The organism is Flavobacterium tructae (assembly GCF_002217475.1).
In the GTDB taxonomy this organism is placed as follows: Bacteria; Bacteroidota; Bacteroidia; order Flavobacteriales; family Flavobacteriaceae; genus Flavobacterium; species Flavobacterium tructae.
This window is the reverse complement of record NZ_MUHH01000020.1, coordinates 1-57671: the sequence shown is the minus strand read 5'-3', so window position 1 is coordinate 57671 and position 57671 is coordinate 1. Positions and strand designations below refer to the sequence as shown.

General features: G+C 36.2%; 37 protein-coding genes (1 of these 37 running past the window's edge). 14 read left to right on the top strand and 23 right to left on the bottom strand.

The window, feature by feature from the left end; translation table 11 throughout:
• From rplA to B0A80_RS09010, 6 genes are all read left to right on the top strand, one after another.
• Positions 1–175, top strand: the final stretch of a protein-coding gene (gene rplA, locus B0A80_RS09035) for a 50S ribosomal protein L1 (protein WP_017496725.1). Its footprint begins 515 nt before the window's first position; only the last 175 of its 690 coding nucleotides appear in the window; its start codon lies off the left edge, out of view; it ends in the stop codon at positions 173–175.
• Between the two features lie 22 nt (positions 176–197).
• A complete protein-coding gene (gene rplJ / locus B0A80_RS09030; RefSeq protein ID WP_017496726.1) occupies positions 198–701 on the top strand; it encodes a 50S ribosomal protein L10 in 504 nt (167 codons plus the stop codon).
• A 92-nt stretch (positions 702–793) separates the two neighbouring features.
• Complete coding sequence (gene rplL, locus B0A80_RS09025; protein WP_007807437.1) at positions 794–1165, top strand: 50S ribosomal protein L7/L12; 372 nt, start codon at positions 794–796, stop codon at positions 1163–1165.
• Positions 1166–1429: 264 nt separating this feature from the next.
• Entirely contained in the window at positions 1430–5242 is a 3813-nt protein-coding gene (gene rpoB / locus B0A80_RS09020; RefSeq protein ID WP_070905493.1) for a DNA-directed RNA polymerase subunit beta, read from the top strand.
• 320 nt (positions 5243–5562) lie between these two features.
• Positions 5563–9870, top strand: a complete 4308-nt coding sequence (gene rpoC / locus B0A80_RS09015) for a DNA-directed RNA polymerase subunit beta' (protein WP_089077075.1) — start codon at positions 5563–5565, stop codon at positions 9868–9870.
• A gap of 12 nt (positions 9871–9882) precedes the next feature.
• Positions 9883–10194: a DUF3467 domain-containing protein gene (locus B0A80_RS09010; protein WP_017496730.1), complete on the top strand. Its 312-nt coding sequence runs from the start codon at positions 9883–9885 to the stop codon at positions 10192–10194.
• Positions 10195–10810: 616 nt separating this feature from the next.
• Here the strand turns inward: B0A80_RS09010 and B0A80_RS09005 are convergent.
• Both B0A80_RS09005 and B0A80_RS09000 read right to left on the bottom strand, forming a co-directional pair.
• Positions 10811–12403, bottom strand: a complete 1593-nt coding sequence (locus B0A80_RS09005; protein WP_017496731.1) for a peptide chain release factor 3 — start codon at positions 12401–12403, stop codon at positions 10811–10813.
• Between the two features lie 151 nt (positions 12404–12554).
• Positions 12555–13997: an alpha-amylase gene (locus B0A80_RS09000; RefSeq protein ID WP_089077074.1), complete on the bottom strand. Its 1443-nt coding sequence runs from the start codon at positions 13995–13997 to the stop codon at positions 12555–12557.
• Between the two features lie 538 nt (positions 13998–14535).
• On the opposite strand from B0A80_RS09000, the gene B0A80_RS08995 reads away from it, so the two are divergent.
• Positions 14536–15969: a peptidylprolyl isomerase gene (locus B0A80_RS08995; RefSeq protein WP_070905491.1), complete on the top strand. Its 1434-nt coding sequence runs from the start codon at positions 14536–14538 to the stop codon at positions 15967–15969.
• Between the two features lie 78 nt (positions 15970–16047).
• Positions 16048–17001 carry an AAA family ATPase gene (locus B0A80_RS08990; RefSeq protein WP_017496734.1) on the top strand — a complete coding sequence of 318 codons (954 nt, stop codon included), beginning with the start codon at positions 16048–16050 and terminating at the stop codon, positions 16999–17001.
• 61 nt (positions 17002–17062) lie between these two features.
• On the opposite strand, the gene xrtN is transcribed toward B0A80_RS08990, so the two are convergent.
• Together xrtN and B0A80_RS08980 are read right to left on the bottom strand one after the other, a co-directional pair.
• Positions 17063–18298: an exosortase N gene (gene xrtN, locus B0A80_RS08985; RefSeq protein ID WP_165769238.1), complete on the bottom strand. Its 1236-nt coding sequence runs from the start codon at positions 18296–18298 to the stop codon at positions 17063–17065.
• A complete protein-coding gene (locus B0A80_RS08980) occupies positions 18298–20796 on the bottom strand; it encodes an XrtN system VIT domain-containing protein (RefSeq protein WP_089077073.1) in 2499 nt (832 codons plus the stop codon). The genes xrtN and B0A80_RS08980 overlap by 1 nt, the downstream gene beginning before the upstream one ends.
• Positions 20797–21239: 443 nt before the next feature.
• Here B0A80_RS08980 and B0A80_RS08975 point away from each other — a divergent pair, with 443 nt between their 5' ends.
• The gene (locus B0A80_RS08975; RefSeq protein WP_089077072.1) at positions 21240–24011 is read left to right on the top strand and encodes a bifunctional aconitate hydratase 2/2-methylisocitrate dehydratase; all 2772 of its coding nucleotides are present in this window, start codon (positions 21240–21242) and stop codon (positions 24009–24011) included.
• A gap of 126 nt (positions 24012–24137) precedes the next feature.
• Positions 24138–26402 carry an aconitate hydratase gene (locus B0A80_RS08970; protein WP_089077121.1) on the top strand — a complete coding sequence of 755 codons (2265 nt, stop codon included), beginning with the start codon at positions 24138–24140 and terminating at the stop codon, positions 26400–26402.
• A gap of 95 nt (positions 26403–26497) precedes the next feature.
• Here B0A80_RS08970 and B0A80_RS08965 read toward each other — a convergent pair whose 3' ends face one another.
• Both B0A80_RS08965 and B0A80_RS08960 read right to left on the bottom strand, forming a co-directional pair.
• Positions 26498–27877 carry a carboxypeptidase-like regulatory domain-containing protein gene (locus B0A80_RS08965; RefSeq protein ID WP_089077071.1) on the bottom strand — a complete coding sequence of 460 codons (1380 nt, stop codon included), beginning with the start codon at positions 27875–27877 and terminating at the stop codon, positions 26498–26500.
• Between the two features lie 67 nt (positions 27878–27944).
• Positions 27945–29330 (bottom strand): Kelch repeat-containing protein, encoded by a 1386-nt coding sequence (locus tag B0A80_RS08960; RefSeq protein WP_089077120.1) that lies wholly within the window; start codon positions 29328–29330, stop codon positions 27945–27947.
• A 254-nt stretch (positions 29331–29584) separates the two neighbouring features.
• Between B0A80_RS08960 and B0A80_RS08955 the strand changes: the two genes are divergently transcribed.
• The gene (locus B0A80_RS08955) at positions 29585–30742 is read left to right on the top strand and encodes a C40 family peptidase (protein WP_070905485.1); all 1158 of its coding nucleotides are present in this window, start codon (positions 29585–29587) and stop codon (positions 30740–30742) included.
• Positions 30743–30745: 3 nt separating this feature from the next.
• On the opposite strand, the gene B0A80_RS08950 is transcribed toward B0A80_RS08955, so the two are convergent.
• Positions 30746–31135: a response regulator gene (locus B0A80_RS08950; RefSeq protein WP_017496742.1), complete on the bottom strand. Its 390-nt coding sequence runs from the start codon at positions 31133–31135 to the stop codon at positions 30746–30748.
• The gene (locus B0A80_RS08945) at positions 31125–32549 is read right to left on the bottom strand and encodes a sensor histidine kinase (protein WP_035746558.1); all 1425 of its coding nucleotides are present in this window, start codon (positions 32547–32549) and stop codon (positions 31125–31127) included. Before B0A80_RS08945 ends, B0A80_RS08950 begins: the two co-directional genes overlap by 11 nt.
• A gap of 526 nt (positions 32550–33075) precedes the next feature.
• Between B0A80_RS08945 and B0A80_RS08940 the strand changes: the two genes are divergently transcribed.
• On the top strand, positions 33076–34488 hold the full coding sequence (locus B0A80_RS08940; protein WP_089077070.1) for an APC family permease: 1413 nt from the start codon (positions 33076–33078) through the stop codon (positions 34486–34488).
• 493 nt (positions 34489–34981) lie between these two features.
• Here B0A80_RS08940 and B0A80_RS08930 read toward each other — a convergent pair whose 3' ends face one another.
• From B0A80_RS08930 to dinB, 5 genes are all read right to left on the bottom strand, one after another.
• Positions 34982–35443 carry a DUF1810 domain-containing protein gene (locus tag B0A80_RS08930; protein WP_089077068.1) on the bottom strand — a complete coding sequence of 154 codons (462 nt, stop codon included), beginning with the start codon at positions 35441–35443 and terminating at the stop codon, positions 34982–34984.
• A 174-nt stretch (positions 35444–35617) separates the two neighbouring features.
• The gene (locus tag B0A80_RS08925) at positions 35618–36244 is read right to left on the bottom strand and encodes an alpha-ketoglutarate-dependent dioxygenase AlkB family protein (protein WP_017496748.1); all 627 of its coding nucleotides are present in this window, start codon (positions 36242–36244) and stop codon (positions 35618–35620) included.
• A gap of 48 nt (positions 36245–36292) precedes the next feature.
• Entirely contained in the window at positions 36293–37681 is a 1389-nt protein-coding gene (locus B0A80_RS08920) for an exonuclease domain-containing protein (RefSeq protein ID WP_089077067.1), read from the bottom strand.
• 107 nt (positions 37682–37788) lie between these two features.
• Entirely contained in the window at positions 37789–40842 is a 3054-nt protein-coding gene (locus tag B0A80_RS08915; RefSeq protein WP_089077066.1) for a DNA polymerase III subunit alpha, read from the bottom strand.
• Positions 40842–42023: a DNA polymerase IV gene (gene dinB / locus B0A80_RS08910; protein WP_089077119.1), complete on the bottom strand. Its 1182-nt coding sequence runs from the start codon at positions 42021–42023 to the stop codon at positions 40842–40844. The genes B0A80_RS08915 and dinB overlap by 1 nt, the downstream gene beginning before the upstream one ends.
• 85 nt (positions 42024–42108) lie before the next feature.
• On the opposite strand from dinB, the gene B0A80_RS08905 reads away from it, so the two are divergent.
• A complete protein-coding gene (locus B0A80_RS08905; protein ID WP_070905475.1) occupies positions 42109–42882 on the top strand; it encodes an XRE family transcriptional regulator in 774 nt (257 codons plus the stop codon).
• Between the two features lie 354 nt (positions 42883–43236).
• Here the strand turns inward: B0A80_RS08905 and B0A80_RS08900 are convergent, their stop codons facing one another.
• The 10 genes from B0A80_RS08900 to B0A80_RS08855 all read right to left on the bottom strand — a co-directional run bounded on the left by B0A80_RS08900 (position 43237) and on the right by B0A80_RS08855 (position 55517).
• Entirely contained in the window at positions 43237–43998 is a 762-nt protein-coding gene (locus tag B0A80_RS08900) for a phosphatase PAP2 family protein (protein WP_089077065.1), read from the bottom strand.
• A 380-nt stretch (positions 43999–44378) separates the two neighbouring features.
• Complete coding sequence (locus B0A80_RS08895; RefSeq protein ID WP_089077064.1) at positions 44379–46100, bottom strand: sensor histidine kinase; 1722 nt, start codon at positions 46098–46100, stop codon at positions 44379–44381.
• Positions 46101–46189: 89 nt separating this feature from the next.
• The gene (locus B0A80_RS08890) at positions 46190–47311 is read right to left on the bottom strand and encodes a histidine kinase (RefSeq protein ID WP_026110020.1); all 1122 of its coding nucleotides are present in this window, start codon (positions 47309–47311) and stop codon (positions 46190–46192) included.
• An 87-nt stretch (positions 47312–47398) separates the two neighbouring features.
• Positions 47399–48475, bottom strand: coding sequence for a porin (locus tag B0A80_RS08885; RefSeq protein ID WP_089077063.1), 1077 nt, complete (start codon positions 48473–48475; stop codon positions 47399–47401).
• 236 nt (positions 48476–48711) lie between these two features.
• Positions 48712–49263: a K(+)-transporting ATPase subunit C gene (locus B0A80_RS08880; protein WP_089077062.1), complete on the bottom strand. Its 552-nt coding sequence runs from the start codon at positions 49261–49263 to the stop codon at positions 48712–48714.
• Between the two features lie 96 nt (positions 49264–49359).
• Entirely contained in the window at positions 49360–51393 is a 2034-nt protein-coding gene (gene kdpB, locus B0A80_RS08875; RefSeq protein WP_089077061.1) for a potassium-transporting ATPase subunit KdpB, read from the bottom strand.
• Positions 51394–51499: 106 nt separating this feature from the next.
• Positions 51500–53218: a potassium-transporting ATPase subunit KdpA gene (gene kdpA / locus B0A80_RS08870; RefSeq protein WP_089077060.1), complete on the bottom strand. Its 1719-nt coding sequence runs from the start codon at positions 53216–53218 to the stop codon at positions 51500–51502.
• 130 nt (positions 53219–53348) lie between these two features.
• Entirely contained in the window at positions 53349–53426 is a 78-nt protein-coding gene (gene kdpF / locus B0A80_RS08865; protein WP_072975519.1) for a K(+)-transporting ATPase subunit F, read from the bottom strand.
• Positions 53427–53613: 187 nt separating this feature from the next.
• Positions 53614–53895, bottom strand: a complete 282-nt coding sequence (locus tag B0A80_RS08860; protein ID WP_017496760.1) for a DUF7674 family protein — start codon at positions 53893–53895, stop codon at positions 53614–53616.
• 278 nt (positions 53896–54173) lie between these two features.
• The gene (locus B0A80_RS08855) at positions 54174–55517 is read right to left on the bottom strand and encodes a sigma-54-dependent transcriptional regulator (protein WP_070905467.1); all 1344 of its coding nucleotides are present in this window, start codon (positions 55515–55517) and stop codon (positions 54174–54176) included.
• 439 nt (positions 55518–55956) lie between these two features.
• Here B0A80_RS08855 and B0A80_RS08845 point away from each other — a divergent pair, with 439 nt between their 5' ends.
• Positions 55957–56961, top strand: coding sequence for an LLM class flavin-dependent oxidoreductase (locus B0A80_RS08845; protein ID WP_070905465.1), 1005 nt, complete (start codon positions 55957–55959; stop codon positions 56959–56961).
• Positions 56962–57671: the final 710 nt, after the last annotated feature.

The following is a 57671-nucleotide window of genomic DNA, read 5'->3' as shown; positions in this document are numbered from 1 at the left end:
CGCAGGAATTGGTAAAGTTTCTTTTGGAGCTGAGCAAATTGTTGACAACGCACACGAAATTATTCAAACATTAATAAAACTTAAACCAACTGCTGCTAAAGGTACCTACATTAAAGGTATTCACCTTACAAGCACTATGAGTCCTGCTATCGCATTAGACCCAAAAGCAGTATAATTGGTAGTTAAAAATTTTTAGTATGACTAGAGAAGAAAAATCAATCGCGATTGAAAATTTAACTGCGCAGTTAGCTGGTACAAATATCATTTATGTATCTGATATTTCTGGTTTAAACGCAGAGACAACTTCAAACTTACGTAGAGCTTGTTTTAAAGCTGGAATCAAATTAGAAGTTGTAAAGAACACTTTGCTTGCAAAAGCAATGGAAGCTTCTGCTAATGATTATGGTGATTTACCAACAGTTTTAACTGGTAACAGTGCTATATTTATTTCTGATGTAGCTAATGCTCCTGGAAAAATTATCAAAGATTTCCGTAAGAAATCTGATAAACCAGTTTTAAAAGGTGCTTTCATTAATAATGAAATTTACATTGGAGACAATCAATTAGATGCATTAGCAACTATTAAGTCTAAAGAAGAACTTCTTGGAGAACTTATTGGATTGTTACAATCACCAGCTCAAAGAATTATTTCTGCTTTACAAAACAAATTCGCAGGTAGCGAAGAAGAAACTGAAGCATAATAATTATCGCAGGGAGTTTATTCTCCTTGCTGCTTAAATAGCGCACAATAAACAAAATATAATTTTACAAATCATTTTAAACGATAGAAAAAATGGCAGATTTGAAACAATTCGCAGAACAATTAGTTAACCTAACAGTTAAAGAAGTTAACGAATTAGCAACAATATTAAAAGACGAGTATGGTATCGAGCCTGCTGCTGCAGCTGTAGTAGTTGCTGCTGGTGGTGGAGAAGGTGCTGCTGAAGAAGCACAAACTGAATTTACAGTTGTATTGAAAGAAGCTGGAGCTTCTAAATTAGCAGTTGTGAAATTAGTAAAAGAACTTACAGGTTTAGGTCTTAAAGAAGCTAAAGATGTAGTTGACGGTGCTCCAAGTAACGTTAAAGAAGGTGTTTCTAAAGAAGAGGCTGAAGGTCTTAAAAAATCATTAGAAGAAGCTGGAGCTGTAGTTGAGCTTAAATAATTTAACTCAGTTTTAAGAACTAGGTTTAGGTCCTGAGTTAACACTCAAAGGCCTAAACCATTTTTCGTATAATAAAATACATTAAATTTTATTATCAAATAGTTTAAAATACGGAAGAGTTTTTGATCAATACGAAGAAAAAAAATAGAACCTGGTTTATCCGGTTTATTTTTAAAGATGTATTGATTCTAAAAAGAAAGTATAAACTAAACAATGTGTTTTACACAAAAAACTACTTTTTTTTAATCAAAATTTTGTTCATTGATGATAACAAATCAGACTGAAAGATTGAATTTTGCCTCTACAAAAAATATTCCTGACTATCCGGATTTTCTAGATGTTCAGGTTAAATCTTTTAAAGATTTTTTTCAATTAGAAACTAAATCTGACGAAAGAGGCAACGAAGGTCTATACAACACCTTCATGGAAAACTTTCCAATTACAGATACAAGAAACAACTTTGTATTGGAGTTCCTGGATTATTTTGTAGACCCGCCACGTTATACAATTCAAGAATGTATAGAGAGAGGACTTACCTATAGTGTGCCTTTAAAAGCCAGGTTAAAACTATACTGTACAGACCCAGAACACGAAGATTTTGAAACTATTGTACAAGATGTTTATCTTGGAACAATTCCTTACATGACTCCAAGTGGTACCTTTGTAATTAATGGTGCCGAGCGTGTAGTAGTATCTCAGCTACACCGTTCTCCTGGGGTTTTCTTTGGACAATCATTCCACGCAAATGGAACAAAATTATATTCTGCCAGAGTAATTCCTTTTAAAGGATCCTGGATAGAATTTTCTACAGATATTAACAGCGTTATGTACGCGTATATCGATAGAAAGAAAAAATTACCGGTAACCACTTTATTCCGTGCTATTGGTTTCGAAAGAGATAAGGACATCCTTGAAATTTTCGACTTAGCTGAAGAAATTAAAGTTTCTAAAACAGGTATCAAAAAGTATATTGGAAGAAGACTTGCTGCACGTGTATTGAATACTTGGCACGAGGATTTCGTTGATGAAGATACCGGAGAGGTAGTTTCTATCGAACGTAACGAAATCATCCTTGATCGTGATACGATTATCGACAAAGATAATGTGGAAGAGATCATTGATTCTAACGTTAAATCTATTTTGTTACACAAAGAGGATAATAACCAGGCAGATTATGCTATTATCCACAACACGTTACAAAAAGATCCAACAAACTCTGAAAAAGAAGCTGTTGAGCATATCTACAGACAATTGCGTAATGCAGAACCGCCTGATGAAGAAACTGCTCGTGGTATTATTGATAAATTGTTCTTCTCTGATCAACGTTATAACTTAGGTGAAGTTGGTCGTTACAGAATGAACAAAAAGTTAGATTTAGATATCCCTATGGACAAGCAAGTGCTTACCAAAGAAGATATCATTACAATCGTGAAATATTTGATCGAATTGATCAACTCAAAAGCTGAGATTGATGATATTGATCACTTATCAAACCGTCGTGTTAGAACAGTTGGAGAACAATTGTCTCAGCAATTCGGTGTTGGTTTAGCACGTATGGCGAGAACTATTCGTGAGAGAATGAACGTTAGAGATAACGAGGTGTTTACACCAATTGATTTGATCAATGCTAAAACATTATCATCAGTTATCAACTCTTTCTTTGGTACAAACCAGTTGTCTCAATTTATGGATCAAACGAATCCATTAGCTGAGATTACACACAAGAGAAGACTTTCTGCACTTGGACCAGGTGGACTTTCGAGAGAAAGAGCTGGTTTCGAGGTTCGTGACGTTCACTATACACACTATGGTCGTTTATGTCCGATTGAAACTCCTGAGGGACCAAACATTGGTTTGATTTCATCTCTTGGGGTTTATGCAAAAGTAAACGGAATGGGATTCATCGAAACTCCATACCGTAAAGTAACTAATGGTGTAGTTGATTTAGAAAGCACTCCAATTTACTTAAGCGCTGAAGAAGAAGAAGGAAAAATGATTGCTCAGGCAAACATTGAAATGGACGAGACTGGTAAAATTACGGCAAGTAATGTTATTGCTCGTGAGGAAGGCGACTTCCCGGTTGTTGAACCTTCAGTGGTACATTATACAGACGTTGCACCTAACCAGATTGCTTCGATTTCGGCTTCGTTAATTCCTTTCTTGGAACATGATGATGCGAACCGTGCGTTGATGGGATCTAACATGATGCGTCAGGCGGTTCCTTTGATCCGCCCGGAAGCACCAATCGTTGGTACAGGTTTAGAGCGTCAGGTAGCTTCAGATTCAAGAGTATTAATTAATGCTGAAGGAGATGGAACTGTAGAATATGTTGATGCAAATATCATTACTATCAAATACGACCGTACTGAAGATGAAAGAATGGTTAGTTTTGATGCTGATGAGAAAACATACAACTTAATTAAATTTAGAAAAACCAATCAGGGAACAAGTATTAACCTGAAACCAATCGTAAGAAAAGGTGACAGAGTAGTTCTTGGACAAGTATTATCAGAAGGATATGCTACTCAAAATGGTGAATTAGCTTTAGGTAGAAACTTAAAAGTTGCGTTCATGCCATGGAAAGGGTATAACTTTGAGGATGCGATTGTAATTTCTGAAAAAGTAGTTCGTGATGATATTTTTACTTCTATCCACGTTGATGATTATTCATTAGAGGTTAGAGATACTAAGTTAGGAAACGAAGAGTTAACAAACGATATTCCTAACGTTTCTGAAGAAGCTACTAAAGATTTAGATGAAAACGGTATGATCAGAATTGGAGCAGAGGTTAAGCCTGGCGACATTTTGATCGGAAAAATTACACCAAAAGGAGAATCAGATCCTACTCCGGAAGAGAAATTGCTTCGTGCAATCTTCGGGGATAAAGCAGGTGATGTAAAAGATGCTTCATTGAAAGCTTCTCCATCTTTACATGGTGTAGTTCTTGACAAAAAATTATTTGCAAGAGCCGTTAAAGATAAACGTAAACGTACTCAGGATAAAGATGCTTTAGGCGCTTTAGAAATGGAGTTCGAAACTAAATTTGTTGAATTAAAAGACAGATTAGTAGAGAAACTATTCCTGATCGTTAACGGAAAAACATCTCAGGGTGTAATGAACGATTTGGGTGAAGAAGTTTTACCAAAAGGTAAAAAATATACTCAAAAAATGCTTTACGCAGTAGAGGATTTTGCTCACTTAAGCAAAGGTCAATGGGTTGCCGATGACGCTACAAATAAAATGGTTAATGATTTAATTCATAACTATAAAATTAAGCTGAACGACTTACAAGGATCTTTAAGAAGAGAGAAATTCACTATTACAGTTGGAGATGAATTGCCATCTGGAATCTTGAAATTGGCTAAAATCTATATCGCTAAAAAACGTAAGTTAAAAGTAGGTGATAAAATGGCGGGACGTCACGGTAACAAAGGTATTGTTGCAAGAATCGTTCGTCATGAGGATATGCCATTCTTAGAAGACGGAACACCGGTAGATATCGTATTGAATCCACTTGGGGTACCTTCTCGTATGAACATTGGTCAGATTTATGAGACTGTTCTTGGATGGGCTGGTATGAACTTGGGTAGAAAATTTGCTACTCCAATTTTTGACGGTGCTTCTTTAGATCAAATCAATGCTTTGACTGATGAGGCTAACGTACCACGTTTCGGACATACTTACCTTTATGATGGTGGTACTGGAGAGCGTTTTGCACAAAAAGCGACTGTGGGTGTAATTTACATGCTTAAATTAGGACACATGGTTGATGATAAGATGCACGCACGTTCTATCGGACCATACTCATTGATTACGCAACAGCCACTTGGAGGTAAAGCTCAATTTGGAGGTCAGCGTTTCGGAGAGATGGAGGTTTGGGCACTTGAGGCTTATGGAGCTTCTAGTACACTACGTGAAATCTTAACTGTTAAGTCTGATGACGTTATTGGTAGAGCTAAAACTTACGAAGCTATCGTTAAGGGTGAAACTATGCCAGAACCAGGTTTACCAGAATCATTCAATGTATTAATGCACGAATTGAAAGGTCTAGGTTTAGATCTTCGTTTGGAAGAATAATAAATGTTTTCAGTTACAGTCTCAGTATTCAGTTTAACACTGAATTCTGGGACTTTAGCTGTTTACTAAATGTTAGAAGTTTTTAAAGATTTATACCCGTAACCCGTTCCGATTTTTTATAGTAATGCAAGGCATTCTATAACTAGCGCTTCAAATTAAATTTTGAAGTTTAGAGAAGTAACCCGAGGTAGTGTTTTAAGTCGAAAGTTTGAAAGTCCAAGGTCTAAGGTCAGCAATGACTCTAAAACTTTATGACATTTGACTTTAGACTAGACTAAGAATCAATTTTTTAATTGCAAAATAAATCAATAGTAAAAACTATGATGAATAACAGAAACAATAAAGACAAAAATCCAGTAAAAAGATTTAACAAAATTTCTATTGGATTGGCTTCACCAGAATCTATCCTGAAAGAATCAAGAGGAGAGGTTTTAAAGCCGGAAACAATTAACTACAGAACTCACAAACCAGAGCGTGACGGACTTTTCTGCGAAAGAATCTTCGGACCAGTAAAAGATTTCGAATGTGCTTGTGGTAAGTATAAAAGAATTCGTTACAAAGGTATTATTTGCGACCGTTGTGGTGTTGAAGTTACAGAGAAAAAAGTACGTCGTGACAGAGTAGGACACATCAACCTTGTTGTGCCAATTGCTCACATCTGGTATTTCCGTTCTCTTCCAAACAAAATTGGTTATATCCTTGGTCTTCCATCTAAGAAATTAGATATGATCATTTACTACGAAAGATACGTAGTAATTCAAGCTGGTATTGCTAAAAATGCAGATGGAGAATCTTTACAAAGATTAGATTTCTTAACTGAAGAAGAATACTTAAACATTTTAGATACTCTTCCACAAGAGAATCAATATTTAGATGATTTAGATCCAAACAAATTCGTTGCTAAAATGGGAGCGGAATGTATCATGGATTTATTAGCTCGTATTGACCTGGATGCTTTATCTTATGAATTAAGACACAGCGCTAACAACGAGACTTCTAAACAAAGAAAAACTGAAGCTTTAAAAAGATTACAAGTTGTTGAGTCTTTCCGTGAGTCTAACGAAAACCGCGAAAACCGTCCGGAATGGATGATTATGAAAGTGGTTCCAGTTATCCCACCGGAATTACGTCCGCTTGTGCCACTTGACGGAGGTCGTTTTGCAACTTCAGATTTGAACGATTTATATCGTCGTGTAATCATCCGTAACAACCGTTTGAAAAGATTAATGGAGATTAAAGCTCCTGAAGTGATCTTGAGAAACGAGAAACGTATGTTACAGGAATCTGTAGATTCATTATTCGATAACACTCGTAAAGCTTCTGCTGTTAAAACAGAATCAAACAGACCATTAAAATCATTATCTGACTCTTTAAAAGGTAAACAAGGACGTTTCCGTCAAAACCTTTTAGGAAAACGTGTGGATTATTCTGCTCGTTCGGTAATCGTCGTTGGTCCGGAGTTAAAATTATACGAATGCGGATTGCCAAAAGATATGGCTTCTGAATTATACAAACCTTTCGTTATCCGTAAATTGATCGAAAGAGGTATTGTAAAAACAGTAAAATCTGCTAAGAAAATAATCGACAAAAAAGAGCCGGTAGTTTGGGATATCCTTGAAAACGTAATTAAAGGACACCCGGTATTACTAAACCGTGCTCCTACTTTGCACAGATTAGGTATCCAGGCATTCCAGCCAAAATTAATTGAAGGAAAAGCGATCCAGTTACACCCATTAGTATGTACGGCGTTTAACGCGGATTTTGATGGTGACCAGATGGCGGTTCACTTACCATTAGGACCAGAGGCTATTTTAGAGGCACAATTATTAATGTTGGCTTCTCATAATATCTTGAACCCTGCAAATGGTGCGCCAATTACTGTACCTTCTCAGGACATGGTCTTGGGTCTATACTATATGACCAAAGAGCGTATTTCTACAGAAGATCACAAAATTATCGGTCAGGATTTGACTTTCTATTCTGCTGAAGAAGTAAACATTGCATTAAACGAAGGAAGATTAGAATTGAATGCTCGTGTGAAAATCAGAGCTAAAGATTTTAATGACGCCGGAGAATTAGTGTACCAAATTATTCAAACAACTGCGGGACGTGTATTATTTAACGAAGTAGTACCTGAAGCAGCCGGATATATTAACGACGTATTGACTAAGAAAAACCTTAGAGATATTATCGGACACATTTTAAGTGTGACTGATGTACCTACAACGGCAGCTTTCTTGGATAATATGAAAGATATGGGTTATAAATTTGCATTTAGAGGAGGTTTATCATTCTCTTTAGGTGATATTAGAATCCCGGAACAAAAAACGAAGTTAATTGCAGATGCCAGAGAGCAAGTTGAAGGTATCTCAACTAACTATAACATGGGTCTTATTACCAATAACGAGCGTTACAACCAGGTTATTGACGTATGGACTTCTGCGAATGCTCAGTTAACAGAGTTAGCAATGAAAAATATTAGAGAAGACCAACAAGGTTTCAACTCTGTATATATGATGCTTGATTCTGGTGCGAGGGGTTCTAAGGAGCAGATTCGTCAGTTAACAGGTATGCGTGGTTTGATGGCTAAGCCTAAAAAATCTACTGCCGGTGGTGGTGAGATTATTGAAAACCCGATTCTTTCTAACTTTAAGGAAGGTCTTTCGATTCTTGAGTACTTCATTTCTACTCACGGTGCTCGTAAAGGTCTTGCGGATACCGCTCTTAAAACGGCGGATGCTGGTTACTTAACAAGAAGGCTTCATGACGTTTCTCAGGATGTTATTGTTAACATCGAGGATTGTGGAACTTTAAGAGGTGTTGAAGTTTCTGCATTGAAGAAAAATGAGGAAATCGTTGAATCATTAGGAGAAAGAATTTTAGGACGTGTTGCATTGCAAGATGTTATTAATCCTTTAACTAATGAAGTATTAGTTCAATCAGGTCACCAGATTACGGAGGCTATTATGAAGACTATCGAAGCTTCTCCTATTGAAAGAGTAGAAGTTAGATCTCCATTAACTTGTGAGGCTTTAAAAGGTATTTGTGCTAAATGTTACGGTAGAAACTTAGCTACCGGAAAAATGACACAAAGAGGTGAAGCTGTCGGAGTTATTGCAGCTCAGTCTATTGGAGAGCCTGGTACACAGTTAACACTTCGTACGTTCCACGTTGGAGGGGTTGCAGGAGGTATCTCTGAAGAGTCTAGTATTGTTACAAGATTCGCGGGTAGACTTGAGATTGAAGATTTAAAAACTGTTAAAGGTGAGGACAGCGAAGGTAATGCGGTAGATATCGTAGTATCACGTTCAACTGAGTTAAAATTAGTTGATGAGAAAACTGGAATCGTTTTAAATACACATAATATTCCTTACGGTTCTAGTATCTTTGTTAAAGATGGTGAAGCTGTAGTTAAAGGAACTGTAATCTGTAAGTGGGATCCATATAACGGTGTAATTGTTTCTGAATTTACTGGTAAAATTGCTTACGAAGATTTAGAGCAAGGACAATCGTACATGGTTGAAATTGATGAGCAGACTGGATTCCAAGAGAAAGTAATTTCTGAGGCGAGAAACAAAAAATTAATCCCAACTTTATTGGTTTACGGTAAAGAAGGTGAATTGATTCGTTCGTACAACTTACCGGTAGGTGCACACTTAATGGTTGAGAATGGTGAGAAAATTAAAGCAGGTAAGGTATTAGTGAAAATCCCTCGTCGTTCTTCTAAAGCGGGCGATATTACGGGAGGTCTTCCAAGAATTACCGAGTTGCTTGAGGCTCGTAACCCTTCAAACCCGGCAGTTGTTTCTGAGATCGACGGTGTTGTTTCTTTCGGTAAAATCAAAAGAGGTAACCGTGAGATCGTTATCGAATCTAAATTTGGTGAGATTAAAAAGTATTTAGTTAAACTTTCAAGCCAGATCTTAGTTCAGGAAAATGACTTCGTAAGAGCAGGAGTACCATTGTCTGACGGTGCAATTACACCAGATGACATCTTAAGAATTCAAGGACCTGCTGCTGTTCAACAGTACTTGGTAAATGAAATTCAAGAGGTATACCGTCTTCAAGGGGTAAAAATTAATGACAAACACTTTGAGGTAGTTATTCGTCAAATGATGCGTAAAGTAAGAGTTCAGGATCCGGGTGATACTTTATTCTTAGAGGATCAATTAATTCACACTAAAGATTTCATCGTTCAAAACGATAAATTATACGGTATGAAAGTAGTTGAAGATGCTGGTGATTCTGCGGTATTGAAACCAGGTCAGATCATTACTCCTCGTGAATTACGTGATGAAAACTCATTGTTGAAACGAAATGATAAAAATCTGGTTGTAGCCAGAGATGTAATTACTGCAACTGCAACGCCAGTTTTACAAGGTATTACAAGAGCTTCGCTACAAACTAAATCATTCATTTCTGCGGCTTCATTCCAGGAGACAACGAAAGTACTTAACGAAGCTGCTGTAGCTGGTAAAGTAGATGATTTAGAAGGATTGAAAGAAAATGTAATTGTTGGACACAGAATTCCTGCGGGAACTGGTATGAGAGAATACGATAACACTATCGTAGGATCTAAAGACGATTACAATGAAATGATGGCTAATAAAGAAGAATACATTTATTAATATTAGGAACCTATGAGTAATCCGAACCAACAACAAGAACAGATTAATATAGAGTTAGATGAAACTATTGCAGAAGGAATTTATTCTAATCTGGCGATTATCAATCACTCATCATCAGAATTTGTTTTAGATTTTGTGAGTATTATGCCTGGTATTCCTAAAGCCAAAGTAAAGTCAAGAATTGTCTTGACACCACAACATGCTAAAAGATTATTAAAAGCAATTGGTGAAAATATTCATCGTTTTGAAGTCGCTCATGGCGAAATCAAAGAGACAGAACAAGCTCCAATACCGCTTAATTTTGGTCCTGCGGGACAAGCATAAATTTTAAAAGCCCCAGTAATGGGGCTTTTTTTATGGAAAAAAAACAAATTTTTAAGGCAAATTTTGGTTCAGTACAAAATGTTGGGAGTTGATAGAAGTTACTCCTTATATTAACGATTTCAGTTCTTTATTTAAGAGTTCATTTTGTTACGGCTGATTTTATAATTAGTGTTCTCTGCCGGTATGAATATTTGAAATATTTAAAAATGGGCTGAAAGCCCAAAAGCATAAAAATAGTGCAGCGCACTATAAATTAAGATAGTGAATCATATTGCCCTGAAAGGGCATAAGCAGTTACAGGAAAGTCTGGTAAAGAAAGTTTTGATGACTTTTACCACTGTGATAAAACGGACGTGTGTGAATTTTGCCAATCGCTAAAAATCCTTGTGCATTTGCGAGTAAAATAATCAAGAAATGCTGTTCAGCGGATTTATTTTTACTTTCGTCGACAAAATTTCTTGTTTTAAATGAATTGTGCTAGCTTGCGATCGCTTATATAAAAAGATATTAATTTTTGGAGTATAAAAACTAATTAAGGTTGGATTAATTCAAATTAAAAAAAAGCGCTAATTGTAAAAAATTAGCGCTTTTTTTATAGCTGAAATTTTGAAATTTCTTAGTCAAATTCCGAAGTGAAGAACAGTTTCACACTTGGGTATTTGCTTTGTGTCATTTGTATCGTAAAGTCAGAATCAGCAAGGAATACCAACTGACCGTATTTATCATGTGCAAGGAATTTTTGTTTAATACGCTTAAATTCTTTGAATTCATCATTTTTAGCATCATCAGGTTTTACCCAGCAAGCTTTGTGAACCGGAAAGTTTTCATAAGTACATTTTGCACCATATTCGTGCTCTAAACGATACTGAATTACCTCGTATTGAAGCGCTCCAACAGTACCAATTACTTTACGGTTGTTCATTTCTAAGGTAAACAACTGCGCCACACCTTCATCCATTAACTGGTCCACACCTTTGTCTAATTGCTTAGCTTTCATAGGATCGGCATTGTTGATGTATCGGAAATGTTCAGGAGAGAAACTTGGAATTCCTTTGAAACTCATTATTTCACCTTCCGTTAAGGTATCCCCAATTTTGAAATTTCCGGTATCGTGTAGTCCAACAATATCTCCCGGATAAGAAATATCTACAATTTCTTTTTTCTCTGCAAAGAAGGCATTCGGACTCGAGAATTTTAAATTTTTCTTTTGACGAACGTGGTAATAAGGTTTGTTTCTTTCAAAAGTTCCTGAAACAATTTTAATAAAAGCCAAACGGTCTCTGTGTTTAGGATCCATATTCGCGTGAATTTTGAACACAAAACCGGACATTTTTTCTTCTTTCGGGTCAACCAAACGGGTTTCAGAATCTTTTGGTCTTGGAGACGGAGCAATGGTAACGAAACAATCTAACAATTCACGAACTCCAAAATTGTTCAAAGCTGAACCAAAAAAGACAGGTTGCAGTTTACCATCTAGATAATCCTGACGATCAAATTTTGGATACACCTCGTCAATCAGTTCTAATTCTTCACGAAGTTTTTCAGCTGCTTTTTGCCCCACAATTTTATCTAATTCCGGATTGTTCTGAACATCAGAGAAAGCGATTGTCTCTTCGATATTTTTACGACTGTCTCCACTGAAAAGATTGATGTTTTCTTCCCAAAGATTGTAGATTCCCTGAAAATCATAACCCATACCAATCGGGAAACTTAAAGGGGTAACCGTAAGTCCAAGCTTTTGTTCTACTTCGTCCATCAAATCAAAAGCATCTTTTCCTTCACGGTCTAATTTGTTGATGAAAACAATCATAGGAATGTTACGCATTCTACAAACTGCGACTAACTTTTCCGTTTGTTCCTCGACCCCTTTGGCAACGTCAATTACAACAATAACACTATCAACAGCGGTTAAAGTTCTAAAAGTATCTTCGGCAAAATCCTTGTGTCCAGGAGTATCAAGAATATTGATTTTTTTGTCTTTATAATTAAAAGCAAGTACAGAGGTTGAAACCGAAATACCTCTTTGGCGTTCGATTTCCATGAAATCACTCGTTGCTCCTTTTTTAATTTTATTGTTTTTTACAGCTCCCGCTTCCTGAATAGCCCCTCCAAACAACAATAATTTTTCAGTTAAAGTTGTTTTTCCGGCATCAGGATGCGATATAATTCCAAATGTTCTTCTGCGTTGTATTTCTTTTAAAAAGCTCATATTTCGTATAAATAGGTTGCAAAAGTACTATTAATTACGGCTTAATAAAAATATTCACTTCTTAAATTGGGAAGACTTGCGTTTATTGAAGTTATGTAGTTAAAAAAATAAGGCTGTTTTTTAGAACAGCCTTGGAATTGTAAGTTTTGAATTATTGATTAATAGACCAAATGGAATATCCTTTTGGAGGACATTGTATTTTGACCCATTTATCCGCTTGAGTAGTAGGGTACCAGGTCGAATTTCCGGTAAAATCTTTAATTTGAGTATTGGCCCAGTTGGTCTGAATCCATCTTTCCTGCCAAGTATCAGAGTTGTTAATGTAAACAACCAATCCGGGATTTCCGTTGTAACCGTTTCTTCTGGCGATATACTCGTCATTGTCGGCGTATAAAATAGAAGTGGTTCCGGTCGCTTTATTGTTGTGTATCCAGATCAGATTGTTTAGTTTGTTCTTGTCCAGCCATTCTTCATAATCTCTGTAGAAAATGGTAGGATAGCCTTCATGGGTCAGGATATAAGAGTAAGCAAGTAGTTTACTCCAGATTTCATCAGTATCGTGATTGGTTACGAAGGTTACGGCTTTGTACGGATTTCTTTTCCACATCATATCATCATTCAAAAGCGCCAGATTATTTCCGTCAAAAGCATCATTCATTTTATAGTAACAAGCAAAATCGAATACAGAGCTGTTGGCATTGTTTGCCCAGTCGTTCAGAGTATTTACATTAGAATCCCATAATTCACCAACAGAAAACCCACCTACATTTGCATTCCATGAGTTTACCACCCAAGCACCAAAACCTTTTACATAATCGAATCTCCAGCCGTCAAATTTCATGGTATTTTTATAATATTTTCCCACTCCGTCAGCTCTCAGCCATAGCCAATCTTGTACATGTGGGTTGGCGTGGCATAAATCAGGAAAACCGCCAAATGCGCCTTCATCATTGTTACCATAGCTGTTTTTGTAAAAATCGTTATAATTACGAGTGAATTTTCCCGAAGCAACTCCGCTAAAATTAGTCCAGGTGTTTGTTCCGGTAAAAGGATTTGCTTCCGATTGTCCTCCGCTATTGTGATTGATCACAATGTCTGCGTATACTTTTAAATTCTCGGCATGTGCGTTAGTAATTAAGTTAACCAGTTCGGTTTTTGAACCAAAACGAGTTTCGACAGAGCCATTTTGGTTGTAATCTCCAAAATCAAAATAATCTGTAGGGTCATATCCCATAGAGGAAGCACCGTTTTGTGCTTTAGAAGCCGGAGGAAGCCATATCGAACCAATTCCTGCATTAGACCAGGCGGTTACTTTACTGCTCACCGTATTCCACCAGGTCCCTCCCGAAGGAACATCCCAGTAAAAGGCCTGCATCATAACACCGCCTCCGGGATTGTCTACGTATTTTCTGGTTGATGATGAATTAGAAGTTCCGGTACTAAAGGGTCTTCCGTCATGATGGGTAACATTAATAATTTCGAATTGTTCGCTCTGAGCTTTAGAATCTTTCTCAGTGCTTTCATTTTGCGAACACGAACCAAAAAATGCAGTAATTGCTGCAATCAGGTAAAGTTGTAGAATTGGTTTTTTCATGATTTTCGGTTTGGTTAAAAAAGTTAATAAAGTTTGTAATTATAGCTTTAAGAGGCAAAAAGAGTTGTTATTCGTAATTTATCCCTCTTTAAATTATCAATTACATATCTAAAGTATGTGTTTTTTGATTTCATTTGATTTTACGGGAAATTAGTTATCCAACGAAAACGTTGTAGTATTGATAACTTTTTTTAGGGTAGGGGAGTTTAATAGCTTGGAATGTAATAGAGTATAGCTGTACAACCCATTTTTTCAGAGTTTAAGGATGATTTTCGCTGGTTTTTCGGAACCATTGAACGAGACTTAGAAGTTAGTTCCTTTGAAAATTGAGATACATCTCTATAATTTTTTGTTAATAGTATAGCCGATAGTTGTATTATGTAATTGAATTGTTATTTTTGTTCGTTATAAGTCAAAAGGAACTAGATCATAATTGTTTAATATTTCAGGAATTATACGTCTGAGGTATTTTTAAAATGATTTTAGTTTATGACAAATTCTAAAGCAGGATCTTTACATTCAAATTAAATTTTAAATAATGTTATTAAAAAAATTAGCGCTAAAAACAATTGATTTCCGATACGTGTTGACAATGTGTTTTTTATTTTTTTTCAACTCAATTATTTCGGCACAAGAAGTTATTAAGGATACAGTAGTCAGCAAACCTGCCATTACGATGACTGCCGGACAGAAGTTGAAAGTTGATGGTATTATTGCTACAGTTGGAGATTATATTGTTTTAGATTCAGATATTGATAAAGCATTTTTAGAAATTTCAGCACAGGGCGGATCTACAAAAGATATTACAAGATGTCAGATGTTAGGAAAGCTTTTAGAAGATAAACTTTATGCACATCAGGCAATTCAGGATAGTATCGTAGTGAGTGATGCCGAAGTAAGAAGCATGATGGACGAGCGATTGAATTATATGGTGCAGCAAGTAGGTGATATTAATAAAGTTGTGGCTTATTATAAAAAGAATTCTGTAGAGGAATTTAAAACTTATTTTGCAGATATCTTAAAAGAACAAAAATTAGCGTCAGAAATGACAAAGAAAATTGTTGATGCTGTAGAAATTACTCCTGAGGAAGTTCGTAACTTCTTTAAGAAGATTCCTAAAGAGGAATTACCGACTTTTGGAGCTGAGATGGAAGTAGCACAGATTGTTGTAGAACCAAAGGTTTCCAAAGAAGACGAGCAGAAGGTAATTGACAGATTAAATGCAATAAGAAAAGATGTTCTCGAGGGATCCAGTTTTGCGACAAAAGCAGTATTGTATTCACAAGATCCCGGATCTGCACCAACGGGAGGTTTTTATAAAATGACCCGAAAGACTCCTTTTGTGAAAGAATTTAAAGATGTAGCTTTTAGTTTAGCACAGGGAGAGATTTCCGAACCTTTTAAAACTACTTTCGGATACCATATTATCATGGTTGAAAAAATTAAGGGACAGGAAATTGAATTACGACATATTTTGATTCCGCCAACAGTTTCTGAAAATGCATTGAAGGAAGCAAAAGAAAGAATCACCAATGTTAGAAATAAGATTATAAATAAAGAGATTACTTTCGCAGAAGCTGCAAGAACAGAATCTGATGAAAAAGAGACAAGAGCAAACGGAGGAACATTGGTAAATCCAAATACTCAGGATACCCGTTTTGAACTGACTAAAATGGATCCGACTTTATACGGTCAGGTTTCAAATTTGAAAGACGACGAAATTTCACAACCGCTTTTGAATACAGACGATAAAGGAAAAAAAACATATAAGATAATCACAGTTACCAATAGAATTGAGCAACATGTGGCTGATTATGCTAAGGATTATACCAAAATTAAAGAATTGGCATTGAAAGAAAAGCAGATCACGACAATTTCAAAATGGTTTGATACTAAAATAAAAGATACTTATATCAAAATTCTTGGAGAGTACAGAGATTGTAAATTTGTCTACAACTGGTTAAAAAAATAATTTTTATTAAATAAAGAAAAAGAGTTAGTTTTATGAATTCATAATACTAACTCTTTTTAATTTAAAAAACATATCTAAATGTCTGACGTAACAGCAATTCATAATTTAGTTCAGAAACGAAACGAATTAAAAAACGAAATAGCAAAAATTATTGTTGGCCAGGATGCCGTAGTTGACCAAATTTTACTGTGTATATTTTCAGGTGGTCATGCTCTTTTGATTGGTGTACCGGGCTTGGCAAAAACTTTAATGATTAATACTTTGTCTCAGGCTTTAGGTTTAGATTTTAAAAGAATTCAGTTTACGCCGGATTTAATGCCTTCAGATATTTTAGGAAGTGAGATTTTGGATGAAAACAGACATTTCAAATTCATTAAAGGACCTATTTTTTCCAATATCATTTTGGCTGACGAGATCAACAGAACTCCGCCAAAAACGCAAGCTGCTTTACTGGAAGCCATGCAGGAGCGTTCTGTTACCATTGCGGGGCAAAATTATAAGTTAGATTTACCTTATTTTGTATTAGCTACTCAAAACCCGATTGAGCAGGAAGGAACCTATCCGTTACCGGAAGCACAGTTAGACCGTTTTATGTTTGCCATAAAGTTGGAATATCCAACCTTCGAAGAAGAAGTTCAGGTCGTGAAACGTACGACTTCTGATGCTAAGACAGTCATTAACCCATTATTTAGTGCGCAGGAAATTATTGATTTTCAACATTTGATTCGCAGAATTCCCGTAGCCGATAATGTAATCGAATATGCGGTAACTTTAGTGAGTAAAACACGCCCTGATAATGCTTTGTCGAATGATTTTGTTAAGAATTATTTAGATTGGGGAGCAGGACCAAGGGCTTCACAGAATTTAATTTTGGCAGCAAAAGCGCATGCCGCTTTCAATGGGAAATTCTCGCCGGATATTGAAGATGTAAAAGCAGTGGCAACCGGAATTTTAAGACACAGAATTATTAAAAATTATAAAGCAGATGCCGAAGGAATAACGGAAGAAGTTATTATTAAAAAACTGATGTAACAGATTCAATAAAAAAAGCAGAAACCCAAACTAGTAATGATTTCTAGTTTGGGTTTTTTATTTAGTTTGATTTTGAGGTTTCGTTTATTAAAAAAATAGGTTGGCCATAAATCAATTTTATAAGTAAAACTTCAATAAGAGAGCTGTATTTTTTGCCATTAGATTCGTACCACCAATACGATGTATAATTTTGACTGTCTTTCTCCATTTTATTAAACCATATTTCTTCTTTGTTTGCCAGGACTTTCTTAGATTCAATAATTTTGTATCCGGAGCCTGTCCAGCAAACCATCGGATTATGAGAGGGTGTTTTTATATAAGTCAATTTCTCAGGAGTTTCAATTTTAAAAACCTCCTTGTTTACCCAAGAGCCTTTTTTTGTATGATACTCAGAACTAACTTCCTGATGAAAATTAGTTTCTGTTTCATTTTTGATTTTTATACTGGTTGCTAAAAGGGCTGTAAATGATGCAAATACAATAAGGATTTTAGGTTTGATTTTGTTTGAATCATTGGTTTCGATTTTTGGTTTTATATACTTAATAATTAGCAGCATCGGTATAATTTGATAAACGGTAAAACAGATTAAACCAATGGCGTGATGCAAAAAGTTTTCCTGAGTACAATTGAAAAAAATTAAGGTTACGATTCTAAAATAATTAGAGGTAATATTGAGTGCTATTATAAGTAAGCAGAAAGAGAGTATCTGAAAAACGCCGTAATATTGTTTGAGTCTTCTTTCTTCCAGAGTCATTAAAATGGCGCCAAACAACAATCCTGTCTTAAACATAGATAATCCCATGCAGGCAGTGTCGATGGTAATTTTAGCATTATTGATGTAAAAATTGACGCCTTCGATTTTATTTATAGGTATAAAATTCTTTAGTGTCAGATAAACGATATAACAAAGACTTTGTTTTATTTCTGAGGTTAAGTGTGCAAAAAAAGCGCTAAAAAGTGTCGAAAATAAAACAAGGCAAATGAAAGCAATAAAGGAAAATTTCCCGGTGAAATAATGGAAAACCAAACACAGAAATAATAGTATAGAAAGAAAATGAACCGATTTTGTGTTTAAACGCCAGCTGATGAATTCTAACAATAGAATGCTTAGAATTAAAAAATAATTAATTCTGAAATTTGTTTTTCTCCCGCCAACGATAAAAAGACAAAGAGAACCCAGAATTCCAAGGAAATCATTGTTTAGATTTAAAACCAATATCTTGCTGTTTATTGCAAAAAGCAATAAGATTGCAAAAACAGCAAGTATTGGTTTTTTATGTAGAATTAAATCCTTCATTAATTCGTTAATTTTTGCTTTCTGTAATAGAATAAAATGGCCGATGAAACGATGAATAATAGTGCCCATTCGTGCGGTTCAGGTACAGCTCCGTCATTGTTGATAGAGGCATTTCCTAAGGTATTAACGTTTTTCTCAATCCCGTTGTTTTCGTAATCTTCATCAGTCTCCAGTACGATTAAAGAAGAAATTGGAGTTACAATATTGGCATCTTTTGCCAGGTCAACATATTTGTTTTGTTTTAAAGTGTCAGCCTGAATTTCGACCTGATCGTTTAAAACTTTTCCAAAACAGAACATTCTGTATAAATGATTTGAACCGGTATGAGCTGTTTGCTGAATTGCTGAATTTTCATGGATTGAGATTCCGGCAGTTTCTAAATTAATACTGTTTTTATTAGTTTGAAATTTTATGAAATGCTTTTTGCTGATAAGGTCCGTACAAGTATTAAGATTTGTTTGTATAAAATTTACATATTTCTGTTCCTTTGCGGTTTGCCAAAACGGATTTATTTCGTTCGAGATATTGATAACTTTTAAACCTTTGTCTTTTGTTCCTTTTCTTATTTTTTCTAAATATTTTGAAGATTCTAATTCTTCGAAGTTGGAAGAAAATGTACCGCATTTTGTGATAATCAAAGTATTTTCCTGTAAATCAAAAAGTGGCAGAAGGGAATAATTCAATTCATCAAATTGGTTCCAGATATTTTCGTAATTAGAGGCATTGATTTCTTGTTTTGCATTATTTTTAAGTACAAAATATTTGTTTTTCGAGAGATTGAGTATCGATTCAAGTTCTTCTATTTTCCAGTTGTTGTTAAGATCAAGAATAATTTCGCTTGGTGTAAAAGCAATCCTTTCTTTAATAAGCGGTTTTACTTCATAACTTTTGTTTTTCCATACAAAGGCACTGTTGGAAGGTTTTTTGCTTAAAGGAAATTCTGCTTCCCATTTGTCCAGACCTTTAGATTCATTTATGTGGTAATTATCCGCAAAGTCAAAATCTTTTGAAGTCTTAAATTCAGTATTTCCTTTAACCTGAAATCTCGAAATAGTCGCAGCATTATTGATGTTTGGACCTTTTATGCTCAAACTTTGATAGATCAGTTTATCGTCTGCAACTTTTAAAGGTGTTGTAAAGCCACATTTAAAAGTTCGGGGTAATTCGCTTGTAATTGGAAATACGCGAACTGTAACTCTGTTTCCTTCTTTCCATTGCATCAATGAAGGGTCTCTTGCCTCAATACCCACAACCTGATTGTACGCTTCTTTTGCTTTTTCTTTGGTAGTCAAAACACCTTTTCTTTCTATTCCATTAACCCACAATGACAAAGAAGTTGCAACAGAGCCTTCAGGCAACTGGAAGGAATAAATAGCTTCTTTTTGACCTCTGCTTTCTTCTTCGCAGACCACATCCATTGTAATCTCGGTATAAGCGAGCCTGTCATTTGGATAAATTTTTACATCTTCCTTAATGTTTTTGGTAATAAGATCTCGTCCGCTCCATAATTGCTCTTCGGATTCAAGTCTTTTATCAAAATTAGATTTCAGAATATTGATTTTATCATCATCACTTAAATTGATGTTTTCTGCAAAATGATAAGCGATATTTAAAAAAGGATTGTGAGTCTTTCTTTCGTGATACTGAACATTGCTATTGAATCTGCCAAAACCATCTAGTTGAAAGAAGTCTTCCGATGCAATGTATACAATGTTTTTCTTTAGCAGAATTTCATTCAAAAAATTAGGTTTAAGATTCTGAGAAACTTTAATGTAAGTGGGTAAATCGTTATTTTCTTCAAATGTTTTGGTAATGCCATATTGGTTTATTTTTTGACTTTCAATATTTAACAAAAAAGTAAACGTAATAAGGCTGGTTAAAATGATTCCGATGCCTGAGAAGAATGCATAGGTGTTGTTTTTTTGTTCAAAAAGAACTTTAGACAGGATGTAAGTGTGGATTATAAGTACAATTCCGGGCACTAATCCATAAAAACCTAGTCCTAAGGCAAGAATTCCTATAATAGAAAACATGCTTATTGGTATCAGGAATACAACATAGTATAAGATTAAGAGATAAGAACAGCCGTTGATGAAATAAGAGATAAAGTTAATGTTGCGATTTGTTATTTCGCGATTGTAAATTACAAAGTTTGAAAAGCAAAACAGAAACGTTGTGCAATATACCCAAAGGGGTAAATTTTCGAAAACATTTACATAAACATTGGTAGAGAAACATCCGATAAACCAATTGAGAAATAAGAAAGGAAGTAAATGAAGGTAGTTCTTTTTGTTTCTTAATAAGTTGTAAGTAAGGATCGCACCGTACGGGAGCAGAATAATGATGTTGAGTACAGAAAGCATTTCAAAGCTTTCGTAATCTGATTTACTTCCCAATAAAGAAAGTGCCAGCATCGTTGTGCTGAATAGCGTAATAATAAGGCTGATTTTTACTCCAATTTGATCATTTAAAAAAGAGTTTATTTTGGTTGTACTCATGGAAAGTGTTTTTTAATTAAAAGAACTTTGAATTACAAAGTTATAATAATAATTGAAAAATAAACTTTTTGTTTCGTTTTTTTGACTTAAAGATTTCTTTAAATATTCTTAATGATTTTTTGATTTTGAAAGAGGCAGATTGGAGAAGACAAATCGGTTACTATAACGTTATAATCGCTTATTTAGAAAGGTTCTTCGTTAAAGTTGGGGTAAAATCTCACTTCATTTATACTGTTAAATTTCGACTTTGCTAAAGAAAGGATTTTAAAATGGCAATAATTCATTTTTTTAATATAAAATTGAAATTTTGGCAAAAATAAGTAATGAAAATTGTTTTTTAGCAATAATAATGTTTGAAAAGGCGAGTTCTGTTATATTTTTTTTAATTCTCGGCTTTAATAGCTAAATTTGCAAACAAAAAATAAAAAGACTTCTATAATATTATGAATACTTATCAAGATTACATTAAAGAAATCGAGGAAAGAAAAGGCCAAGGTCTTCATCCAAAGCCAATCGATGGTGCAGAATTAGCAAGCGAAATCATTTCACAGATTAAGGATGTTAACAATCCGTATAGAGAAGATTCTCTTAAATTTTTTATTTATAATACTTTGCCGGGTACTACAAGTGCCGCAGGTGAAAAAGCTGAGTTTTTAAAAGAGATTATTCTTGGAGAAGCTGTAGTAAGTGAAATTACTCCTGCTTTTGCGTTTGAATTATTATCTCACATGAAAGGTGGTCCTTCTATCAAGGTGCTGCTTGATTTAGCTTTGGGTAATGATGTTGCCATTGCAAAAGATGCAGCAAAAGTTCTTAAAACACAGGTTTTCCTTTACGAAGCAGATACAGATCGTTTAGTAGAGGCATTCAAAAATAATAATGAGGTTGCGAAAGAAATTCTGGAAAGTTATGCACAAGCAGAATTCTTTACAAAACTTCCGGAAGTAGCTGACGAAATTAAAGTAGTTACTTTTATCGCCGGTGAAGGAGATATCTCAACAGATTTACTTTCTCCGGGTAATCAGGCGCATTCGCGTTCAGATCGTGAACTTCACGGACAGTGTATGATTACACCACAAGCACAGCAGGAAATTAAAGCTTTACAGGCACAACATCCTGATAAAAGCATAATGTTAATTGCTGAAAAAGGAACAATGGGAGTTGGTTCTTCAAGAATGTCAGGTGTGAATAACGTAGCACTTTGGACAGGAAAACAATCAAGTCCATACATTCCATTCGTAAATATTGCTCCAATTGTTGGAGGTACAAATGGTATCTCTCCAATTTTCTTAACTACAGTTGATGTTACCGGTGGTATTGGTCTTGACCTTAAAAACTGGGTTAAAAAGGTAGATGCAGCAGGTAATGTTGTGCGTAATGAAAATGACGAACCAATTTTAGAGCAAACTTATTCTGTAGCTACAGGAACTGTTTTAACAATTAATATTAAAGAGAGAAAACTTTACAATGGAGATCAGGAACTGATTGATATTTCTAAAGCATTTACTCCTCAAAAAATGGAATTTATCAAAGCAGGTGGTTCATATGCTATCGTATTTGGTAAAAAACTTCAAACATTCGCAGCAAAAACTTTAGGGGTTACAGCTCCGGTTGTATTTGCTCCTTCAAAAGAAATTTCTCATGACGGACAAGGTCTTACAGCAGTAGAAAAAATCTTTAACAGAAATGCTGTAGGTTCGACACCTGGAAAAGTATTACACGCTGGTTCTGATGTTCGTGTTGAAGTAAATATCGTAGGTTCTCAGGATACGACTGGTCTTATGACAGCTCAGGAGTTAGAATCTATGGCGGCAACTGTAATTTCACCAATCGTTGATGGTGCTTATCAGTCAGGATGTCACACTGCTTCAGTTTGGGATAAAAAAGCGCAGGCAAATATTCCTAAGTTGATGAAGTTTATGAATGATTTCGGTTTAATCACAGCTCGTGACCCGAAAGGTGTTTACCATTCAATGACAGACGTAATCCACAAAGTATTAAACGATATCACTATTGATGAGTGGGCTATTATTATTGGTGGTGACTCTCATACGAGAATGTCAAAAGGGGTTGCTTTTGGTGCGGATTCAGGAACTGTTGCTCTTGCATTAGCGACAGGAGAGGCTTCTATGCCAATCCCAGAATCTGTAAAAGTAACTTTCAAAGGAGATATGAAAGGATATATGGATTTCCGTGATGTGGTTCACGCTACACAAGCTCAGATGTTGCATCAGTTTGGCGGGGAGAACGTATTCCAGGGTAGAATTATTGAGGTTCATATCGGTACGTTAAATGCAGATCAGGCATTTACATTTACAGACTGGACTGCAGAGATGAAAGCAAAAGCTTCTATCTGTATTTCTGAGGATGATACTTTGATCGAATCATTGGAGATTGCTAAAGGCAGAATCCAGATTATGATCGACAAAGGAATGGATAATGACAAACACGTTCTTCAGGGATTGATCAATAAAGCGAATAAGAGAATTGAAGAAGTGAGAACTTCTGAGAAACCAGCTTTAACACCAGATTCAAATGCTAAATATTATGCTGAAGTTATAGTTGATTTAGATCAGATTGCTGAACCAATGATTGCCGATCCGGACGTAAACAATGCTGATGTTTCTAAACGATACACTCACGATACGATCAGACCGTTATCTTTTTATGGAGGAGAGAAAAAAGTTGATCTTGGATTTGTCGGATCTTGTATGGTTCACAAAGGCGATATGAAAATCCTTGCTCAAATGTTGAAAAACGTAGAAGCACAAAAAGGAAAAGTTGAATTTAAAGCGCCTTTGGTTGTTGCTCCGCCTACCTACAATATCGTAGACGAATTGAAAGCAGAAGGTGACTGGGAAGTTTTACAAAAATACTCTGGTTTTGAGTTTAACGATAGCGCTCCAAAAGGTGCAGCACGTACAGAATACGAAAACATGTTGTACTTAGAGCGTCCGGGATGTAACCTTTGTATGGGGAATCAGGAAAAAGCAGCAAAAGGAGATACCGTAATGGCAACTTCTACACGTCTTTTCCAGGGAAGAGTTGTAGAGGATACTGAAGGTAAAAAAGGAGAGTCTTTACTTTCTTCTACACCGGTTGTGGTATTGTCTACAATCTTGGGTAGAACTCCAACACTAGAGGAATATACCACTGCAGTTGAAGGAATCAATTTAACTAAGTTTGCACCTTCAAACAAACAGTTAGTGATGTAATCTACGATTAGTTATAATCATTATATATAGAGAGCCCGAGTAATAAACTCGGGCTTTTTCTTTAATAACTCCTCTATTTTTTGTAACTTGGGATGTTCAAAAAAAAACACAAAAACAATTATACTTATGGCTTTTGATATTGAAATGATTAAAAAAGTGTATGAGAACATGCCTGGTCGTGTTGATAAAGCACGAGAGCTTGTTGGTCGTCCACTTACGTTAACAGAGAAAATTTTATACAATCACCTTTGGGACGGAGTACCGTCTCAGGTGTTTAAAAGAGGAGTAGATTATGTTGATTTTGCCCCGGATCGTGTAGCCTGTCAGGATGCAACAGCACAGATGGCATTGTTGCAGTTTATGCATGCCGGAAAATCTAAAGTAGCGGTACCTACAACAGTACATTGCGATCACCTGATTCAGGCAAAAGTAGATGCTGCAACCGATTTGGCAAGAGCAAAAACACAAAGTAACGAGGTTTTTGACTTTCTTTCATCGGTTTCTAATAAATACGGAATTGGCTTCTGGAAACCGGGAGCAGGAATTATTCATCAGGTTGTACTTGAAAATTACGCTTTCCCCGGCGGAATGATGATCGGTACCGATTCTCACACCGTAAATGCAGGTGGTTTAGGAATGGTTGCGATTGGTGTTGGTGGAGCTGATGCTGTAGATGTGATGTCAGGTATGGCTTGGGAGTTGAAGTTTCCAAAGCTAATAGGAGTAAAGCTAACCGGTAAGTTATCAGGTTGGACAGCTCCTAAGGATGTTATTCTTAAAGTAGCCGGTATACTTACGGTAAAAGGTGGTACAGGAGCTATTGTTGAGTATTTTGGCGAAGGAGCAACTTCTATGTCTTGTACCGGAAAAGGGACTATTTGTAACATGGGTGCCGAAATTGGAGCTACCACTTCAACTTTTGGATATGATGCTTCTATGGGGCGTTACCTGCGCTCTACAAACAGAGCCGATGTTGCCGATGCTGCCGATAAAGTGGCCTCTTATCTAACAGGAGACCCGGAAGTATATGCTAACCCGGAACAATATTTTGATCAGGTGATCGAAATTAATCTGTCTGAGCTGGAACCACATTTAAATGGTCCGTTTACGCCAGATTTAGCGACCCCAATTTCTAAAATGAAAGAGGAAGCCATCAAAAACAATTGGCCTTTACAAATTCAGGTTGGGTTAATTGGTTCTTGTACCAATTCCTCTTACGAAGATATTTCCAGAGCAGCTTCTTTAGCAAGACAGGTTGCGGATAAAAACTTAAAAACAAAATCTCAATTTACAATTACGCCGGGTTCCGAAGTAGTTCGTTATACCATCGAGCGTGATGGATTTATTGATACCTTTCATAAAATTGGAGCGACTGTTTTTGCTAATGCCTGCGGACCTTGTATTGGTATGTGGGACAGAGACGGAGCGGAAAAAGAAGAAAGAAACACTATCGTTCATTCTTTCAATCGTAACTTCTCTAAACGTGCCGACGGTAACCCAAATACTTTAGCATTCGTAGGTTCTCCGGAATTAGTAACGGCTATGGCTATTGCAGGAGATTTAAGTTTTAATCCGTTAACAGATACTTTAATCAATGAAGATGGAGAAGAAGTAATGTTAGAGGAACCTACAGGAGACGAATTGCCTCCAAAAGGATTTGATGTTAAAGATCCGGGATTCCAGTCTCCGGCTGAAGACGGTTCAGGAGTTCAGGTAGTGGTAAGCCCAACATCTGAGCGTTTGCAATTATTAGCGCCTTTTGATGCCTGGGACGGTAAAAATATTACGGGTGCTAAATTGTTGATCAAAGCATTCGGAAAATGTACCACCGACCACATTTCTATGGCAGGACCATGGCTGCGTTTCCGTGGACATCTGGATAATATTTCGAACAATATGCTGATTGGCGCCGTAAATGCCTTCAATCAAAAAACAAATTCGGTTAAAAACCAATTAACAGGGCAATACGATGCTGTTCCTGCTGTAGCACGTGCCTACAAAGCTGCCGGAGTTCCATCTATTGTTGTGGGAGATCATAACTACGGAGAAGGTTCTTCGCGTGAGCATGCCGCTATGGAACCTCGCTTTTTAGGTGTTAAAGCGGTGTTGGTAAAATCTTTTGCCCGTATCCACGAAACCAACCTTAAAAAACAAGGTCTTTTAGGATTGACTTTTGCTAATGAAGCCGATTATGATAAAATCAAGGAGGATGATACTATTAATTTTACTGATTTAACCCAGTTTGCTCCCGGAAAACCATTAACATTAGAGTTTGTTCATGCTGATGGCACCAAAGACATTATTCTGGCGAACCATACGTACAACCAAGGTCAGATTGGCTGGTTTGCTGCAGGTTCAGCTTTAAATTTAATTGCTGCAGGAAAAGCCTAATCATTAAGGTTTATTCCTATTAAAAATGCTCTGTTTTTACAGAGCATTTTTTTATATAGATTTTTGGAATTTAAGGTGATAAGTAAATAGGTTTATTATTCAATAGGTTTAGCGGAACTCACTTCTTGCGATAAAGTCTTAATTTTATTCGGTTTTGTGGTTTCAAACTCATTGATGTCAACGCTGTATACTTTAGGCGATGGTACTTGTGAATAACTATTGTCGATACGTCCTCCAATAATGTATAATTTATTGTCGTAGTAATACATTGCAGCACGTTTTGACTCCAACTCAATTTCAAATTCCTTTAACTGTTTTGTTTTTAATTCATAAGTGTATATTTTTCGATCCTCAAAAAAGTAAATTATATTGTTGTTATAGGCAATAGCCGGCCTTTCTAAGGGACTGAATAATTCACCGGGAAATCCCCATTTTTCTGTTGTCAAATCAAAAGTTTCGATTTGCGACAAAGGTTTTCCATTGTATCCGCCAATGAAATAAATTTTGTTGTCAATCAATATTCCAGTAGTTTCTTTAGCGGTTAGCATACTGGGAAGTTCGTACCAGTACCCTGATGTAATATTGTACAAATGCATTTTATCAGTAAAATCTTTTTTATCGTTTTCATCCCTCTTTACCGATCCTCCGGCTACAATGATATTGTCGTTATAACTAAAGGAAGCAAAATCAGCTGCCTGATGCGGATTTGTCTTATCTGTTTTAATACTTTTTTTGTCAAGATCTACAACTTCAATTTTATCCTGCAAGTATTCCCAACTGCTGATCTTGTTGACCAATATTTTTTTTCCGCCCAAAACATAAATCAGATTGTTGTAGAAATGAATGTTATGATAAGCTCTGGGCAGCAGTTTTATATCCTGAACTTCCCAGGTGTCATTCTTTATGTCATAAACAGAAAGGTGTTTTTTATAATGGCGTTTTCCTGTATTTTGAGCTTCATCCAGAAAATCCTGAAAGTTTGGGTCGGCTTTTTTGGCTCGTACTTTTGCCAGCTGATCTATTTCGGAATAAGCATCTCCGCCGCTAACATAAATTTTGTCGTCTTTTAAAAATGACCCAAACGAAAAAATAGGATATTTTAAAGGTGCTAAGCTGTTGAATGAAATCTTAGTTTTTAATTTTGAATTGGTGGCGATCGTTACTCCGGATAAATTTTCGACGTTTTCTTCGAGTACAACGGTAAAGTTTTGCTTTGTTAAGTAGCTCAGCGATATTCTTATTGTTTTGTACCCCAAATGGGAGAACTCTATAGTCTCTTCATTTTTAAATTCAGGAAGAAGTTTTAAAGAAAATTTACCGTTTTCATCCGTTATGGCCCTTGTCTTACTTGATAGCGCCAATATATTGGTGTCTTCAAGCGGAAGGCTGCCTTTTTGAGAAACGACTACGCCTTTTATATTTTGGGCGATGACTAATAAGGGGCAAAAAATAAAAAGTAAAAGTAATTTTTTCACGCTGTTCAGATTAAGATTGTTTTTTGGTTGGTATAAAGTAAATTAGTTTCGAATACTGAAAAGTTATTTAATTGGCTTTGGCCAGATTCATTTCTCTCTTTAAAGTTTTGGTTCGGGTAGGTTTAGTATTTTTGAAATCTTTAATGTCAATTGTAAAAATATTGGAGGAAGGAGCTTTCTCGTATTTACTTTCGGTGCGTCCTCCTAAAATATACAGTTTATTATCGGCAAAATACATAGTAGAATACTTCAGGGCTAACTCTGTTTCGTATTCTCTAAGTTGTTTGGTTTTTAGATCGTAAGCATACATTATGCGATCTTCATAAATGTAAATCATGTTGTCGTGATAGGCTATGGCTGGTTTTTCCAGTCCAAAAAATAAATCGCCTTCTGTTTGCCATGCCTGGGTATTTAAGTCAAAGGTTTCTATTTTTGATACGGGTTTTCCGTCATCTCCACCAATAAGATAAATGGTATTGTCTATTATAATTCCAGATGTTTCTTTTGCTGTTGGCATAGGATCAAGTTCATACCAATATCCTGAAGTAATGTTGTACAAATGTACCTTGTTGGTGAAATCTTTTGTACCGTTTTCGGTCATTTTTACAGAACCTCCCATTACAATAATATTATCCTTGTAGGTAAAGGATGCAAAATCAGCTGCTTGGTGCGGATTCGTATAGTCAACTTTAATCGTTCGATTGTTTAAGTCCAGAACTTCGTTTTCATTTTGAAGGTATTCCCAATTGCTTTTTTGATTGACCTTAACGGATTTGCCTCCTAAAACATAAATCGAATTGTCGTAATAATGAATGTTATGGTGGGCTCTTTTCTTTAATTTTGATTCTAATTCAGGGTATTCCCAGGTATTGGTTTTGATGTCATAAATAGAAAAATCCCTTCTAAAATAAGAGAGAACAGAGTTTTGTTGGGACGCTTCCAGATAAGTTGTTAAAGTAAAATCGGCTCTTTTGGATCGTATTAATTCCAGTCGGTCCATCTCATAAGAAGCATCGCCCCCAATCATGTAAATTTTATCGTCCTTCAAAAAAGATCCAAAAGAATAAACACTATGTTTCATTGAAGTTAATTTGCTGTAAGGAAGTTTTAAATTCAATTTGGGATTGGCTTTAATAGTTACACCCGATAAATTTTGAACTTCATCTTCGAGAAAAATTTTAAAGTTTTGCTTTCTCAGGTAACTTAGAGAGAATTGTGCGGTAACATAACCTATATGTGAGAATTCTACTATTTCGTCATCTTTAAATTTTGAAAGAAGTTTTAAAGAGAATTTACCCTCTTCATCTGTTATGGTTCCCACTTTGCTTGATAGGGCAAATACATTAGTATTTTCAAGCGGAAGTTTGGTTTCCTGAGAAACTATAGAGCCATTTATATTCTGAGCTGTTGAAAATAAAGGAAATATAAAGAAAAGTAAAAGTAGTTTTTTCACGCGATTATCTGCTAAAATTGGTTTTTTATGGTCAGAAAGAATCCCTTTTATAAAGAGTATTCTTTCAAACGGGTGAATCAATTTTTATGCCGAGTTTGTTAATTTCAATAAAATAAATTGTTAAAAAAGATGCTTTTTTTACTTTAAAAAGTTAAATTCGCTTTTCGGGTAAAACAATTACTTTTTTTGAGCCTATAATTCAGAAAAGTAATGGCATTCAGAGCGTATAATAATAGATGTAAATGTAACAGATAATGGTTTTCAGGTTAATAGCAATTTTGTTTTTTTTCAGTGTTGGTGCTTTCTCACAAGAAAAGTTTATTAAGCATAAAATCTCACAAGGAGAAAATCTTACTGTAATTGCTAAAAAGTACGGAGTAAAACCAAAAGATATTGCAACAGCAAATCCTAATGCACCCAAAGTTCTAAAGTTAAATTCGGTTCTGTTAATTCCAAATCGCAATAAAACAGTTGCTAAAACAGCAGCCAAAAAGCCTGAAGAAATTATAGCTAATGCTACTCCGGAAACTACTCCAGGCTCCCATGAAGTTGCTGCCAAAGAAACGCTTTGGGGAATTTCCAAAAAATACAATGTTTCAGTTGATGACTTAAAGAAAGCCAATCCGCTTCTGGAAAGTGAAGGTTTAAAAATCGGACAGCAAATTAATATTCCGTCTAATACAGCTACAACAGCTACAACAGCTGTAGCAGTTGTACCTGTAATCGAAAATGTTCAGGAACCTGCAATGGTTGAGGTAACCAGAGAAGTTTTGTCAAAAGAAACGAAATATGCGATAGCAAAGGAGTTTGGGATAACCGTTAAAGAATTGGAAAAACAAAATCCTGCAATTAAAAAGAGGTTAAAAGTGGGGTATCTGCTTAAGATTAATGTTTCTCCGGAAAAAGCAGCAGCCTTACAAGAAGTAAAACCTATCGAAACCACGACATCGACACCATCTATACAAATTGCTGAGGAAACTGTTGTGAAAAAAGATTCCACATTTGTTAGAGGGATAAACAATAATTCGGAACTTATTGAGCAATTGATTGTAAACGCAACGGAAAATATCGGGACGCGTTACCGGTCCGGTGGAACCACAAAAGCTGGTTTTGACTGCTCAGGATTAATGATTTGTACCTTTAATAATTTTGACATAAAACTGCCTAGAAGTTCGATCGAACAATCCAGAATTGGAGTTAGAGTTGACACTGATGCCGCACAAAAAGGAGATTTAATTTTCTTTAAAACTAACGGAAGACGCCGTATCAATCATGTTGGAATGGTTGTCGAAGTGACCGAAGGAGAGATTAAGTTTGTGCATTCTTCTACACACGGCGGGGTAATGATTTCGTCCACAAAAGAACCTTATTACCAAAGAAGTTTTTCTCAGGTAAACCGTGTTCTTCAATAGTTTTTAATAGTTAAGCAGTATTGTTTTAAATTCATCTATTGGAAACGGCTTGTTTAAAAAAGCACTTACATACTTATTTGCTGTAATTGCAGCAATTTCGTCAGGATCTAAAGTCGATGAAAGTATGTAAATTTGGATTCCTTTTTTTATTCCTTTTTTTAATTTATGAAATTCCTCTAAGAATTCAAAACCATTCATAATTGGCATTTGAATATCCAGTAAAATGATAAGCGGGTGGTCATTGTTTTTAGTAACAAGCCACTGAATTCCTTCTCTGCCATTATTCGCAATGATGATCTGATCGATATCAAGGACTTTTGTCAGTAGTTGTTTGATGACAAGCTGATCAATCAAATTGTCTTCGATAACCAGGAATATGGGCTTAATTTCCATGATAATTTGGAATTGCTACAATAAATTTACTTCCGATAGTGTTTTCAGAGAAAACAGAAATACTTCCTTTGATGTTTTCTACAGCTTCCTTTACAATGTAAAGACCCAATCCCGAACCTTTGTTTTTGTTCGTACCAAAATACATTTCAAAAATATTGTTTTTAAATTCATCTTTAATTCCAATACCGTTATCTGTTATTTCAATTTTGTTGTAACCCTCTTCCGTATAAGTTTTAATCGAAATAAACATTTCCTCCTTATTAATGTCGGCATATTTTATAGCATTCGAGAGCAAATTCGAGATAATGATTCTCAAACGCAAGTCGTCGCTTTGAATGGTATCGATTAATAGTTCTTTTGTGAATTTTATTTTATTGGCATTTTCAATATGCATCAACTGCGAAATGGATTCGTCTAATAATTCCTTTAAACTGACAGGTTCTATAATAACTTGTTTTCGTTTGTTTTTGGAATAATCTATAATATCAACGATGAACTGATCTTGTCTGACAAGGCTTTTGTGCATGAGTGTTAAATAGTCTCTTACTTGTTCAATATCATCCTCTAGTTGAGTAATTTCGATCAATCCTTTTAGAGATGTTATAGGTGACCTTAAATCGTGTGATGCGCTATAGACAAATCGGTCCAGTTCATGATTTACATGGATTAGATTTTCGTTTTTTTCTTCAATTTCTTTTTTGGAGATGACCAAACGTTTGACCATAATCGAATAATAGGTGCACACGCTTATTACGATGATCAGAATAAAAATAATATTGGTGATGATCAGAAGACTTTTGATTTTTCGTGTTCCTTCTCCCAGAGTATTCAGGAAGTTACGTTCGTTAATAGTGAGTTTATCGCTGATCGTACTAATTTCATTAAGAAATTTTTGCTGACTGGCCGGAGTTAATAGATTTTGTTTGATCTGCGCATCGACTTGCTGACCCAACTTAGATAATTTAGCGATTAATTCGTCACCCTGACCCCATTCGTGAATCGCTTTTGCCAAAAAAGATACATCTTTGAAGTTTACAAACAGCCAGACAATGTCATCCAGGTCATCTTTATGATTTCGTCCTGTTAGAAACCCTCTTCGGGCAATTTCGTTGTCTCCATATTTCAAAAGCGATCTTCTGGCAATACCATCACCCTGAGGGACTTTTAACTCCTGAGAAAAGAGCTTCCATTGGTTTGTGTCTTTAGTGAAAAGGTACATAATGAGATATCGTGCAGCATCCTTTTGTCCTTTTGAATAATGGGACTCCCCATGAACATAAGCCCTGTTTGCGGAGAGTATTTTTATGGTAAAAAAGTTGATACAGATAAGTAAAGCGCAGGAAATAAATACAATTATCAATAGAATGAAAACATTCGGGAAGCGTATATTTTTAAAAAACGGACTCTTAGACATAGTTTTCAGATTTGGAGGTTAATACTGCTTTTTCTGTTAAGAGCGCTTATTGTTGAAGGAGTCCTTTAAAAAAAATCAGGTTACTGAGAGTGTTGTCTTTTGACGGTTTTAAAATAAACAATTGTTAATAAAAGATTGATTTTTCAAAATTGTTTTATGCATGCATAAATTTAGTAAAAAAAGAACAGAATTTTAGAATTAGTGTTTTTTTCTTACGGGATAATTAATTTTTGTTCCAATTTTGTTGTAAATAAATAAAATGTATTCTGTGAAGGCTCTTATTTTAAATTAGTAAGACTAAGAAAAGGAAAACAATTTTAAAATTTAATACATAAGAACAAACTGAAAAGGGTTAAACAGAAAAGTTTTTGTTTAACAATTCTCTGATGAATTAAAAAGAAGTTCTTCTCGCTTAGTGAATAGGATTACTCCGTCTAAGGACTATAAATAAGAATCTAAAATCAACACTCTAAAATCTTAAATTTCAGAAAAAAGTATATCTTTAACCAACCGAAAAACTAAAATTATGCAAGAAAACGACCAGGAACATTTTAAAAGAGAACTTGGATTATTAGACGGAACCATGCTTGTGGTAGGTTCTATGATTGGATCAGGAATATTTATTGTGAGTGCCGATATCGCCAGACAAGTAGGTTCGGCAGGATGGTTAACTTTAATTTGGCTGCTCTCCGGACTGATTACGGTTATAGCCGCAGTAAGTTATGGTGAACTTAGCGCGATGTTTCCAAAAGCAGGAGGACAGTACGTGTATTTAAAGGAAGCTTACAATAAACTAATTGCCTTTTTGTACGGATGGAGCTTTTTTGCTGTAATTCAGACCGGAACAATTGCTGCGGTAGGAGTTGCTTTTTCAAAATTTGCAGCTTATTTGTACGAACCATTGAGCGATGAAAATATACTTTATGAATTAGGTTTCTTTAAACTCAACGCCGCTCAGTTGGTTTCGATTTTTACAATTATTGTATTAACGTTCATTAATAGTAGAGGGGTGAAAAACGGAAAAATTCTGCAAACCGTTTTAACCATCATCAAAATTTTGTCATTGTTGGGATTAATTGTTTTTGGTCTAACCTTAGGTGCTAAAGCTTCAATCTGGGATGCCAATTGGACTGATGGCTGGGTGACACGTAGCTATAATGCCGAAAGCAGTTCATGGCTGCCTATTAGTGGAACCACTTTGATTACCGGAATTTCTGCCGCAATGGTGGGGTCCTTATTTTCCAGTGATGCCTGGAATGGAGTTACCTTTATTGCAGGAGAAATAAAAAATCCAAAACGAAATGTAGGTCTAAGTTTGTTTTTAGGAACTTTTATAGTAACGATTATTTATGTGCTAACCAATTTGATGTATTTGGCGGTAGTTCCGTTTGAGGAGATTGCTACAGCTAAATCAGACCGAGTAGCGGTAGTGGCTTCACATTACATTTTTGGCAATATGGGTACATTGATTATAGCAATAATGATTATGATTTCGACTTTTGCCTGCAACAACGGATTAATTATGGCAGGTGCGAGAGTGTATTACACGATGGCGAAAGACGGTGTTTTCTTTAAAAAAGCAGCTGTTTTAAACGAGTCGAGTGTTCCTGGATGGGCTTTGTGGGCACAGTGTTTCTGGGCTTCGGCTTTGTGTTTGACAGGAAAGTATGGAGATCTGCTGGATTTTGTAATTATCATTGTATTGATTTTCTATATTTTAACGATTTACGGTATTTTTATTTTGAGAAAAAAAATGCCAAATATTGAAAGGCCCTACAAAGCTTTTGGATATCCGTTTTTGCCTATGTTGTATATTGTAATCGCAAGCGCAATCTGTATTTCGCTATTAATTACCAAATTCTCAACTTGTGGATGGGGAGTTTTAATTATGTTGACCGGAATACCAGTGTACTACCTGAATAAACCGAAAGAAGAATAATATAAGGTTGTAAAGGTTCAGAGAGGCAAAGGTTCAAAGGTTAAGTTTGTTTACAAGTTTTATGTACCAAATGGGTGCCTGCAATTTTTTAACTTTGATGTTTACTTCAAAATATAAATGCCTTGTCTTTGACAAGGCATTTTTTTAGCCATAAAATTTAGTGTCTCCGGAAATTTGCCAGATCTGCATGCAAAAAAAAGAGATTTTTTTATGTGGTCAGTCTGGCTGAGTGAAGTCGAAGCTCCTTTTTTATATGAAATTTTTCTTAAAAGAGACTACAGATAGGTGTGTTCTGAAATTGTTCCAGGGGAGCAAAATATTTATAAAGCATGTGATTTCGCAAGATCAAAAGCTCCAACGGAGCGCAACAGAAATCTTTGAGAGAGTTCTTTTTTGGTGCTCTGTCCTGAGTAATAAAAAAAACACTACTTATGCGCAAAAGCAAAAAGTAGTGTTTTAAATGTAAATAATCCTGGAAGCGGGCTTGTGTAAATTAAGCGATTTCGGCTTCAACAGTTGATTCTATCGTTGAATTAATAATAGATAAAGTAAGAGGATCTGTTTCTCCTGAGAAAAAAGCATCCAAAATTTCCTGAAATACAGGATTTGTATTTTCTACCAAAGAGAAAAGCGTCATAGACGAACGTAATTTACGGGCGTCTAAATCTCCTAAAATTCCATCGGCTGATTTTCTTTTAAAAGTTAAAAACAGTTCAGAAATTTCGATAAGATGTTTTCCTAAAATAGGGTGTTCTAAGAACTCGGTTGCTTCTTTTAGATCGTTAATGGCGTAATAATTTGCTGTATCGCTCTTACCCAATCCTTTTATCTGAGGGAAAATGAACCACATCCAGTGTGTCTCCTTTTTCCCTTTTTTGATTTCGGAAAGAGCAGTAAGATAAAGTTTGTTTTGTGCATCTAAAAAACGCATTAAATCATTGTTTGAATAAGCCATTGTGGTAATGTATATGTAAAAAAAGGTTGCAAAAGTAGTAAAAAAGATAGGGTTTTCCTAGTAAAAGGTTCATACACTGAGGATTTTAACTTTTTGAGGAGGAATTTTCTACACTATTTTAGAATAGAAATAACGCCTTTTCAGTTATTATATTTCAGTACAAGTTTTAGAAAATCAGCTTTTTCTGTTCGTTCTTCTAAAGGTTAAGTTGATTCTTGGTAAAACATCTCGTGCCGTTTTTGGAACCTGATGTTGCCAAAAACTATTGGTCGTTCCTGACATTAACAGAAAGGAACCATGATGAAGCGGAATCTCCACCTGTGGGATTTCTTTCCGGAATTTATGACGCAATCGGAACATTCGGGTTTCTCCAAAAGTGACCGAAGCAATAATGGGGTCTGGGCCGGAGTTATGTTCTTTGTCACTGTGCCAGGAAACACCATCATTGCCATTTCGATATAAATTAAGCAGGAGGCTATTAAATTCAAGCTGGGTTTCTCTTTCGACACGGCCTCTGATCGTTAATAATTCATAAGTCCAGTCAGGACCATTTGGATCTGCTCCAACATTATCTTTATCTTCGTACCATGAAATCATTCGGGGTGCTGTAACAATTTTATCATACATTTCCATTTCATATTCTCTCCATTTCGTTTGATGAAGTATTTTTTCATAAAAACGATCGGATTCTTCTTTGGTAAAAAAGTTGTCGATCAAAATAAGTTCTGCATCAGGCAAATCAAATATTTTTTTTCCTTTCAAACCTGTGGCAAATAATTCGGTATCGCTAAATAGTGTCATAAGTCAATACGTTAAGTTTATAGCTCTATTTTTAAAATTAGATTCGTTTTATATTCTTGATGTCAGCAAATTTTTGTTGAAAAAAACTTTTCGGGGATTCTTCTCTGCATAGGCAAAAATCAACTGTTCAATGTATTGATTGCTTTTATAAGGCGTTGCATAATTTTTTACTTCTGAAGGATCCGTAATCGCAACATCTAACGGAATATATCCCATACCATAAAAATGACCGTTTTCTATCCAAATGCAACTGCGTTCGTGCGCTGTTCTTCCTTTTTCTATAATGGCAAAAGTGGGCCTGTTACTTTGTAAAAAATCAATAGCATTGTCGACTTGCTCATTGTGGAGGAAGGTATCCGGCAAATCTGTGATATCATTATTTTGAAATAGCTCTCCTTCTTCAGCTTTTGAATATTTGCAAAATCTATAATCAATTTCAAATCGTTCTGCTAAACCCCGCAGTATATTTGTTGCTTCGTGTAAACTACTGAAGTGCTCAATACACGACTGAAATTTATTGAGTTTCCCGATAGCCAGATACTTATATCCATTACGGGCTTCATATTGATACAATCCAAATTTTGGTTCAAATCGCTTTAAAGCTCTATTGTAAGTAGGCCAAAGATGTTTGATTTCAGTACATTCCAACAGAAGTGCCATCAACTCGTTGCCACAAACTTCATAGGAAATGGAATAAATATCCCGTAAGAAATGTTGTCTTTGCGGATTGATATTGTGGCCGCTGAAATGAGAAGCAACACGTTTTTTTATATTAACCGCTTTTCCCACGTAGATTACTTTTTTTACCTCATTATAAAAATAATATACCCCTGGTTTTTCCGGTAAATTATTAAAATCTTCTGGAGGAAGGTTAGGAGGTAAGCGCTGATCCTGTGCCGTGTTTTTGATCATTTGTTCGATATGACCTTCATCGTCCCATTCGAGTAATCGCGAAAACAATATAGCAGTAGCTTCTGCGTCGCCTCCGGCGCGATGCCTGTTTTCTAAAGGGATGTCGAGCGAATTGCAAAGTTTTCCTAAACTATAGGAGGCGAAACCCGGTCTGATTTTTCTGGCTGCGCGAACGGTACATAACTTTCTGGCTGTCCATTTGAATCCGGATGCCTCAAGCTGGTGGCGAACAAACGAATAATCGAAATTGACATTATGAGCAACAAAGATCCGGTCGTTTAGCAATTCCATTACTTTTTCGGCAATATCATCAAAAATAGGAGCATTGGCTACCATTTCATTATTAATACCCGTTAAGGCAAAAATGGGAAGCGGTATTTCCTTCTGCGGATTTACGAGCGTCTCAAAGCGTTCCATTACTTTTTTGCCGTCGTGAATGACAATGGCAATTTCTGTAATGCAGCTGCCACTGGCGTTACCACCTGTGGTTTCAATATCGACTATGGCATATTCCTGCTTTTTCATCTTATTTGTATAAGGTCAAACTTATTTCTTTTTAGTTTTCAGTCTCAGTGTACACTTTTTTAAGGACTGTTTATTTGGCTGAAAACGGTGTCGACTGCGATTGAAAACTAAAACTTCATTCGGTGTCGGGGTAAATTAATTTCATGTCCTTGCGGATAAGGCTCCCGATGTGTTGGACTGACATCTTCCTTAATCTGGCGCTGTGTTTTAAACTGATCTTTGGCGTCCATATAACGCGGATCGGGAATAAAAGGCATTTTAGCCATTTTGGTTATGGTAATGGTTGGAAAATGATAATCGACTTCGACATTTCCTAGCAAAAGATAGCAACCACCACCCTGAAAAGGATAGTTTGCGAGACTGTCCGGAAAATGTGCGGTGTCAAAATAAGTACCTTCATGATCGATCCAGGTGCCAAAATACATGGTTCCTTTTTTGGTTGGAACCTGTTTTCTTGAAATCAGATAAGCAAGCATACGAACCTGTTTTTTATGACAGGCTGTTAAATCTCTGGCCATGATATCACCTCGGTATTTAGTTTGCAAAAGATCAAAAACAGTACAGGAAACAGGAAAACTCAGGAGCTCAATCTCATCAAAGGCATCTTCATATAAAGAACGTTCCAAAGTTGGGAGTTTGTATTCTTTTACTGGTTCCTGTATCAGCCTCAGATTTCTGTTTTCAGGTTTGAAATTGTTCAAAAGCAAACTGGCAACAACTAAAAGCTGATTTTTGGTTTTTCCTGTAAAACGAAAAGCATCTATAAAAATTAGAATTTTCATGTTTTCAATCCCGATAGGAATTCTGTTGATAAAATCCTCCAATGAAAGAAAATCACCATTTTTCTCCCGCTCTGATTCGATCAAATGAGCTGTTTTGGATTCCAGACTCTGCACATGCATAAAGCCAAGATAAATGTCTGTGCCGTATAAAGTAGTCTGATATTCACTTTTATTCACGCAGGGGTTGTGTATGCTTCCGCCTGACATACGTGCTTCGTGTACGTAAACCTCGGTTCGGTAAAATCCGCCCTGATTGTTGATGACCGCCGTCATAAATTCTACAGGATAATAAACTTTCAGGAACAAGCTCTGATAACTTTCTACCGCATAAGAAGCCGAATGTGCCTTGCAAAACGAATATCCCGCAAAAGATTCAATCTGACGGTAGATCTCCTGACTCAGTATTTCGGGATGTCCTTTTTGAGCACAGCAGGCAAAAAAGTTGTCTTTTACTTTTTGCAAGGCTTCAAGGGATCTTCCTTTTCCGGACATCGCTCTACGCAGGATATCACCATCTGCAGCGGGCAGCCCTCCATAATGTTGTGCGATTTTGATCACATCTTCCTGATAGACCATAATGCCGTAAGTTTCGCCAAGCTGTTCCTTAAAAACGTCATGGAAATACTGAAACTGATTGGGGTTATTATGGCGAAAAATATATTCTTTCATCATTCCGGATTGTGCTACACCAGGGCGAATGATAGAGGAAGCGGCTATCAGAATTTTATAATTGTCGCAGTTCAGCCGGCGTAGTAAACCACGCATGGCAGGGCTTTCGATATAAAAACAGCCAATAGTGCGACCCTGAGCCAGATAAATGTTGCATAAAGCCTCGTCTTTAGAAATCGAAGTATTGCGAATATCGACTTTTATCCCTCTGTTTTTCTCGATGAGTTTTACACTGTCATCAATATGACCAATACCACGCTGACTTAAAATATCGAATTTTTCGAAACCAATCTCTTCGGCAATGTGCATGTCGAAAAGCACGATAGGAAAGCCTTTTGGAGGCATTTCTAATGGTGTATAATTCGTAATTGGTTCTTCGGAAATCAAAATACCACAGGCGTGCATACTGCGTTGATTGGGGTATTTGCTGAGCATCTGACCATAATACTGAACCTGTTTTACAATTTTATTGGTTTCGTGAAGTTCTTCGGGATTTTTAGCCAGCATATCCAGTTCTTCTTTCGGAAGACCAAATACTTTTCCCACTTCTCTATAAATAGAACGGTATTTAAATTCGACATTGGTACCGCAAAAAGCCACATGATCTTTGCCGTATTTTCCGAAGATATATTCCAGAATTATATTGCGTTCCTGCCAGCTCCAGTCAATATCAAAATCGGGAGGAGTTTTGCGGTTGAGGTTTAAAAAACGTTCAAAGTATAAATCCAGTTCAATAGGGCAGATATCGGTGATTCCGAGACAATAGGCAATAATGCTGTTGGCACCGCTTCCGCGGCCGATATGCATAAACCCCTGACTGTTGCTGTATTGAATAATGTCCCAGGTGATTAAGAAATAGCCGCTGAATTCTAATTCATCAATAACTTTCAGTTCTTTTTCGACGCGTTTTTTGGCTTCCTGATTCTCGTCTTCATAACGGTTTTTGAATCCTTTCCAAGCCAAATCAGTCAGTTTTTCTAAATCTTCCTGACGGCTATTTGTATAGAATTTCTTGTTTTTCGGAACTCCAAAATCATATTCAAAATTACAGGAATCAATGATTTGCTGAGTGTTGGATATAATTTCAGGATATTTTTCATAAAAAGGCAAAAGAGATTCCAAGGATTGCAGAATTTCAGAAGCTTTACAATAATCAGATTCAGTTAGTTTAGATAGAATAACATTAGTATCAATTGCCCGGAGAATTTTATGCAGATTGTGTTCTGTTTTAGTCCTAAAAGTAACAGGCTGTAAAACGACCATCTGATCTATTTTATTTTTGTGTTCGGATGTAAGAAGTCTGGAAACTTCTTCAGGACGAATCCCGATGAATTCATTTTCGCGAAGAACTCCCGGAGCATTTTCTAAAGTATAAATCACGAAAACGGATTTAAATTCAGGTGCAATTGAAGGCAAAACTTCTCCGCTGAAATTATGATGGGTTAAGAAGCAGTTCATTTCGCTCAAACCTTCTGCATTTTGTGCCAGACCAATATATCTGAATTGATGACGGCATCGAAATTCCATTCCCACTAAGGGTTTAATTCCTTTTTCCTGACAGGCTTTTATAAAATCATAAATTCCGGTAATAGTATTGATATCTGTAAGCGCCATTGCTTTTATCCCACAAGAAACAGCCTGGTCAACCAATTCTTTAAGCGGAATTGTGCCATAACGTAATGAATGGAAGGAATGACAATTAAGATACATTATTTGGTACGTTTTAAAATTTCGTCTTTAGTATTGGGTTTAAAATGGGCTCCTGCGCAACGCATTACAGCATCATAGCCATAACGGTTTTTTATTTGGTCCATAGCGGCGTAGAGTGATAGCATTTCCTGAGTATCTTCAAAAAGATCAATTTGATAAGTTCCGCGTACGAGTCCGCTAAAGCGAATGCCAATTAAGCGAAGCCGCATTCGGCGTTGGTAGACCTTATCAAATAATTCGGTTACATTTTTGGTCAGAATATGATCTGCTGAGGTATAGGCAATTTTAGATTGTTTGGTCTCGGTATCAAAATTAGCGTAACGTATTTTGACCGTAATGGTTGAGGTCAGCCATTGTTCGGCGCGAAGCTGGAAAGCCAGTTTTTCGACCATTCCTAAAAGTATTCTTTTGAGTTTTGCAATGTCAATCGTATCCTGAGAAAAAGTGGTTTCGGTAGATATTGATTTTCTTTCCGTATAAGGTTCAACGGGAGTGTGGTCGATTCCGTGTGCTTTTTTCCAGAGCTCCAGACCGTTTTTGCCAATCATTTGCTGTAGCACCTCGGCAGGCATTTCGGCCAGCGTCTGAATTTTGCGAACGCCAATTCTGGACAAAAGCTGAAAAGTAACTGCTCCGACCATTGGAATTTTCTGAATCGATAAAGGATTTAAAAAGTCCTGTACATTCTGTTCCTGAATTTCAAGATTCCCTACCGGTTTGCCTTCTCCGGTTGCAATTTTAGAAACCGTTTTATTAATCGATAATGAAAAACTAATAGGCAGTCCGGTTTCTTTCATTACAGATTGGGCCAGCTCATTGGTCCATTTATAACTACCGTGAAATTTATCCATTCCGGTAATGTCGAGATAAAATTCATCGATACTCGCTTTTTCTAAAACAGGCGCTTTTTCCTGAAGAATTTGTGTAACATCATGGGATAATTGCGAATACAACTCCATATCGCCTTTCATTACTTTTGCATCAGGACAGAGTTTTAATGCCATACGAATGGGCATAGCAGAACGGACTCCAAATTTACGGGCTTCATAAGAACAAGAGGCAACAACGCCACGATCACCACCTCCAATAATTAGAGGTAATCCTTTTAATTGTGAGTTGGTTAACCTTTCACAGGATACAAAAAAAGTATCCAGATCCATGTGTACAATTGCCCTTGCCATTTTCTTGTTTTTTGGAATAAACAAAATTAGTACAGATAATAACATTTTTCATATATTTGCTGTTCCAAATTATAACAAATTAATTATGTCCTTATTTTCAGACAACATCAGAGCATTAAGGGTTAAGCATAAAATATCGCAGGAGAAATTAGCTGAAAACCTGAGTATTACAAGAGGGAGATACGTGAAATACGAAGACGGAACTTCGGAAGCACCGTATGATATTTTAAAGAAAATCGCCTTGTATTTTCATACCAGTATCGATTTATTATTGTCAGTCGATATTCGGAAAATAAACATCGAAAATTTGATAAAACTCGAAGGGAATCGGCTTATTCTACCTATTCAGGTTGATAATTTTGGAGAGAATTATATCGAAATTGTATCCCAAAGAGCAAAAGCCGGTTACCTGAACGGATACGCCGATCCGGAATATATTGAAAGTTTACAGCAGGTTTCTCTTCCGTTTTTAGGTCCTGGGAAACATCGCGGATTTCCGGTAGAAGGTGATTCGATGCCGCCACACGAAGACGGATCGATTATTATTGGACGTTATGTGGAAAGGCTGGGAGAGGTGATGGATGGTAAAACGTATATCCTGATTACCAAAAATGAAGGAATGGTGTACAAGCGTCTGAACAAAAACAAAAAAAATAGTCTGGTTTTAGAATCAGATAATAGTTTTTATCCCAATTATGAAGTGAAAGCTTCTGATATTTTGGAGATTTGGGAATACGAGTGCAACATTGGCCGTTCGGACAAAAAGCAGCAATTGTCTGAAACGGAAAGCATGAAAGAACTGCTTCTTCAGGTTAAAAGAGAGGTGATGGAGATTAAGAATAATACTTCGAATGCATAAGATTTCAGAACGAAGATTAACGATTTTTGATCTAAACCCGATTTATAATTGATATCCGTTTGTCGGTCTGAGCGGAGTCGAAGACCTTTTGTGCCAGGAAGCCCTTCGACTCCGCTCAGGGAGACCATGATCAATAGGCATTTTTTTTAGCCACAGATTACACAGATTAGAAGGATTATTTTTTTTCGCCACGACCCGAGCGATAGCGAACGGATGAAGTAATTCACAAATTTTATTTAAGATCTAAACCCGATTTATAATTGATAGCCGTCTGTCGGTCTGAGCGGAGTCGAAGACCTTTTGCGCCAGGAAGCCCTTCGACTCCGCTCAGGGAGACTATAGTCAATAAAAAAACTAAAAAACCTTCACAAAACCCAATCCATATTGTTTGCCATTATAAAAAGGCATTACCATAGAAGTGGATTTGTTTTCGGAAGAGGATTTAAAAAGTTTTTTGGTGATGTACGGATTCAGCCAATAGGCAATTTTAGTACTCAAAATTCCAATTCCGGCTCCGGCAGCAACATCCGTTAACCAATGACGGTTGTTGTATATTCTGAAAAGGCCCGTTCCGGTGGCTACAGCATAACCCGCAATTCCGTACCAAATTGATTTGTCTTTGTATTCCTGCCATAAAAATTCCGCTCCGGCAAAAGCAGTTGCCGTATGTCCTGAAGGGAAAGAGTTTTTTGAACTTCCATCAGGCCTTTCTTCATGGGTAATCGATTTTAAACCCAAAACAGTTGAAGCCATAATAACGTATGAAGTTACAAAAATAACAGAGCGGTCACGCATATTATTTTTTCCCTTTACACCAAAAGCATTCAGGGCATAAACCGAGGCTGCAGGCGCGTATTGCGAGAAATCATCAATAGTGATTTTTTTGTCAATGTCTTCAGTAACTTCGTTTTTAATCTGCGAATTGAAACTCAGCAACTGATCACTTTCAAGCCCAATAACTCCGTAGCCAATTAAAACGCCCGGAATGATGAGCTGCTTGTAATTGAATTTTAATTGTTGTGAAGTACTGTCAACTTTCGTGATCGAATCATTTTGCTGTGCCTGAGCACCAAAAAAAACAAATAAAAATACCAGAGAAATCGTTTTGTAAAACATCTTTCGTTATTGTTAAAAGTTGCAATATTAACGTATGTATGCACGAAGTATTTTTGGTTTAACTGAACCTTAAGCGAATATTAACCTGCTGGCTTTAAAATAAATAATTGAATTAAGATTGACTAAATATTATGCCGATTTGGATGATCACCCTGAGCGAAGTCGAAGGGCTTTGTAGTAGAAAAGGTCTTCGACTTCGCTCAGACTGACGAATGTCATAAAATTGAATTTGGCTGTTAACTAGGCGGATTAATAACGCAGATAAGATGGATTTTCACCGTATAAATAAAAAAATCCGTTTTTATCGGTTTAAATCCGTGTCATCCGTGTGCCATTTTAAAACTAGCACAAGTAACAGATAGTTATAAAATTGAATTTATCTAAACCTTTAAGGAAAACCAAAACGTACTTCCCAGGCCTAAATTACTCTCAACACCAATCGTTCCGTTTTGAGCTTCGATAAATTCTTTACTGATGGCGAGCCCCAATCCGGTTCCTGATTTCTGACTTCCCGGAATCTGAAAATATTTATCAAAAACTTTATCTTTGTAGCGTGCATCAATTCCTTTTCCGGTATCGATAACCTGAAACGTAATCTGATCGTTTTCTTCTTTTAAGCGGATGATAATTGTACTTTTTTCAGACGAGTAGGTGATCGCATTCGATAAATAATTAATCAAAACCCATCCTGTTTTTTCACTGTCGGCTTTTACATTTTGCAGATGTTCATTGGCCTCAACGACGAGTTTAATTTGCTTTTGCTCTGCCTGAATTTTTACCGCTTCGGTTGCATAATTTACAATGGCGTACGGATTGCTTTTTTCGATGTTTAACTGGATATTCCCGGTTTCTAATTGAGATAAATTAAGCAATTCACCCGTAATTTTCAATAAACGCTGACTGTCTTCTTTAATGCTTTCAACCAGTTGTTTCTGGTCGTCGTTCATCTCGCCCGTTTTATTATTCTGAAGCAATTGAAGGCTCAGTTTTATAGACGCAATCGGTGTTTTTAATTCATGTGAAACGGTTGCAATAAAATTAGTTTTTGCAAAATCGAGTTCTTTAAATAAGGTAATATTTCGAAGGATGATAACATCTCCAATATTAATTTCTTTTTCTTCGCCTGTTGGAGTTATGGTAATATTGATCGTTTCTTTATCAAAATAACTTTCTTTTCCGTGGGCAAAAATCTTCATCGGCTGTTTTTTCTGAGAATCATTTGCCGGTTCTTTCAGAATTAAAGAGCGAATCAAATCATTGGAAACTGCCAAAGCAGAAGCGGATTGACCAATAACATCTTCCAGTTTCATTCCGATAATTTTAAGAGCTTCGTCATTCACAAACAAGATAACACCTTCATGATCTAAGCCAATAATAGGGTCGTGCATGTTATTGATGAGGGTTTCCAGTCGTTTTTTCTCGAAGAATAATTTGTACAAACTACTATTGTTGTATTCCTGAAGTTTTTGCGCCATGGTATTAAAGGATTTTGCCAAATCACCATATTCATTGTGATTGGTAAAATGCACCCGTTCGGAATAATTTTTATTGGCAATTTCTTTAATACTTTGGGTCAGTTCCTTAATTGGATTGGCGATATTATTGGGCAGATTTACCAGTAAATTAAAGGCGATTAAAAAGCAGAGCGTTCCTACAATAGCAATCCACAGATTGGCATTTTCGGCGGTATGTTTGGCAATATCGCTTTTTTGTTTGATGGCATCCAGATTGAGTTTCATAATCGAAAAAATATCCTGCCTGATTTGTGCTTTTACCGTTTCGTTAGAACCGTTTTTTTCTAAAAGGGCAAAGTCATTTTCCAGTTTAGCAGTGGCTTCTTTTTCTCCGGGTTCTGTAACATTGCGGGTTTGTTTCTCCAGATATTCCTTAAAAGTATGAATCGTACTATCACTATTCACTTTGATTTCATCTAGTGACAAAATCATATTTCTGGAATATTCCAGCGTATTGTAATTTGCTTTCAGAATATTTTCGGTATCTGCTTTGATCAAAAACACAGCATATCCGCTCACTAATGAGAGTATAATAATCATTAAAAATAACAATCCGACTCCTAGATTCAATTTGGTTTTAATTCTCATATTTTATTTTTTCTAGTAAAAAGTTAGTTGTGAAATGTAAAATGTATTTCACAAAAACATCTCACATCTCACATTTTACATAAAACATTTCACGATAATATAACAAGATCCACATTTGATAAAGACAGACTATTTAACAAACGTCTGAAAATGGTTGTAGACAAAATTACTTTAAATAAATTTAAATGTGGTTTTCCAATACAAACCGTTGTAATATGTTTTTCTTCAACAGTCATTAAAATGGCGTCGGCAATATTTTGGTTCTCTGTTTTAATAACTTCGGCACCCAGCTGAACAGCCAGTTTAAAATTATTAATCAAATGGCGTTGTTTGTCCAATGCAATTTTGGTGCTGCTTTCTTTGGGAGTTTCTACATACAAAACATACCAGGAACCGTTGTAATAGCTGGCCAGGCGTGCCGCTTTTCTGATTACAATTTTGGCTGTTTTATCGTTGCTGCTAATACAGGCCAGTAATTTTTCGTGTCTTAAAGCATGCAATTGAGGTACTTCGTTTTCTACTTTTCGAACTACCTGACTGGCTACTTCTTTCAAAGCCAATTCGCGCAGTTGTAAAATTTGTTCTGATTTGAAAAAATTAGCCAAAGCGGTCTGAATTTTATCTGCCGTATAAATTTTTCCTTCTTTCAGACGGGCAATCAAATCTTCAGAGGTTAAATCGATGTTTACCACTTCGTCGGCCAATCGTAAAACATTGTCCGGAATACGTTCCTGAACATCAATGCTTGTGATACGTTTAACGTCTTCATTTAAACTTTCAATATGTTGAATATTTACTGCCGATATCACATTGATTCCGGCTTCCAGAATTTCCAAAACATCCTGCCAGCGTTTTTCATTTTTGCTTCCTTCAACGTTGGTGTGTGCGAGTTCATCTACAATTACAACTTCGGGTCTAAGGTTGATAATTGCCTGTACATCCAGTTCTTCCAGCTCTTTCCCTTTATAGAAAATGGTTCGCCGTGGAATCACAGGCAAACCAGATAAAAGCTCATGCGTTTCTTTTCGCATGTGCGTTTCGATGTAACCAATTTTTACATCAATTCCATTTCTTAAAAGGGAATGTGCTTCCTGCAGCATCCGATAGGTTTTACCCACACCGGCACTCATTCCGATGTAGATTTTGAATTTTCCCTTTCGTGATTTCTGAATTAAATCGAGAAAGTGCTGTGCATTATTTTCTTTTTCCATATTTTTTTAAGCTATAAGCTATAAGCCGTAAGCTTTAAGCAATAAAACTTTTGAAAAGCCTATTGCTTAAAGCCTAAAGCTTAAAGCTTAGAAAGAAATCGCCAGCGAAGTCGTTACAAACGCGTTCGTATTCGTTGGGAGATTGTTTTTTGTAAATATTTCATCTTTACTGGAAAGATTTCTTGCTTCTAATCTAAACATTACATTATCAGTGACTAAGTAATCAAAGTTAGCTGAAAATCCGTAAGTTTTAAAACCATTTGGAGTTTGTGTGGCAATGATTACTCCTTTTTCATCACTATAATATTCACCTCGGGCTGCCAGCTGAATTTTATCAGTAGGTTTGTATTGGACAATCAAAATCGGAGAAAACCAGGTATCGTATTTGTTACTGTTTTTAGCCGACTGTTGTGTTCCAATATCAAAACCGGCTGTAATATTGGTTTTATCCGTTACTTTAAATTGTCCGTAGAAATTATTAAAGTAACGCCATTTTTTGTCGATATCCGGTTGTTCATTTCCAACATAAGTACTCCAGTTTAAAACCACTTTGTCTGTTGGTTTGTAAGTGACCTGAGTTCCAAATGCAGGAGTTTGATTGCCTTCTACTTTTTGGATACGCTGCCAGCCGTTTAAATACATACCGGCTAAATACCATTCTCCGGACTCCGAAGTGTAACCAATTTTAACTCCCGTTTCATAATAAGGAGAGTTTTCAGCCAGAATACTTCTGGTTAGATTTTGACAATCTTTTCCGATAGCACTTTCAAAACCAAGATGCGAAGGCATAATTCCCGCATCGACCCATAAGTTATGAGAAGAAGAAATCTTCACCCCCACATTTGCTTCATATACATTTTTTAACAAACCCTGTTCGGCAGCCAGGTTGTACTCAGCGTAAGTTCCGGCCATCAGCGCAAAATTTCCACGAACATTGCCTTTGCTGTAGTTCACTTTTGCTAATCCTAAATTGATGTTCATTTCATTACTTCTATTGTAGTTGTAAATAAATCCCGGACGAGTATGATTATCCGGTTTTGCGAAATCATAGCTGTAATAAACGTCTACATATCCTGAAAATGTAAACGGACTTTTAGATTCTTCCTGAGCATGTAAATTGCTAAAACCAAAAGCGATTAAAGCAGTAAGTATTGTTTTTTTCATTTCTGTGGTATTCAATTATTTATTTAGTAGATTTTTTTTAGGAGCTAATCCCGCTATCCACTGCAATCTTTTGTGTCCGCCGCCGCGGACACAAAAGGATTTCCGTTTCTATCGGGGCTAGGGTATTTGGGGCAAAAAGGGGTTTTGTATTATAATCGATTTTATATCCTAACAGGTTTCCAAAACCTGTTCGAAGAAAAACCTTAGAACCTTAGTATCTCAGTATCTCAGTACCTTTATTTCAATTGATCAAGAGCAATGTTAAGTTCCAGAACATTAACCGTTGATGGTCCTACAACAGCGGTATTGATTTTAGATGCTACCAAAGCTTTCACTTTAGCTTCGTCTAATTTTCTTTCTTTGGCAATACGTTTTACCTGAATCAAAGCACCTTGTGGTGAAACATTCGGATCTAAACCGCTTCCTGAAGCTGTAACCATATCTGCCGGGATCTCTGATTTTTTCAAATATGGATGAACGATTAAAAATGTATCCACTCTTTTTTGAACCAAAGCCAGATATTCCGCATTGCTTGGTCCTTTATTGCTTCCGGCACTTCCGGCGGCATTATAATCTACAGCCGAAGGTCTTCCCCAGAAATAATTGGGTTTATCGAATTTCTGACCAATTTTTTGGTACCCTACCACTTTTCCGTTAACCGAAATGGTTTCTCCTTTTCCTTGATTTGTAGCAAATTGAGCGATTCCGTAGATTGCCAGAGGATAAATAACGGCAAACAGAATTACGGTGATCAGTGTAAGTTTTAATAGTGAAAGTATATTTTTCATTTTTTTTATTTTTTAAGTTTCTGAGACGCTAAGTCTCTAAGATGCTAAGGGAAAAACTCAGGATCTTAGCAGCTTAGTCCCTTAGTAACTTCATGTTTACATAAATAGAGCAACAACTATATCAATTAACTTAATTCCGATAAAAGGCACAAGCAAACCGCCTAAACCATAGATCAATAAGTTTCTTTTTAAGATCGCACTTGCTCCGATTGGTTTATAATCAACACCTCTTAAGGCTAATGGAATCAATATAGGAATAATCACCGCGTTAAAAATTACAGCCGATAAAATAGCACTTTCCGGACTGTGCAGGCGCATGATATTTAAACCTTCCAATGCCGGGATTGCCGTGATGAAAAGAGCAGGAACAATAGCAAAATATTTCGCTACGTCATTGGCAATGGAGAAAGTAGTTAAAGTTCCTCGGGTCATTAATAGCTGCTTACCAATTTCGATAATTTCGATTAATTTCGTTGGATCATTGTCAAGATCCACCATGTTTCCGGCTTCTTTAGCAGCCTGTGTTCCGCTGTTCATGGCAACACCCACGTTAGCTTGTGCAAGAGCAGGAGCATCGTTGGTTCCGTCACCCATCATGGCTACCAGTTTACCCAGATTTTGTTCGTTTTTAATGTAGTTCATTTTATCCTCAGGTTTTGCTTCGGCGATAAAATCATCCACACCGGCAGCCTCGGCAATAAACTTCGCAGTAAGCGGATTATCTCCGGTTACCATCACCGTTTTAACGCCCATTTTTCTCAAACGGTCAAAACGTTCTTTCATTCCCGTTTTAATGATATCCTGTAATTCGATAACACCTTGTACCAGATTGTCTTTAATAACTACCAGCGGTGTTCCTCCTTTAGAAGAAATATCAATTACTTTTTGAGCAATATCTTCCGGGAAAGAGTTTCCGGCCTGAAGTGCAATGTTTTTTGCAGCATCCTGAGCTCCTTTTCTAATATTGGTTCCGTCTTTTAAAACAACTCCGGAAGTTCGGGTTTCTGCGGTAAACTTAATTAAAGTAGCACCTTCAATAGATAATTTATTGGCAAGTTCGGCTCCAGCCAATTCCACGATACTTTTTCCTTCCGGAGTGTCATCTGCCAATGAACTTAGCACGGCAGATTTTATAAAATCTTCTTCTGAAACACCTTTCGCAGGATAAAAATTCGTTGCTTTTCTGTTTCCAATAGTGATGGTTCCGGTTTTATCCAAAAGTAAAACGTCAATATCTCCGGCAGTTTCAACTGCTTTTCCTGATTTTGTAATAACGTTAGCACGCAACGCTCTGTCCATACCCGCGATACCAATAGCTGAAAGCAAACCACCAATTGTAGTTGGAATTAAACAGACAAATAAAGAGATGAAAGCAGCAATTGTGATAGGTGCATTTGCATAATCTGCGAATGGTTTTAAAGTCACACAAACAATTACGAAGATCAAAGTAAAGGCAGCCAGTAAAATCGTCAAAGCAATTTCGTTTGGTGTTTTCTGACGGCTTGCACCTTCTACCAAAGCAATCATTTTGTCTAAAAAGCTTTCGCCGGGTTCAGACGTTACAATTACTTTTATTTTGTCTGATAATACTTTTGTTCCACCGGTTACAGAGGATTTATCACCACCGGCTTCTCTAATTACAGGAGCACTTTCTCCCGTAATGGCACTTTCGTCAATGGTAGCCAATCCTTCGATAATTTCACCGTCAGTGGCAATTAAATCACCCGCTTCACAAATGAAGATATCTCCTTTTTTCAATTCAGAAGAACTGATGTTTTTGATTTCTCCGTTAGGTAAAATTTGTCGGGCCGGAGTTTCTTCACGTGTTTTTCTTAAACTGTCGGCTTGTGCTTTTCCTCTGGCTTCAGCAATAGCTTCAGCAAAATTAGCAAACAATAAAGTGGCCAGTAAAATTAAAAATACAATTAGGTTGTAAATGAAACTACCCTGATCCTGCGCGCCCATTAAAATGGAAACACAAACAGCAAACATAATGGCGGTTCCTATTTCTACGGTAAACATTACCGGATTTTTGATCATCAATTTTGGATTAAGCTTTACAAAAGACTGCACCAAGGCTTCTTTTACCTGTTTGCTTTCAAACAATGATGTGGATTTATTATGAGTCATTTTTCTTTGTGTAAAATGTTATTTGTGAAATGTTATTTGTGAGATGTAAGATGTAAAATGTTAATTGTGAATACGATTTCATTTTACACCTCATATTTCACATTTTTTACATTGTAAAGTATTCTGCCAATGGACCTAGAGCCAATGCCGGGAAGAATGATAAAGCAGCGATAATTGCGATTACGGCAAAAACCATTATTCCAAAAATTGTAGTATCCGTTTTTAAAGTTCCTGCACTTTCCGGGATGTATTTTTTACCTGCCAGTAAACCTGCGATAGCCAATGGTCCAACGATTGGAATAAAACGGCTTAACAATAAAACAATTCCTGTAGTGATATTCCAAAACGGATTATTATCTCCTAAACCTTCAAAGCCTGAGCCATTGTTGGCTGCACTTGAAGTATACTCGTATAACATTTCTGAGAATCCGTGATTTCCGGGATTGTTAAGCCAGCCTGTTGCGTTTCCGCTAAACCACCATCCCATTGCAGTGTCATTGGCTGCAAAATAAGAAGCTAAAGCAGTTCCGGATAAGATCAATAATGGGTGTAGAATCGCAATAAAAGCGGCAATTTTAACTTCGCGGGCTTCGATTTTCTTTCCTAAAAATTCAGGTGTTCGTCCTACCATCAATCCCGAAATAAATACAGCAAGAATAATGAAGATATAGAAGTTCAGAATACCAACACCACAACCACCGTAGAAGGCATTTACCATCATGGCAAGCAATTCCATAGCTCCCGAAACCGGCATTGAACTGTCGTGCATACTATTTACAGAACCTGTAGAAATTACTGTTGTAGCAATACTCCAGAAACCTGAAATGGCAGGCCCTAAACGAACCTCTTTTCCTTCCATTGCTCCGGTTGTCTGAGCGATTCCCATTTTCTCAATAGCAGGATTTCCGTTCATTTCGCTCATTACCGTCGGGATAACAAGCAAGAGGAATCCAACCGTCATAACGCCAAAAATAACATAAGATAATTTTCTTTTTTTCAGATAAAAACCTAAAGCGAAAATCATGGCAAACGGAACAATCAATTGTGCCCATAATTCAACCGCATTACTAAAATAGGTTGGGTTTTCCAGCGGATGTGATGAATTGGCTCCAAAGAATCCACCACCGTTTGTACCAATATGTTTAATAGCAATAAAGGCAGCAGCAGGTCCGCGGGAAACTTCTACCTGGTCACCTTGTAAAGTTGTAATAGCATCTTTTCCTTCAAACGTCATAGGAGTTCCACTAAACAATAGAGCAACTGCTACAATAGCAGAAAGAGGCAATAAAATACGCGTACAGCTTTTGATGAAATAATTGTAAAAGTTACCCAGTTTTTCAGTTGTTCTTTCCTTCATTGCAGTGAAAACCATTGCAGCTGCGGCCAGTCCTACACCCGCAGAGACAAATTGAAGAAACATTAGGAACATTTGTGACAGATAAGAAACACCGCTCTCTCCTGAATAATGCTGTAAATTACAATTGACAACAAATGAAATGGCAGTATTAAAAGCCAGATCCGGACTCATCGACGGGTTGTTATCGGGATTTAAAAATAATGACCCCTGGAATAATAAAATAAAGAAGCAAAGAAAGAACCAAATCATGTTAATACCTAAAAGAGCTTTTAAGTGTTGTTTCCAGTTCATTTCTTCAGTGGAATTGATACCACTGATTTTAAAGATAATTTTTTCAATTGGATTGAAAATTGGGTCAAAAAGTGTTTTGTCACCTAAATAAACTTTAGCGATATATTTTCCTATTGGAATGGCTAAAACTATCGTGATGATAAAAATACCAATGACACCTAGTAACTCTGTATTCATATTTTGTTTGTTAGAAATTAAATAAAGTTTAAGCTTTTACAGATACATGATAAGTATGATAAAGGCTAATGTCCAAGCCATGTAAACAGATACCAGAAATATTTTTTTGGATTGTGACTTTTTCATTTTTTTAGAATTTTTCGGGTTTGATTAATACGTAAACCAAATAGCCAAAAACGGCGATCGAAATAATAAATAGTGCTGTCATGATTTAGATTTTTTCAAAAAATTCAACAGATTTGAAACAAATGCCAAAGAGCAGGGCACCCAGTGCGAGTAAGAGAAAGGTGATTAACATAGATTATTGGATTATTAGATTTGTTATTTGTGAGATGTTAGTTGCAAGTATGATTTCATTTTACAGTTCACATCTTTTTTTTTGCATTTTGCCGAAATCAGACTCCTGAAGTATTAATTTGTCTGATATATTCTGCTCTAAGCGTTTGTGGAAAAAGATGTGAGATATTGCAGTGACGCATTTCCATAAAAGAAGAAACAGAGAAAACATATACATTTGAAATAGCGTTCTTAGTTTCTATACTTCCGTTGATGAATAGGCGTTCAGCAAGAGCCAGACATTTTTTTGCCCGAACAATATTGCCGGATATAATTGATTTTTTGGTTATCTCAGCAAAGCGTTCTGCTTGTTTGTAGATTGAAGTGACTTGATTTTTCATAAGAATGAATTTTTGTGTTCTTCCCACTTATGCCAAAAGTCAGACCTAAATTGTAAAGGAATAGGTAAGGTGTTGCTGATAAATGAATTACGGGTTTGTGCCAAAAATGAGGCATAAAAAAAGCCTATCAAAATGATAAGCTTTTATTGAAATGATAAGGAAATTTTAAGTTGCTTATGAAGCGTGAAAAGTAAAAAGCGAGGTGTAAAAGGTAAAATAGGATATTTAAAGAGTAAAAGGTCAGAATTTCACAAATCGCATTTCACATTGTCACATTACTACTGAATCCCATACTCGTCTAATTTTCGGTACAAAGTTGCAATGCCAATTTCGAGTAAACGGGCAGTTTCGGCTTTATTTCCTTTGGTATAATTTAAAACCTTCTGAATGTGTAGTTTTTCAATACTCTGCATCGAAAAGGCCGACATTTGCTTAGTGTTTTTCTCTGTTTCCTGTTGCATTTCGTATGGTAAAACAGCTGAGGTCAGCGTATCGTCACTGCTTAAAATAACCGACCTTTCGATAATGTTCTTAAGTTCACGAATATTTCCCGGCCAGGAATAATGTTCTAATTTATGGATAAAATCATCACTTATTTGTAGTGTCTTTTTATTCGTTTTCTCAGAGAATTGTTTGACAAAAGTATGTGTTAAAAGCGCAATATCTTTTATTCTTTCACGTAAAGGTGGAAGTGTAATCTCAAAAATGTTTAGACGGAAATACAAATCCGAACGAAAACGGTGTTCTTCGCTTTCTACTTTTAAATCTCTGTTTGTTGCGGCAATCAGTCTGAAATTTGATTTCTTTGGAGTGGTATCTCCAAGCGGAATGTACTCGCTGGTTTCTAAAACACGTAATAATTTGGCCTGCAATTCAATAGGCATTTCCCCAATCTCATCCAGAAATAAAGTACCGCCATTGGCCTCTTCAATAAAACCTTTTTTATCTTTTAAGGCTCCCGTAAAAGCACCTTGTTTATGTCCGAAGAGCTCACTTTCGAGAATTTCTTTGCTGAAAGTACTGCAGTTTAAAGCGACAAAAGATTTACCTGTACGATTACTGTTTTCGTGAATAGCTTGCGCAAAAACCTCTTTTCCGGTGCCGGTTTCTCCGGTTAGTAAAACAGTCGAGTCCGTTTTAGCTACTTTTTTGGCCAAATCGATAACCTGTTCAATCCCTTTTGATTTTCCAATAATGGTACTGAAAGAGTATTTATCTCCGATGCGTTTTTCAAGCTGTTTGACCTTTTTTTGCAAATGGACTTTTTCGACAGCTTTATAGAGTAGCGGAATAATTTTATCATTATCGTCACCCTTTACAATATAATCGAAAGCACCATTTTTCATGGCCTGAACACCATCCGGAATATTCCCGAAAGCGGTAAGTAAAATCACTTCAATTAAAGGGAAGCTGGTTTTTATATTTTGCAAAAAGTCAACGCCATTTCCGTCAGGCAATTTTACATCACATAAAACGACATCAATATCAGTTTGTTCGAGTTTTTTAAAACCCGATTTCAAATCTTTGGCTTCAATTACTTCAAATCCTTCCGATTTAATAATGCGTGCCAGAAGACTTCTTAGTTTTTCTTCGTCGTCTATAATTAAAATTTTATGTGTCATGTGGGGATATTGTTAAAGCGGGGAGTTAATTTCGAGATACAAATTTACTCTTTAAATCTTTTGACTTACGTATTGTGGGATAAATTTGAAGAAAAAAAGGAGGGATGAATTCAGGTTTAAAAAGTAAAGCGTCCTGTTTTTTCTGAAATTGCTCCAGCGGAGTAAAATGTTTCTGGTAAATGTAATTTTCAGGTATCAAAAAAGCTCCAGAGCAGTGAAATATAAATCTTTTGTGATGTTCCTGAATGAAGTGAAATATTTTTATAAATATAGAATCTATGTCTCTATTAGTTAAAAGCAATTATGCTAAGAGATTATTGAAAATTGTATTTATTATAGTGTTCTGTTCTTACGAAAGAAATATTATAAATCTATTAACAACAGAAAGCAAAAGGTATCCATGTAAATGAAGTAGTTTTGTATTCTAGCATTTTTTTATATGAAAAACCCAATTTCAGTCTCATTATTAGAGCTCGCTATCATCACTCAGGATAGCAATGCCAAAGAAACATTTCAAAAAACAAAAGAAATAGCGCAACTAGCAGATAATTTAGGATACAAACGATTCTGGCTTGCAGAACATCACAATATGGCACATGTTGCCAGTTCGGCTACGGTGGTGTTAATTGGTTACATTGCCAGTCAGACTCAAAATATTCGGGTAGGTTCCGGTGGAATCATGCTGCCCAATCATTCTCCTTTAATAGTAGCAGAGCAATTCGGGACCTTGGAAATACTTTATCCGGGCAGAATCGATTTAGGTTTAGGAAGAGCGCCCGGTACAGATCAACCAACGGCTGAAGCTATTCGAAAAGATTTCTTTGAGCAGGCACAGCGGTTTCCGCAAAACGTAACCAAACTTCAGGATTACTTCTCGGTAGAAAATGCAACAGCAAAAGTACGAGCATTCCCGGCCGAAGGAACAAATGTTCCTATCTGGATTTTAGGTTCAAGTATGGATAGTGCTGCCCTGGCTGCTGCTTATGGATTGCCTTATGCATTTGCAGGACATTTTGCTCCCCGACAAATGATACAGGCGTTTGAATTCTATCGTGAAAATTTTCAGGCATCAGATACGTTGGATAAACCCAAAACCATGGCGTGTGTCAATATCGTTGCCGCAGATACCAACGAAGAAGCCGAAAGATTGTCTACAAGTCTCTATCAGATGTTTTTAAATTTAATTCGAAACGACCGCAAAGGATTACAACCACCTGTAGATTCCCTTGATGATATTATGAGTGAAGAAGAGCGCTTCCATGTGAATCAAATGACAGCCTGTACTTTTACTGGAGATCAAATACAGCTGGAGGCAGATCTTAAAAAGTTTATCAGTTATGCACAGATCGATGAGTTAATGGTAACCAGTCCAATATTCGATCGTCAGGCTAAACTTAAAAGTATTCAAATTACAAAAGAAGTTATCGATAGCCTAAATAAGTAACTACATATATGTAATAGTAGATTTGTTTATTGTACCTACTATAGTATACAACCCGACAGGTTTTCAAAACCTGTCGGGTTTGTTTTTTACTACCTATATATAAGGAGTGATTTTGTCCAGCTGAATATAAGATTAGTTTTTGTCCAGCTGAGCGAAGTCGAAGCTTTATCCCGCTATCCGCTGCAATCTTTTGATTTTTAAAGGAAAAATCAAAAGGATTTCCACTACTATCGGGGCTAGGGCATAGGTTTTCAAAAGAAATAAGGCAAGAAAAACAAAAACTTCGCGCCTTTGCGTCTTTGCGATATTAGTAAAAAACCAGTAAAAATGGGACTTTGTATCTAGTAGTTTCATTTGAACGAAGAAAAACCTTTCAAAGCTGAAAATAATTTAATTTGTAAAAGAGGTGTTATCAGGGTGTTAAGATAAAGTTTCGAAAAAGATTAAAAATAAGTTTAGAAAAAGCTTGTAAAAGCGGATAAAGTGACTACTTTTGCACCCGCAACAGCGATAAACGTTCACCGAAATACTGACAAGCGAAGGAATTAAAACAGAAAGAAATTTTCAAAAAAAGATTCTAAAAAGCTTGCGAGTAAAGAAAGAAAGTTTTAAGTTTGCACCCCGCAAAACAAGGGAAGTTCATTGAAAGATTGGTAAGGAGAGAAGTTGAAAACGAAAAGAAATTTTCTGAAAAAAAAACTTCAAAAAAC

Coding starts and splice junctions, on each gene's coding strand:
- rplJ (WP_017496726.1), top strand. CDS start 198: ATGACTAGAGAAGAAAAATCAATCGCGATTGAAAATTTAACTGCGCAG.
- rplL (WP_007807437.1), top strand. CDS start 794: ATGGCAGATTTGAAACAATTCGCAGAACAATTAGTTAACCTAACAGTT.
- rpoB (WP_070905493.1), top strand. CDS start 1,430: ATGATAACAAATCAGACTGAAAGATTGAATTTTGCCTCTACAAAAAAT.
- rpoC (WP_089077075.1), top strand. CDS start 5,563: ATGATGAATAACAGAAACAATAAAGACAAAAATCCAGTAAAAAGATTT.
- B0A80_RS09010 (WP_017496730.1), top strand. CDS start 9,883: ATGAGTAATCCGAACCAACAACAAGAACAGATTAATATAGAGTTAGAT.
- B0A80_RS09005 (WP_017496731.1), bottom strand. CDS start 12,403: ATGAGCTTTTTAAAAGAAATACAACGCAGAAGAACATTTGGAATTATA.
- B0A80_RS09000 (WP_089077074.1), bottom strand. CDS start 13,997: ATGAAAAAACCAATTCTACAACTTTACCTGATTGCAGCAATTACTGCA.
- B0A80_RS08995 (WP_070905491.1), top strand. CDS start 14,536: ATGTTATTAAAAAAATTAGCGCTAAAAACAATTGATTTCCGATACGTG.
- B0A80_RS08990 (WP_017496734.1), top strand. CDS start 16,048: ATGTCTGACGTAACAGCAATTCATAATTTAGTTCAGAAACGAAACGAA.
- xrtN (WP_165769238.1), bottom strand. CDS start 18,298: ATGAAGGATTTAATTCTACATAAAAAACCAATACTTGCTGTTTTTGCA.
- B0A80_RS08980 (WP_089077073.1), bottom strand. CDS start 20,796: ATGAGTACAACCAAAATAAACTCTTTTTTAAATGATCAAATTGGAGTA.
- B0A80_RS08975 (WP_089077072.1), top strand. CDS start 21,240: ATGAATACTTATCAAGATTACATTAAAGAAATCGAGGAAAGAAAAGGC.
- B0A80_RS08970 (WP_089077121.1), top strand. CDS start 24,138: ATGGCTTTTGATATTGAAATGATTAAAAAAGTGTATGAGAACATGCCT.
- B0A80_RS08955 (WP_070905485.1), top strand. CDS start 29,585: ATGGTTTTCAGGTTAATAGCAATTTTGTTTTTTTTCAGTGTTGGTGCT.
- B0A80_RS08950 (WP_017496742.1), bottom strand. CDS start 31,135: ATGGAAATTAAGCCCATATTCCTGGTTATCGAAGACAATTTGATTGAT.
- B0A80_RS08945 (WP_035746558.1), bottom strand. CDS start 32,549: ATGTCTAAGAGTCCGTTTTTTAAAAATATACGCTTCCCGAATGTTTTC.
- B0A80_RS08940 (WP_089077070.1), top strand. CDS start 33,076: ATGCAAGAAAACGACCAGGAACATTTTAAAAGAGAACTTGGATTATTA.
- B0A80_RS08930 (WP_089077068.1), bottom strand. CDS start 35,443: ATGGCTTATTCAAACAATGATTTAATGCGTTTTTTAGATGCACAAAAC.
- B0A80_RS08925 (WP_017496748.1), bottom strand. CDS start 36,244: ATGACACTATTTAGCGATACCGAATTATTTGCCACAGGTTTGAAAGGA.
- B0A80_RS08920 (WP_089077067.1), bottom strand. CDS start 37,681: ATGAAAAAGCAGGAATATGCCATAGTCGATATTGAAACCACAGGTGGT.
- B0A80_RS08915 (WP_089077066.1), bottom strand. CDS start 40,842: ATGTATCTTAATTGTCATTCCTTCCATTCATTACGTTATGGCACAATT.
- dinB (WP_089077119.1), bottom strand. CDS start 42,023: ATGGCAAGGGCAATTGTACACATGGATCTGGATACTTTTTTTGTATCC.
- B0A80_RS08905 (WP_070905475.1), top strand. CDS start 42,109: ATGTCCTTATTTTCAGACAACATCAGAGCATTAAGGGTTAAGCATAAA.
- B0A80_RS08900 (WP_089077065.1), bottom strand. CDS start 43,998: ATGTTTTACAAAACGATTTCTCTGGTATTTTTATTTGTTTTTTTTGGT.
- B0A80_RS08895 (WP_089077064.1), bottom strand. CDS start 46,100: ATGAGAATTAAAACCAAATTGAATCTAGGAGTCGGATTGTTATTTTTA.
- B0A80_RS08890 (WP_026110020.1), bottom strand. CDS start 47,311: ATGGAAAAAGAAAATAATGCACAGCACTTTCTCGATTTAATTCAGAAA.
- B0A80_RS08885 (WP_089077063.1), bottom strand. CDS start 48,475: ATGAAAAAAACAATACTTACTGCTTTAATCGCTTTTGGTTTTAGCAAT.
- B0A80_RS08880 (WP_089077062.1), bottom strand. CDS start 49,263: ATGAAAAATATACTTTCACTATTAAAACTTACACTGATCACCGTAATT.
- kdpB (WP_089077061.1), bottom strand. CDS start 51,393: ATGACTCATAATAAATCCACATCATTGTTTGAAAGCAAACAGGTAAAA.
- kdpA (WP_089077060.1), bottom strand. CDS start 53,218: ATGAATACAGAGTTACTAGGTGTCATTGGTATTTTTATCATCACGATA.
- kdpF (WP_072975519.1), bottom strand. CDS start 53,426: ATGACAGCACTATTTATTATTTCGATCGCCGTTTTTGGCTATTTGGTT.
- B0A80_RS08860 (WP_017496760.1), bottom strand. CDS start 53,895: ATGAAAAATCAAGTCACTTCAATCTACAAACAAGCAGAACGCTTTGCT.
- B0A80_RS08855 (WP_070905467.1), bottom strand. CDS start 55,517: ATGACACATAAAATTTTAATTATAGACGACGAAGAAAAACTAAGAAGT.
- B0A80_RS08845 (WP_070905465.1), top strand. CDS start 55,957: ATGAAAAACCCAATTTCAGTCTCATTATTAGAGCTCGCTATCATCACT.